The 57671-nt window shown below is 39.1% G+C and carries 57 protein-coding genes and 1 pseudogene (1 of these 58 running past the window's edge); 34 read left to right on the forward strand and 24 right to left on the reverse strand.

The genetic code is table 11. The features are described 5' to 3' along the window. The 4 genes from AC1M89_RS10900 to AC1M89_RS10915 all read left to right on the forward strand — a co-directional run. On the forward strand, positions 1-572 hold a 572-nt coding region (locus tag AC1M89_RS10900; protein WP_481609194.1), incomplete at its 5' end, for a DUF2345 domain-containing protein. Between the two features lies 1 nt (position 573). Continuing rightward, on the forward strand, positions 574-1449 hold the full coding sequence (locus tag AC1M89_RS10905) for a hypothetical protein (RefSeq protein WP_481592068.1): 876 nt from the start codon (positions 574-576) through the stop codon (positions 1447-1449). Continuing rightward, positions 1442-1999 (forward strand): hypothetical protein, encoded by a 558-nt coding sequence (locus AC1M89_RS10910; protein WP_481592067.1) that lies wholly within the window; start codon positions 1442-1444, stop codon positions 1997-1999. Before AC1M89_RS10905 ends, AC1M89_RS10910 begins: the two co-directional genes overlap by 8 nt. A 397-nt stretch (positions 2000-2396) precedes the next feature. Next, the gene (locus tag AC1M89_RS10915; protein WP_481614227.1) at positions 2397-3185 is read left to right on the forward strand and encodes a hypothetical protein; all 789 of its coding nucleotides are present in this window, start codon (positions 2397-2399) and stop codon (positions 3183-3185) included. 131 nt (positions 3186-3316) lie between these two features. Here the strand turns inward: AC1M89_RS10915 and AC1M89_RS10920 are convergent, their stop codons facing one another. Further along, positions 3317-3598 carry a helix-turn-helix domain-containing protein gene (locus AC1M89_RS10920; protein WP_481594913.1) on the reverse strand — a complete coding sequence of 94 codons (282 nt, stop codon included), beginning with the start codon at positions 3596-3598 and terminating at the stop codon, positions 3317-3319. Between the two features lie 364 nt (positions 3599-3962). Between AC1M89_RS10920 and AC1M89_RS10925 the strand changes: the two genes are divergently transcribed. From AC1M89_RS10925 to AC1M89_RS10935, 3 genes and pseudogenes are all read left to right on the forward strand, one after another. Beyond that, on the forward strand, positions 3963-5048 hold the full coding sequence (locus AC1M89_RS10925; RefSeq protein WP_481614228.1) for an Imm72 family immunity protein: 1086 nt from the start codon (positions 3963-3965) through the stop codon (positions 5046-5048). A gap of 96 nt (positions 5049-5144) precedes the next feature. Next, positions 5145-5252, forward strand: a pseudogene (locus tag AC1M89_RS10930) (hypothetical protein); the annotation flags it as partial. A gap of 4 nt (positions 5253-5256) precedes the next feature. Continuing rightward, a complete protein-coding gene (locus AC1M89_RS10935; protein WP_481596529.1) occupies positions 5257-6324 on the forward strand; it encodes a PoNe immunity protein domain-containing protein in 1068 nt (355 codons plus the stop codon). 88 nt (positions 6325-6412) lie between these two features. Here the strand turns inward: AC1M89_RS10935 and AC1M89_RS10940 are convergent, their stop codons facing one another. Further along, positions 6413-8125, reverse strand: coding sequence for an electron transfer flavoprotein-ubiquinone oxidoreductase (locus AC1M89_RS10940; RefSeq protein WP_481592064.1), 1713 nt, complete (start codon positions 8123-8125; stop codon positions 6413-6415). A gap of 183 nt (positions 8126-8308) precedes the next feature. On the opposite strand from AC1M89_RS10940, the gene AC1M89_RS10945 reads away from it, so the two are divergent. From AC1M89_RS10945 to AC1M89_RS10965, 5 genes are all read left to right on the forward strand, one after another. Next, complete coding sequence (locus tag AC1M89_RS10945; RefSeq protein WP_481592063.1) at positions 8309-8920, forward strand: DUF1285 domain-containing protein; 612 nt, start codon at positions 8309-8311, stop codon at positions 8918-8920. A 49-nt stretch (positions 8921-8969) separates the two neighbouring features. Further along, positions 8970-9854, forward strand: coding sequence for a glutamate racemase (gene murI, locus AC1M89_RS10950; RefSeq protein ID WP_481592062.1), 885 nt, complete (start codon positions 8970-8972; stop codon positions 9852-9854). 72 nt (positions 9855-9926) lie between these two features. Continuing rightward, complete coding sequence (locus AC1M89_RS10955; protein ID WP_481586764.1) at positions 9927-10889, forward strand: DUF4062 domain-containing protein; 963 nt, start codon at positions 9927-9929, stop codon at positions 10887-10889. A gap of 125 nt (positions 10890-11014) precedes the next feature. After that, positions 11015-12031 (forward strand): ferrochelatase, encoded by a 1017-nt coding sequence (hemH, locus tag AC1M89_RS10960; protein ID WP_035264970.1) that lies wholly within the window; start codon positions 11015-11017, stop codon positions 12029-12031. 14 nt (positions 12032-12045) lie between these two features. Beyond that, on the forward strand, positions 12046-12690 hold the full coding sequence (locus AC1M89_RS10965; protein ID WP_092768141.1) for an MBL fold metallo-hydrolase: 645 nt from the start codon (positions 12046-12048) through the stop codon (positions 12688-12690). A 350-nt stretch (positions 12691-13040) separates the two neighbouring features. On the opposite strand, the gene AC1M89_RS10970 is transcribed toward AC1M89_RS10965, so the two are convergent. Further along, positions 13041-13220: a DNA gyrase inhibitor YacG gene (locus AC1M89_RS10970; protein WP_035264978.1), complete on the reverse strand. Its 180-nt coding sequence runs from the start codon at positions 13218-13220 to the stop codon at positions 13041-13043. An 84-nt stretch (positions 13221-13304) separates the two neighbouring features. Here AC1M89_RS10970 and AC1M89_RS10975 point away from each other — a divergent pair, with 84 nt between their 5' ends. Together AC1M89_RS10975 and AC1M89_RS10980 are read left to right on the forward strand one after the other, a co-directional pair. Beyond that, positions 13305-13970: a class I SAM-dependent methyltransferase gene (locus AC1M89_RS10975; RefSeq protein ID WP_481592074.1), complete on the forward strand. Its 666-nt coding sequence runs from the start codon at positions 13305-13307 to the stop codon at positions 13968-13970. Beyond that, positions 13967-15193 carry a TIGR03862 family flavoprotein gene (locus AC1M89_RS10980; RefSeq protein ID WP_481614229.1) on the forward strand — a complete coding sequence of 409 codons (1227 nt, stop codon included), beginning with the start codon at positions 13967-13969 and terminating at the stop codon, positions 15191-15193. The genes AC1M89_RS10975 and AC1M89_RS10980 overlap by 4 nt, the downstream gene beginning before the upstream one ends. A gap of 24 nt (positions 15194-15217) precedes the next feature. On the opposite strand, the gene AC1M89_RS10985 is transcribed toward AC1M89_RS10980, so the two are convergent. Continuing rightward, positions 15218-15550 carry a HopJ type III effector protein gene (locus AC1M89_RS10985; protein ID WP_035264987.1) on the reverse strand — a complete coding sequence of 111 codons (333 nt, stop codon included), beginning with the start codon at positions 15548-15550 and terminating at the stop codon, positions 15218-15220. Between the two features lie 119 nt (positions 15551-15669). Between AC1M89_RS10985 and crcB the strand changes: the two genes are divergently transcribed. After that, positions 15670-16050: a fluoride efflux transporter CrcB gene (gene crcB / locus AC1M89_RS10990; protein WP_481586767.1), complete on the forward strand. Its 381-nt coding sequence runs from the start codon at positions 15670-15672 to the stop codon at positions 16048-16050. A 73-nt stretch (positions 16051-16123) separates the two neighbouring features. Here crcB and AC1M89_RS10995 read toward each other — a convergent pair whose 3' ends face one another. The 4 genes from AC1M89_RS10995 to AC1M89_RS11010 form a co-directional block, all read right to left on the reverse strand. Beyond that, positions 16124-16375, reverse strand: coding sequence for a type B 50S ribosomal protein L31 (locus tag AC1M89_RS10995; RefSeq protein WP_035264993.1), 252 nt, complete (start codon positions 16373-16375; stop codon positions 16124-16126). A gap of 77 nt (positions 16376-16452) precedes the next feature. Then, positions 16453-17745, reverse strand: a complete 1293-nt coding sequence (locus tag AC1M89_RS11000; RefSeq protein ID WP_481614230.1) for an ABC1 kinase family protein — start codon at positions 17743-17745, stop codon at positions 16453-16455. A 144-nt stretch (positions 17746-17889) separates the two neighbouring features. Beyond that, complete coding sequence (locus tag AC1M89_RS11005) at positions 17890-19194, reverse strand: MATE family efflux transporter (RefSeq protein WP_481614240.1); 1305 nt, start codon at positions 19192-19194, stop codon at positions 17890-17892. 99 nt (positions 19195-19293) lie between these two features. Further along, a complete protein-coding gene (locus tag AC1M89_RS11010) occupies positions 19294-19755 on the reverse strand; it encodes a DMT family transporter (protein ID WP_035264998.1) in 462 nt (153 codons plus the stop codon). 112 nt (positions 19756-19867) lie between these two features. On the opposite strand from AC1M89_RS11010, the gene hemW reads away from it, so the two are divergent. Next, entirely contained in the window at positions 19868-21022 is a 1155-nt protein-coding gene (gene hemW, locus AC1M89_RS11015) for a radical SAM family heme chaperone HemW (protein WP_481592059.1), read from the forward strand. 125 nt (positions 21023-21147) lie between these two features. After that, positions 21148-21561, forward strand: coding sequence for a hypothetical protein (locus tag AC1M89_RS11020; protein WP_481592058.1), 414 nt, complete (start codon positions 21148-21150; stop codon positions 21559-21561). A gap of 60 nt (positions 21562-21621) precedes the next feature. Here the strand turns inward: AC1M89_RS11020 and AC1M89_RS11025 are convergent, their stop codons facing one another. The 5 genes from AC1M89_RS11025 to hemF all read right to left on the reverse strand — a co-directional run bounded on the left by AC1M89_RS11025 (position 21622) and on the right by hemF (position 26872). Then, positions 21622-22110 (reverse strand): SRPBCC family protein, encoded by a 489-nt coding sequence (locus AC1M89_RS11025; protein WP_481592057.1) that lies wholly within the window; start codon positions 22108-22110, stop codon positions 21622-21624. Positions 22111-22398: 288 nt separating this feature from the next. Continuing rightward, positions 22399-24222 carry an acyl-CoA dehydrogenase C-terminal domain-containing protein gene (locus AC1M89_RS11030; RefSeq protein WP_481592056.1) on the reverse strand — a complete coding sequence of 608 codons (1824 nt, stop codon included), beginning with the start codon at positions 24220-24222 and terminating at the stop codon, positions 22399-22401. 380 nt (positions 24223-24602) lie between these two features. Next, positions 24603-25391: a shikimate dehydrogenase gene (gene aroE, locus AC1M89_RS11035; protein ID WP_481592055.1), complete on the reverse strand. Its 789-nt coding sequence runs from the start codon at positions 25389-25391 to the stop codon at positions 24603-24605. An 84-nt stretch (positions 25392-25475) separates the two neighbouring features. Next, positions 25476-25688: a hypothetical protein gene (locus AC1M89_RS11040; RefSeq protein ID WP_035265018.1), complete on the reverse strand. Its 213-nt coding sequence runs from the start codon at positions 25686-25688 to the stop codon at positions 25476-25478. A gap of 242 nt (positions 25689-25930) precedes the next feature. After that, on the reverse strand, positions 25931-26872 hold the full coding sequence (gene hemF, locus AC1M89_RS11045) for an oxygen-dependent coproporphyrinogen oxidase (RefSeq protein ID WP_035265021.1): 942 nt from the start codon (positions 26870-26872) through the stop codon (positions 25931-25933). 245 nt (positions 26873-27117) lie between these two features. Between hemF and hemN the strand changes: the two genes are divergently transcribed. Beyond that, positions 27118-28488 carry an oxygen-independent coproporphyrinogen III oxidase gene (gene hemN / locus AC1M89_RS11050; protein WP_481592054.1) on the forward strand — a complete coding sequence of 457 codons (1371 nt, stop codon included), beginning with the start codon at positions 27118-27120 and terminating at the stop codon, positions 28486-28488. A gap of 87 nt (positions 28489-28575) precedes the next feature. Here the strand turns inward: hemN and ribA are convergent, their stop codons facing one another. Further along, entirely contained in the window at positions 28576-29178 is a 603-nt protein-coding gene (gene ribA, locus AC1M89_RS11055; RefSeq protein WP_180028265.1) for a GTP cyclohydrolase II, read from the reverse strand. 317 nt (positions 29179-29495) lie between these two features. Between ribA and dxs the strand changes: the two genes are divergently transcribed. The 8 genes from dxs to AC1M89_RS11095 all read left to right on the forward strand — a co-directional run bounded on the left by dxs (position 29496) and on the right by AC1M89_RS11095 (position 38223). Beyond that, complete coding sequence (dxs, locus tag AC1M89_RS11060) at positions 29496-31400, forward strand: 1-deoxy-D-xylulose-5-phosphate synthase (RefSeq protein WP_481592053.1); 1905 nt, start codon at positions 29496-29498, stop codon at positions 31398-31400. Between the two features lie 118 nt (positions 31401-31518). Further along, positions 31519-32349: an inositol monophosphatase family protein gene (locus tag AC1M89_RS11065; RefSeq protein ID WP_035265030.1), complete on the forward strand. Its 831-nt coding sequence runs from the start codon at positions 31519-31521 to the stop codon at positions 32347-32349. 408 nt (positions 32350-32757) lie between these two features. Beyond that, positions 32758-34572, forward strand: a complete 1815-nt coding sequence (locus AC1M89_RS11070) for a DEAD/DEAH box helicase (protein ID WP_481596539.1) — start codon at positions 32758-32760, stop codon at positions 34570-34572. 424 nt (positions 34573-34996) lie between these two features. Beyond that, positions 34997-35815 carry an ABC transporter ATP-binding protein gene (locus AC1M89_RS11075; protein WP_035265033.1) on the forward strand — a complete coding sequence of 273 codons (819 nt, stop codon included), beginning with the start codon at positions 34997-34999 and terminating at the stop codon, positions 35813-35815. After that, positions 35812-36591 (forward strand): lipid asymmetry maintenance ABC transporter permease subunit MlaE, encoded by a 780-nt coding sequence (mlaE, locus tag AC1M89_RS11080; RefSeq protein WP_481592051.1) that lies wholly within the window; start codon positions 35812-35814, stop codon positions 36589-36591. The genes AC1M89_RS11075 and mlaE overlap by 4 nt, the downstream gene beginning before the upstream one ends. Beyond that, positions 36591-37271 carry an outer membrane lipid asymmetry maintenance protein MlaD gene (gene mlaD, locus AC1M89_RS11085; protein ID WP_180028249.1) on the forward strand — a complete coding sequence of 227 codons (681 nt, stop codon included), beginning with the start codon at positions 36591-36593 and terminating at the stop codon, positions 37269-37271. The genes mlaE and mlaD overlap by 1 nt, the downstream gene beginning before the upstream one ends. Before the next feature lie 19 nt (positions 37272-37290). After that, positions 37291-37923, forward strand: coding sequence for an MlaC/ttg2D family ABC transporter substrate-binding protein (locus AC1M89_RS11090; RefSeq protein ID WP_035265038.1), 633 nt, complete (start codon positions 37291-37293; stop codon positions 37921-37923). Positions 37924-37935: 12 nt separating this feature from the next. Beyond that, positions 37936-38223 (forward strand): STAS domain-containing protein, encoded by a 288-nt coding sequence (locus AC1M89_RS11095; protein ID WP_481592050.1) that lies wholly within the window; start codon positions 37936-37938, stop codon positions 38221-38223. A 110-nt stretch (positions 38224-38333) separates the two neighbouring features. Here the strand turns inward: AC1M89_RS11095 and AC1M89_RS11100 are convergent, their stop codons facing one another. Next, positions 38334-39347, reverse strand: coding sequence for a CorA family divalent cation transporter (locus AC1M89_RS11100; protein ID WP_035265042.1), 1014 nt, complete (start codon positions 39345-39347; stop codon positions 38334-38336). A gap of 155 nt (positions 39348-39502) precedes the next feature. Here AC1M89_RS11100 and AC1M89_RS11105 point away from each other — a divergent pair, with 155 nt between their 5' ends. Then, positions 39503-40102 (forward strand): LOG family protein, encoded by a 600-nt coding sequence (locus AC1M89_RS11105; protein ID WP_481592049.1) that lies wholly within the window; start codon positions 39503-39505, stop codon positions 40100-40102. Further along, complete coding sequence (locus tag AC1M89_RS11110; RefSeq protein ID WP_481586778.1) at positions 40099-40500, forward strand: NUDIX hydrolase; 402 nt, start codon at positions 40099-40101, stop codon at positions 40498-40500. The genes AC1M89_RS11105 and AC1M89_RS11110 overlap by 4 nt, the downstream gene beginning before the upstream one ends. A gap of 17 nt (positions 40501-40517) precedes the next feature. Here the strand turns inward: AC1M89_RS11110 and AC1M89_RS11115 are convergent, their stop codons facing one another. After that, entirely contained in the window at positions 40518-41150 is a 633-nt protein-coding gene (locus AC1M89_RS11115; RefSeq protein ID WP_481592048.1) for a ComF family protein, read from the reverse strand. 67 nt (positions 41151-41217) lie between these two features. Continuing rightward, on the reverse strand, positions 41218-43263 hold the full coding sequence (recG, locus tag AC1M89_RS11120) for an ATP-dependent DNA helicase RecG (protein ID WP_481592047.1): 2046 nt from the start codon (positions 43261-43263) through the stop codon (positions 41218-41220). Positions 43264-43316: 53 nt separating this feature from the next. Between recG and AC1M89_RS11125 the strand changes: the two genes are divergently transcribed. Then, positions 43317-44114, forward strand: a complete 798-nt coding sequence (locus tag AC1M89_RS11125; RefSeq protein WP_481592046.1) for a Rossmann-fold NAD(P)-binding domain-containing protein — start codon at positions 43317-43319, stop codon at positions 44112-44114. A gap of 36 nt (positions 44115-44150) precedes the next feature. Here AC1M89_RS11125 and plsB read toward each other — a convergent pair whose 3' ends face one another. Then, positions 44151-46724 (reverse strand): glycerol-3-phosphate 1-O-acyltransferase PlsB, encoded by a 2574-nt coding sequence (plsB, locus tag AC1M89_RS11130; RefSeq protein ID WP_035265057.1) that lies wholly within the window; start codon positions 46722-46724, stop codon positions 44151-44153. Between the two features lie 301 nt (positions 46725-47025). Here plsB and AC1M89_RS11135 point away from each other — a divergent pair, with 301 nt between their 5' ends. Together AC1M89_RS11135 and AC1M89_RS11140 are read left to right on the forward strand one after the other, a co-directional pair. Continuing rightward, complete coding sequence (locus AC1M89_RS11135) at positions 47026-47898, forward strand: acyl-CoA thioesterase (RefSeq protein WP_035265059.1); 873 nt, start codon at positions 47026-47028, stop codon at positions 47896-47898. A 169-nt stretch (positions 47899-48067) separates the two neighbouring features. Next, positions 48068-49321 carry a dicarboxylate/amino acid:cation symporter gene (locus AC1M89_RS11140; protein ID WP_481592045.1) on the forward strand — a complete coding sequence of 418 codons (1254 nt, stop codon included), beginning with the start codon at positions 48068-48070 and terminating at the stop codon, positions 49319-49321. A gap of 55 nt (positions 49322-49376) precedes the next feature. Here AC1M89_RS11140 and AC1M89_RS11145 read toward each other — a convergent pair whose 3' ends face one another. The 6 genes from AC1M89_RS11145 to AC1M89_RS11170 all read right to left on the reverse strand — a co-directional run bounded on the left by AC1M89_RS11145 (position 49377) and on the right by AC1M89_RS11170 (position 55658). After that, entirely contained in the window at positions 49377-50321 is a 945-nt protein-coding gene (locus AC1M89_RS11145) for a metal-dependent hydrolase (RefSeq protein WP_481592044.1), read from the reverse strand. Between the two features lie 133 nt (positions 50322-50454). After that, entirely contained in the window at positions 50455-51309 is an 855-nt protein-coding gene (yihA, locus tag AC1M89_RS11150) for a ribosome biogenesis GTP-binding protein YihA/YsxC (RefSeq protein WP_481592043.1), read from the reverse strand. An 86-nt stretch (positions 51310-51395) separates the two neighbouring features. Then, positions 51396-51842 carry an RrF2 family transcriptional regulator gene (locus tag AC1M89_RS11155; RefSeq protein ID WP_481592042.1) on the reverse strand — a complete coding sequence of 149 codons (447 nt, stop codon included), beginning with the start codon at positions 51840-51842 and terminating at the stop codon, positions 51396-51398. 106 nt (positions 51843-51948) lie between these two features. Continuing rightward, positions 51949-52710: a globin domain-containing protein gene (locus AC1M89_RS11160; RefSeq protein ID WP_481592041.1), complete on the reverse strand. Its 762-nt coding sequence runs from the start codon at positions 52708-52710 to the stop codon at positions 51949-51951. Between the two features lie 149 nt (positions 52711-52859). Then, the gene (locus AC1M89_RS11165) at positions 52860-54443 is read right to left on the reverse strand and encodes a helicase HerA-like domain-containing protein (protein ID WP_481592040.1); all 1584 of its coding nucleotides are present in this window, start codon (positions 54441-54443) and stop codon (positions 52860-52862) included. Between the two features lie 12 nt (positions 54444-54455). Further along, positions 54456-55658 carry a PLP-dependent transferase gene (locus AC1M89_RS11170; protein ID WP_481590830.1) on the reverse strand — a complete coding sequence of 401 codons (1203 nt, stop codon included), beginning with the start codon at positions 55656-55658 and terminating at the stop codon, positions 54456-54458. Between the two features lie 152 nt (positions 55659-55810). Between AC1M89_RS11170 and AC1M89_RS11175 the strand changes: the two genes are divergently transcribed. The 3 genes from AC1M89_RS11175 to rplC form a co-directional block, all read left to right on the forward strand. Beyond that, entirely contained in the window at positions 55811-56569 is a 759-nt protein-coding gene (locus tag AC1M89_RS11175) for a type 1 glutamine amidotransferase (protein WP_481614231.1), read from the forward strand. 235 nt (positions 56570-56804) lie between these two features. Next, on the forward strand, positions 56805-57116 hold the full coding sequence (gene rpsJ / locus AC1M89_RS11180) for a 30S ribosomal protein S10 (protein ID WP_004725677.1): 312 nt from the start codon (positions 56805-56807) through the stop codon (positions 57114-57116). Positions 57117-57175: 59 nt separating this feature from the next. Continuing rightward, on the forward strand, positions 57176-57671 hold the 5' portion of the coding sequence (gene rplC / locus AC1M89_RS11185; RefSeq protein WP_035265091.1) for a 50S ribosomal protein L3. 143 nt of this gene lie beyond the right edge of the window; 496 of the gene's 639 nt are visible here — the first part of the coding sequence; its start codon is at positions 57176-57178; its stop codon lies off the right edge, out of view.

Genomic DNA, 57671 nt, shown 5'->3' on the forward strand with positions numbered 1-57671 from the left:
GTGCAGATGGGCAGATCAACCAGATTGCACAAGGAAGCATTAACACCAGCACGCAAGACAGCATCATCGGACATGCCAGCAAAAAGATCAGTTTATTTGCCGCGCAAGAAGGGGCACGACTGTATGCAGGGAAAGGTAAGATCGAGATTCAAGCTCAAGGGGATGGTGCTGATCTGATTGCTAGAAAGGGTGTGCAGATTATTTCCACGGAGGCAAATGTCGACATCACGAGTGCGAAAGAAGTCGTACTGACCGCAGGCGGTTCACAGCTAAAAATAAATGCTTCAGGGGTATTTCCTACGACTGCAAGTAAGTTTGAGGTTAAGGCAGGGCAGCATCAGTTTGTGGGGGCCAGTTCTATAAGTTATGAAATTCCGTTACTACCTATTACAGATATTTATTCGCATCAATTCATTTTAAAAAACAAATTTGGGTTGGTTCTAACGAATACTAAATATGTACTAACAGGTAAAAATGGTAAATTGATCAGAGGTATTACGGACAGAGAAGGAAAAACAAAGAGAATTTATACTTCTGAAAAAGAAAATTTCAATTTGGACGTAGATATTTAAAATGAATAATAAACAATATCAAACTGATTTAGATAATCCCATATCTGAAGTAGCCTTAGATGAATATTATGTGGTTATTGGAACAGAGACTAATTTGCCAGAATTGGCTTATTTACCTAAAAGAACCTTTGCTTTGAAAAGTAAAAATCATCACGATTTGAAATCAGAGTTCCCTGAAAATAATAATAGTGGCGAATGGGGTCATGCATTTTTTTATATCACGAAAAATCAAGAGGTATTAACATTTTTTAGTTTTGGGCCTGCAGCTAATGGAAGTAATATTATAGGCAACTTATCAACCTGTGATTATCCTATAACCGAAGTTAGCTATTTATATCGTGCTAAAATAAATGAAGATAGTGCAAGAAAAATTATGTTTGATGTAAATCAGATTAGAAAAAAAAGCTTGAGTATGATTTTTGATGAGGAAAAACAAGAATACATTGAAAATAATTCCTCTGAAAAAAAGTATAGGGCTTTAACGAATTCAACTTGTGCAAAAGAAGCTGAGAAAATTCTAAAAAAAAACTTAGGTGATATAATTCCAGATGGGAAAGGTTTCGTAAAGTACGGTCCTATATCAATTCCTGCAGTCAATCCATATTCTTGGTGGGAAAAATTACAAAAGTCATCGTTAAATAAATTTAAATATCCACAATATCCCGAGCTTGGTATTGCTAAATCAATGCTTGGAAAAATAATGAAAGATAATGAACCAAACTATGTCCATAGACTTTATGGAAGAAATTTGACTCATTATTATAATTCAGAAGATATCATCTGGAGAGAAGGTGATGATGCCACAAAAGAAGAGTATTGGGTTTTGGGAGTGGGTGATGTTGATCCGTTAGTAGATTGGGGCTATATAAATGAATAAATTTCTCACATATATGTTTCTAACTCTACTTTGTTTTTACTCAAATGTTACAGCATCAAATATAATTAAAGAATCAAATCGTGAGGCTATTGTGATAGATAATCAAAATTTCTGCACTGTTTTGAATGAGATATTTAAAGTATCTGAAAGTCAGAATTTAAATAGTGCTAAAAATTTAGGACCATTTCAATTGCATGTTCTCAAAGATGGTCGTCCTTCTAATTGGGGTATGTATAGATTATCAAAGAGTATATTGGGTACTCCTGGTAAAATTGTTGTGTATCTAGATGGTGGAGTTGCAAGTGAGATGATTTTATCACCTAATGCAAGGCATCACTTCAAAAATGACTTAATTTTAAATGCAAATTGCATTAATAATCTTAATATCAGATATATCAATACAGAGCTAAAAAATAATCAAGATTACATATATGTACATGTATTTTCAATCAATCTAAATACTAAGAAAGTAGTGATGAGATTTTTCTCAAACATAGAATTCAAAGGCAATGATCTGAATTTTAACCGATTAACTTTAAAAATTGATTGATAAATTAACGAGAAAGAGCTCTTTAGCGGTTTTTTTAAAAAGACATTACATATTCGAATAGCTCACACTACCTGCACCCTCAGGTGGAACCTAAGTAATTTTTTATAACGGATCTTTAGTTAAGATTAATTTGGCTGCGGAAAAATATCACCGTTTAATGTTGGATGATAAAGGCGTGCCTTTTTACATCAGGAATTAAAAACAATAACGGGGTGAAGTCAGAGCAAAGCAAACTTTCTCTTTGCAATACATCCAAGTAGTAATGAAGGGAAAAAATAACGATTTTTTTAACAAAAGTTTCAATATGAAAAATTATCTGAGTTTAATTTTTGGATTTTCGATATGTTGCCTATTATTGGCTTGTACTCCAAATACGAAAAGTAAAGGAAATGAAATCATGCCACCACAAAGTGCTATTTTACATTTTGGACAGCAAGGATTAAAAGATTTTATTCAATATAGTTATGCGCCAATAGACCGCCAACCTGCGGGGATGAATTTTTTGTCACTAGATTGGAGACCGCCCAAACTGGGACAGGTTAAAATTGTAACTGAACAAAGTAACTTTGAAATTGATAATGTTATTAGTGTAATGGGGACGCAAATTGCACGAATGGGCAATGATGGTGTTTTGATTATGGATGTAACCGCTAGTTTACATGCTAATGAATATACGACTAGAGAAGATGCATATCAGGCTTATGTAAAACTTATGAAGCAAATGAGTGAGAAAAACTGGAAGCAATATTTTTTACCTTATTCGGAACGTATAGATAAAAAAGATAATTTAAAATATATGAGTCAAAACATGGGAGAGGTTATTGACCCTAGCTATATTTTAAGTTTAAAAGAGTGGCAAGAAATGATGGATCTGACTAATGGCCATATGTATTTTAATTTATATAATAGTAATATTAATTTGGCGATATCTCTTTCTAAAACATATAAAGATGATAAAAAAGAACAGTATATGCTGAGATACAGTTTTGAGCATTTTAGATATACTGGTTTCAATGCTATTTCTAACTCAGATGAAATGACAGCAGAACAGTTAAAACAAGCCTTTTTAGATGAAAGAAGAGACAATGAAAAAGATCGTAAATTTAAGGAAGAAAAAATTAAACTAGAAGGCTATCATATTGATGACAGCTATGTAGACCCTGATGTTTGGCAATATATGAAATAGGATATTTGGTGGGCTTTGTTTTAGAAAGTTGTTTGTTAGGTTTGATTTAGCAATATAATTGTGAGACGAGTAAGCCCACACCTAAAATCTATTCGACATCCAACTGGCCTAATTACAATAAAAAGATTTAATTAATCGTGGAAATATTTCGATTTGTTTCGATCTTCAGACTCAATACCTTCGCCTTCAGGCAAACTCTTGGGTAAATTAAATAGATTGGACTTGATCAGGAAAGCCTCTACGTGGCGGACGATTCTTGAAGCCGTAGGCTCTGACACGCCATAACTCGTTGCGACATGAAATAATGTTCGATATTCACGCCAATAACTTAAGCTCAGAAGGATTTGATCTTCTACACTTAACTTAGATGGTTTACCTTTAGCAGGTACAAGCATTTTTAGCTGTTCAGCCATTAAATCAAAGGTTGGCCATGAGATGCCTGTATATCGCTTAAACTGTGTTTCAGAAAGCTTTTTTTAGTCGATGTATTTCATTCGCAAATTATGCATGAATATTTAAAATTATTCGGTACACATAGTCAGCAAGTGATAGATCGTTTTTTGATTTATGAAAGAGATCTATTGATAAAGTTATTAAAATTCAAAATACAAATTGGAAGGATGCAATCTTACCTAAGGATACAACCGAAACTGTTGAATACCTATTAAATCGAGAAGCTTCAAAGAAAACAGTACAGCAGGGACAAATATTACATGCGACATCAAGTACTAGTCGTGCTAATTCAAGAGAGAGTAGCTCAAATAAAGCAGATAGATAATGAAAGTTGATCAAAAACTGAGATTTAGAGTAATTAATTTTTTAAAAATGATTACAAGTTATAGTTTTTTAAAAAAAATTTACTATCTCAATAAGGAATTTACTGTTGCTTTTGAGAATGCTTTAAGAAAATCTAGTGAAGAGTTTGAATTATTAACTAGACATGAGAGAGAATTATTAATGTATCTCTATGTTCTAGATATTGAAGAAAAAACTTTATTAGATTTTCTAGGAAGTAAGTTCAAAAAAGAAGTCTATTCAGATTTTATATCTGAAAATATACACTCTACAATTTTTGGAAGATATGGTGATGAGCGCGGGCTTGAAAATGATCCTCTATATAAAAAATTAGGAATGGTCGGAAGGGATTCTGGTTGGATATTCGAAAATCTACATGAAAATGAAATAAAAAAGATATGTATTGCAAATGAGTTTACAGCATTTATAAAAATAACCCTATCTGATTTTGATAACGAATATTATATTCCTCATTATCCTTTTTTGTATAAAAAATGGAATTTTGAATCATTTAACAAGTTCGTGTATTGGAGTTTCATTCGCAGTATTAAAGTTGAATTAATTTTCGACAATAATCAAATAAATAGTGATATTGAAATTTTTTCAGGTGAAGAGATCCAAATTTCAGGTATATATGAACCTTGGTTTGAAAAATCCGTCTATCAAAAATTAACCAATGACCCTGAATATAATGTGTATGTTGGTTGCCCAAATTATTTTTTGGAAGGTTCGGAAGCTACTCAATATAAATTAGAAGGCACAGATGATTGGTATGATGTTAAATGGCGTTTAATTTGGGAAGACAATCGCTATATAGATGGAACCATACCCGAGGAAGAAAAGAATTATATTTTTGATATAGAAAATATAGGAAAACAATCCAATCAACCCGAAACTGAATCAACTGAAAAATTAAGTATGGCGGCTGGGCAGGTTAGCCCTAAAGCAGGCTATTGGTATACAACAGCGAAATTAAATTCACGGCAATACTTTAAAAAAGGCGATATTTTTCCTGATTTTGAAAGTGATTGGGGCGAGGTGTACTGGCAGTTTGATGGTGAAGAATAATTTTAATTTGCCCTTCGGGGCATTATTTTTTATTTATAATAATATTCTCAGTTAGACATTTCAAATAACAAAAGTTTAGACATAACTAAATTTTAACATCAAGAGAAATGCAAAGAATTAAATAAAATTAAGTGCACACGGACAGTAACTGCACACGGTATTAAATTAGAATTTGTTTTACCAAACGAGATGTTGGAGAGATGAAAGTATGTCAATACAAGTAAATGATCAAGAAATAGATTGGCAAAAATGGTTGAGTTTAGAAGTAAAAGATGCAAGTTTATTTAGAGATAAGTTGCTTGAGCAAGAAATGTATCACAGAAGATTTGATACATTTGTTAATGGGTTATATACAGTTGTTGATGGATTTAGCCATTATAAAAATGATTCTAAATTTGGTGGATATATTGCTTCTGGAAGAAGACGGATTATTGATGCATTAGATTTGATGTCCTTACAATATTCAGCAGGTGGTGATTTAAATTTTATAAAAGAACTTTACCCGTATCTTCTTCATTGGACAGAAGAATATGCTGAAACGAGTCATCTTTATAATTTAAGCCCTGATGCAGGTGGCCGTTATGTCTGGCATATTTCCTTGGGAACTGAAGATTATTGGTATATTGCTTTACGATTGATATGCTTTGGTTTACTGACAGGCTATGCAGATCAAATGAATCGGATTATGCCAATGATCGACTACACCGAAGCAACGCCTGAAGGGCAAGAAAAAGATGGCTTAATCGAGCGATTGGTTGCACCGTTTGTGGAAGATCGTGGTACTCCACCGAAATATGCTCGTAGACATTTTCCATATCGTAGACTCCTTAAAATTTTTGATGCAACCCCCGAAAACCGATCAGCAATAATACTACGATACCTAGAAGATTGGTATGAAACAAGTCATCATGAACCTTATCATGATCAACATCCACAACCTGATATTAGATCAGGCATCAGTTATTTTGGTTATTGGTCATGGGAAGCAGCTGCTGTGACATGGCTATTAGATATTGATGATTCAACTTATCGAGAGCATCAATTTTATCCGAAAGATTTAGTTGATTTTGCTAAAGCACAATCAGAAAAAGTACAGGCACAAGATTCGATAGAAAAAATTAAAATCAAAGGTGGAGATAAATGTCCACAAACAGGTTATTGGACGACTCCAGCCCAACCAAATGAGCGTCAATATTTTGATAGAGATGACATTTTACCAATGCTTTCAGAACAAGACTGGGGTGAAGTATATTGGTATTTTGATGGAGAAGAATAAAACTATATCGCTCAAGGTGAAACTTTCGTATTTATCGCAGTTTAATAAAAAACCCGCTTTCGCGGGTTTTTTTTGATCTCAAACGAGATTACATATTCGGATAGTTCGGACCACCCGCACCCTCAGGTACAACCCAAGTAATGTTTTGTGACGGATCTTTAATATCACAAGTCTTACAGTGAACACAGTTCGCAGCATTAATTTGGAAACGCTTAGAACCATCATCATTTTCCATGATTTCGTATACGCCAGCAGGGCAGTAGCGCTGAGCAGGCTCATCCCATTGAGGAAGGTTAACGTTTACTGGAATTGATGGATCAGTTAATTTTAAATGCGCTGGCTGGTTTTCTTCGTGTACTGTATTTGAAACAAACACTGAAGATAAACGGTCAAATGTAAGCTTACCATCTGGTTTTGGATAGTTTGGTTTGAAATTCACAGCATCAACAGTTTTTAAAGCACTGTAGTCAGGTGTCAAATCACGTAAAGTGAACGGAACTTTAAATACATTTTGATCGATAAAGTTGAATGCACCACCGAAGAATGTACCAAACTTATGCATTGCAGGGCCAAAGTTACGAGCATTATATAACTCTTCTTTTAACCAACTGTTGTTAAATTTCTCTGTATATGACGTTAACTCTTTAGCAAAGAAATCTTCGCCTTCTGTCACACGAGCAATTGCAAGGTCGCCGCCTTTTTCTACACCAGCTTTAATTGCTTCAAATACAGCTTCACCACATAACATGCCTGATTTCATAGCAGTGTGTGAACCTTTAATTTTTGCAAAGTTCAAGAAACCAGCATCATCACCAATTAAGCTTCCGCCTGGGAAGGTAAATTTAGGAAGAGAGTTAAAACCACCTTTAACTACTGCACGTGCACCGTAAGAAATACGTTTACCGCCTTCCAATACATCTTTAATTAATGGATGTGTTTTCCAACGTTGCATTTCCATGAATGGATACATATGAGGGTTTTGGTAAGATAAGTCGACAATCATACCCAATGATACTTGGTTATTTTCAGCGTGATATAACCACCAACCACCAGATGAACCAGTTTCAGTTAAAGGCCAACCCGCACCGTGCATGACTTTACCTGGTTTGTGCTTCGCTGGATCAATTTCCCAAAGTTCTTTAATACCGATACCGTAATGTTGAGGATCAGCATCTTTATCTAAGCCGAATTGAGCGATTAGGCGCTTACCTAAATGACCACGGCAGCCTTCAGCGAATAACGTGTATTTCGCATGGAGCTCATAGCCTGGGGTAAAGTTATGTGTTGGCTCACCATCTTTACCAATACCCATATCACCTGTTTGGATACCTTTTACAGTACCATCAGCATGATACAGAATTTCCGCTGCTGCGAAGCCCGGGAAAATGGATACTTCAAGCTCTTCAGCTTTTTGTCCTAACCAGCGTACGACGTTACCAAGAGAGATGACATAGTTACCGTCGTTGTGCATTGTTTTAGGCACAAAAGCATGAGGCATTTTTTGAGATTTTTGATCTGAAAGAAGGAAGTACGTTTCATCTTCTGTAACAGGTACGTTTAAAGGCGCACCTTCTTCTTTCCAATTTGGGAACAATTCATTAATAGCGCGTGGTTCAAGCACAGCACCAGAAAGAATATGCGCACCTACTTCAGAGCCTTTTTCAACGACACATACAGATAAATCGTTGAGGTTGTTTTCAATTGCAAGTTGACGGATTTTGATCGCAGCTGAAAGACCCGCAGGGCCCGCTCCAACGATTACAACGTCAAACTCCATCGATTCACGTTCGATGTGTTCCATAAAGGACTCCTCATAAAGTAAAGGGTGGCAACCGATAATTCCGACGGTGCTGCCATGAGTGTTCTTAGTTGCAGGTACAATTTTGCTCTCGTACCTTTTATATATTTTGCGCTAGTATAGGTTCAAACCTTGATCAAGCCAATTGGCTGAGTCGCTTTATTTTCCGTCAGCAGGGCATAAACCATGGTAAAACAAAATGATTCTATAACAGCACAGCCTGATTCACTTGTACCTGATGATAAAAACTTAATCAATATCGTACAATATCTAAAAGATGCACAGTCAAGTCACAAAAGGTCAATCCCACCTCTTGAACAATGGAACCCAAAGCATTGTGGCTCAATGGATTTGAAAGTAAAAGCGAATGGTGAATGGTGGCACGAAGGTCAATTGATTAAAAGACAAAGCCTCATTGACCTATTCTCGACAGTACTGTGGAAAGAAGACAACAAATTTTACTTAAAAACACCCGTTGAGCAAATCGAAATTGAAGTCGAAGATGAACCTTTATTGGTCAATCAGGTAGATCAAGTCGAGATTCAAGGGCTTTCTTATCTACAGCTAACAACGACCACTCAAGATCTCATTATTGTGGATCAAGATCATCCAATCTTTATGCGTGATTTTCAAGGAGAGATGCGTCCTTACGTGCATGTGCGTTTCGGCATCAACGCATTGATACAACGATCAACTTTTTTTCATTTAGTTGAAATGGGGGAGTTGAGCGAAAATGAGCAAGGTGAATCAGTTTTGAATTTAAAAAGTGGTAATCTGCTATTGCAATTAGAGACTTGAGGTTTAAGCTTAGCCCATTCATTTAAGCATTATAAAAGTAGTCGTTGAGATGTCTGCAATTTTACCCCAACCGAGCTCTAATGAGCCTATGCCTCATGCACTTGAACATGCCCCTATTGGGATTTTCGACTCGGGGATTGGTGGTTTATCAGTTGCATTGGAAATAGCAAAATATTTACCCAATGAGCATATCCTTTACTATGCAGATACAGCTCATGTCCCTTATGGTCCGCGCGAAGATCAAGATATTCGTCAGCTCACAGCACATGCAATTGAGTGGTTGTATCGTCAAGGATGTAAAGTTGCGGTTGTTGCGTGTAATACGGCATCAGCTTTTAGTCTGGATTACTTAAGGACACATTATGGTGAGCGATTTCCGATCATTGGGTTGGTTCCTGCGTTAAAACCTGCAGTGTTACAGACACAGTCTAAAGTGGTGGCTGTATTGGCGACTCCAGCGACTTTTAGAGGCCAGTTAATCAAGGATGTAATGCAGAATTTTGCAGATCCTTTAGGTGTTAAAGTTCATCAAGTCACCAGTTTGGATTTGGTTCCTTTCGTGGAAGCAGGGCAACAAAATTCGCAAGCCTGTATTGCAACATTACAACGGATACTTGATCCCGTCATGCAAGATCAAGCCGATTATTTGGTGTTGGGTTGTACGCATTATCCATTTTTAAAATCAGCAATTGAGCATCTTTATACAGAGCGACTGACTTTGGTTGATTCAGGATTTGCTGTTGCACGCCAAACAGCAAGAGTCCTTATCAAAAATAAATTCAATGCTACTCAACCATATGACAAATCAGTGCAGTTGCGTTGTGTCGTCAGTGGCGGAAATGCGCTTGAACTTCAGCCTGTACTTCAAAATATGATCGGGCATGAAATACTATGGTCAATTGAAAATTTAACTGATACATTCGAAGAAGAATGATCAATATCAAGCTATATATTTTAAGCCTTATGAGTAAGGCATTTTTACCTAGATGCAGGATTGGATTAAGGCATGCTAGATAAGCGTTACCAAGTGTTTATTACAACTTCTGGTAAAGAGATGCAGCCAGAGCGTATGGTTGTGTCTCAAACGCTGATCGGTATGGGTTTTTTTTCATGGGGTTTAGAACAAAGAACACCTGTAACAACCGCTTTTGCACGCCGTCAAATTGATGATTGTGATTATGTACTTCTGCTTTTAGGAAGCCAGTATGGTGAGCAATCTGTCTCTGGTATTAGTTACATGCACTTGGAATATATCTATGCCGTGACTAAGCAAAAGCCCATTATTGTATTTATGCATGAACAGCCAGAATCGCGTGAGGAGCATTTACGAGAGCATGAAGTGGATCTTCAACAGCGCTTTCAAAATTTCCGTCAACAGATCATTCGAGAAGTTGATCAGGTCGTATTTTTTAAAAGTGCTCGTGAATTAGAGCTAGCACTCAGGTCTCATATGCCTCAAATGCTTGAACGTTACCCTGTTTTGGGTTGGGTAAGACCACAAAGCATTCAAGCAAAACAAGATGAGATTGATCGATTAAGAGCTCAGCTGGCACAAGCAAAAATGGAACAAGCCAAATCTGAAGTCGATCCTTTTCTATCTTTGCCTAGAATAGAGTGGGATGATCAATTCAGTTTTGATTATCGTATGCATGCCTATGTTGATAGTCATTTTAAAGAAATTATTTGTATACGTTCCATGCGATGGCATGAAATTTATACTGTTCTTGAGTCTCAATTTTCCCAAGCAACACCAGAAGATTTTTATTCTAAAGTGTTGAATCAGTATTTGACTGATACGGGGCTGGTCGATGCTCAATTGCAACTTCCTAAGGCACATATGGTATCTAGAGCACAGATTAATGTACGTGCATTGCATACCATCAAGCAACAAATGCGTAATAATGAATGGATCGTTCCTGTAGGACGAGATGATCGTCAGCGGATGTTATGGAAATGCATGAATAAATAGATCAAGTTCATATGATAGTTTTTCTCTTTCATTCACATTTTAAAAAGCAATCATAAAATCACGCCGAATTTACTTAGACTCTGATAAAGTATTTCTTAATTAAACAGTGAATTGATGTGGATCAGATGTCTGAGTTAAAGCCGAAAATCACCGTAATTATTGCCAACTTGGGAACACCAGATGCCCCTACAGTGCCTGCGGTACGAACTTTTCTAAAACAGTTTTTATCTGATCAGCGTGTGATTGAGATTCCATCGTTTTTGTGGAAAATTATCTTACATTGTTTTGTTTTACCATTTCGACCAAAGCATGTTTCTGAAGCATATGCGCAGGTGTGGAATGGAGATTCCCCTATGCGTGAAATTCTGTTGAAGCAAACAGATTTAATCCGTCAAAAAGTTATTCAAGATTATCCAGATTTTGATGTTCAGGTCGTTCCTGCGATGACTTATGGTCATCCTAGTATTCATGAGGTTCTAAAAAAACTTACTCAGACACCGCAAGATCACGTCATTTTATTTCCACTTTTTCCTCAATATTCAGCGACATCTACAGCACCTTTGTATGATGCATTGGCGAAATGGGTTTTAACGCAGAGAAATTTACCTGGCTTAAGTTTAATACGCGATTATTATCAACATCCAAAATTTATTCAGGCTTTGGCAAAGAGTGTTCAGGTTTTTCAGGCGCAACACGGTAAAGCGGAAAAATTATTAATGTCTTTCCATGGGATTCCTCAGCCTTATGCAGATAAAGGTGATCCATATGCCGACCGTTGTAGGGTTACAGCGAAAAAAGTCGCAGAGGCTCTGGGATTACGTGACGATGAATGGGCTATCAGCTTCCAATCACGATTCGGTAAACAAGAGTGGGTCAAGCCATATACAGATGCGTTGCTGACTGAGTGGGGACAACAAGGAGTTCAATCTGTCCATGTTCTCAGCCCTGCTTTTTCAGCAGATTGCTTAGAGACTTTAGAAGAGTTGGCTGTGGAAAATGCCGAAACCTTTAAAACAGCGGGCGGGAAAGACTATGCCTATATTCCAGCGTTAAACACTGATGCAGCACATATTGATTTGTTGGTCGATTTAGTAGAAGCTCAACTGGATGCACTCAAGATTACCCTCCAACATTCTGCGTAAATTTAAAGGTTCCTATGCTTCAAGTTAAAATTATTCCTGTGACAGCATTTCAGCAAAATTGTTCATTGGTTTGGGATCAAGAGACCAAAGAAGCTGTGTTAATTGATGCAGGTGGTGAGCCTGAAAAAATTATGCAAGTTGTGCAAGAGTTAGACTTAACAGTGAAGGAGCTATGGTTAACTCATGGTCATCTTGATCATGCTGGTGCGGTCGGAGCATTGGCGAGAGAGTGGGGTATTCCAGTAATTGGTCCTCATAAAGAAGATGCATTTTGGTTAGATATGATTCAGGAAGTTTCAGCACGATATGGGTTTCCGATACCTGAACCTGTTGTGGTTGATCAGTGGCTTGAAGGTGGTGAAACTTTAAAATTAGGGGATGAATCCTTTGAGGTTCGATTCGCTCCCGGTCATACGCCTGGCCACGTCATGTTCTATAATGCTAACTATGGCTTGTTATGGACTGGCGATGTTCTTTTCAAGGGTTCAATTGGTCGAACAGATTTTCCCAAGGGAAATCATCAACAGTTGCTAGATTCCATTGAGAGAGAATGTTTTAGTTTGCCAGATGAAACACAGTTTATTTCAGGGCATGGTCCAATCAGTACCATTGGCTATGAGAAAAAGTTTAACCCGTTTGTGGCAGGTAAAGCTGGTTAATTAAAAACGAAAAAAGTGATCTCGATTGATGTCATTCAATTCCCAAAAGAGAAGGGCAGCGGCTAACACAAATAGTGCAGAGATTAAAATCAAGACGAAATCATGTTGATAAATGCCTAGACCTGCAAAAAGGAGGCCTAGGCAAGTTAAAATTATACTGAGTGTGAATGTGAATTTATAAAGTCTCATGTATTTATGAAAGTAGAATTGTTGTTTTAATGTGATTGTTATCACAATATCACAACACAAACTTAAATAAAATCACATTTATTGAGTTTTCTTAAAAAAGCTAATTTTTTGTTTGTGTAAATATAATTGAATTATTCTTTTAATATTGAGCAAAGTTGGCATTATTCATGATATTCCCCTTGATCAGCTTGAGGAGAATCCTGTGTCGGAAGGCGATATTCATCATTTGCCCAAGCCCCTAAATCGATAAGTTTGCATCGTTCAGAACAAAATGGACGAAATTCATTGCCAGTCCATTGACTAGGCTGTCCACAGCGTGGGCACGGAAATGTTTTTGGCATAAATCAATCCTAGTAAAATAAAACAGCTAAAATAGGCAAAAGCATCTAGAGTTGCTAGACTTGTCGCGTTTTCATAAGTTTGATCTGATTATGCCGATTCGTCAATTTCAAGCACAGCGTATGCATGCGCCACGCGACTTTCTACCGATTCTAGCTGAACCACTATGTGTTGAGATTGGGGCGGGTAAAGGTAAACATGCTTTATTGTTTGCGCAACAAAATCCGCAAAGACAACTAATCGCGATTGAACGAACTAGAGAAAAATTTCTAGCGATGCAAAAACAGCATCAACTAGAGGGACAAACCAATTTGCGACCTGTACATGCAGATGCAATCCCTTGGATCGTACATGCGCTATTTCCACAGCAAGTTGAAGATTTTTTTATTTTATATCCGAATCCTGAACCTCATAATCCAGCGCAACGTTGGTTGAATATGCCTTTTTTTGAATTTTTACTGTCTCGATTGCAACCGAATGGTACGATCACTTTAGCCAGCAATATTCCTGAATATATTGACGAGGCAGAGCAACAACTGCTTAATGTTTGGAACCTTTCGTATGTTAAAGAAAGAATCCCTTCAACTTCGGCAAGAACGCACTTTGAAGTAAAGTATCTAGAGCGTGGTCAATTATGCCAGCAGTTGATTATTCAAAAACCAGAAGCGTACCAAACTCGCTTCGATCACTTTATGCCTCTGCAAGGGCAAATGCCCATCTCTTCTGAAAATCAACAAACGAATAATCTATGAATTTGGAATATTCAAAGCGAATCGCAATCGTAGGCGCAGGTCCAGCAGGTTTAATGGCTGCTGAAGTTTTATCTGCTCATCCTGCATTTGAAGTTCATATTTTTGAACAAAAGCCTTCAGCTGCACGTAAATTTTTGATGGCAGGTAAAACAGGTTTAAATATTTCTCATGCCGAACCTATCGATCAATTTATTGGTCGTTATGATCATGCCGAATGGCTTGCACCTTGGTTAAAAAAATGGGATGCGCGTTGGATTCGAAATTGGATGAAAAACCTAGGGATTGAATCCTATGTTGGAAGCTCTGGTCGTATATTTCCCAATGAAATGAAAGCAGCTCCATTACTGCGTGCTTGGTTAAAAAGTTTAGTAGATACCAAGGTCAATTTTCATTATCGGCATCAAATTACCGCGCTTAATCAAAATGAACTGACAGTTTTTGATACTCAAGCCAATTCAATACGAACTGAGCAATTTGATGCGATTGTATTGGCGTGTGGCGCTGTGTCATGGGCGCAGTTGGGTAGTGATGGGGCTTGGCAGTCATGGTTGGCTAAAGAAGAGTTAAAAGCGTTTTCCCCGAGTAATGCTGGTGTAGTCAGAGCTTGGTCTTCGTATATGGAACCTATATTTGGCTCGCCACTCAAACGAGTTGAAGCTTGGGTGGATCATCAGCCCAAAGCTAAGGGGGATATCGTGATCACCCATTATGGTTTGGAGAGTGGGTTGGTCTATAAGCATGGTCGGGCACTTCGAACACAATTGCAATATCAAGATTCCATGGTTTTAAATTTAGATTTACTGCCAGAATTATCTGAGCATGAAATCATCTCTAAACTTAAGAATGCTAAGAAGCAAAGTATTAATAATATTTGGCGAAAATTGGGATTAGACACTGCAAAGTCAAATTTATTACGTGAATTGACCCCAAAGCATGATTGGGCGATTGCAGAGAAAATGGCTCAGCATATTAAACATTTATCTATCAAACTAGATGGTTTTAGACCCATTGAAGAAGCCATTAGCTGCGCAGGTGGTGTACGGGAAATTGCCTTGACTAAACAGTTACAGTTGAAAAGTAATCCAATTGTTTTCTGCTGTGGAGAGATGTTGGATTGGGATGCCCCGACAGGTGGTTATTTACTTACAGCATGTTTTGCAACAGGTCGAGCAGCAGGATTAGGTGTAATTGAATACCTAAATAAAACTGTTGAAAAAGACTAGCCAAGCGCTAGTCTTTATTTATGATTATTTCGCAGTGAGTGCATTTCCTTCAAATTTAATGCCATCCCATCCATGAATCATGAATTGACGGATATTTTGATGATCTGATGCTTCAGGTGTCGCCAGAACAGAAGCGTAGTGTTCTGCAAAAAGCTGTAATGTTTGTTCTTGAGAAAGACCATTTAATTTGGCAAAGGAAAAAACTTTAGCACTCCCTTGATTTTCATTACTGGCATTATATTGTTGACCATTACTAAATGCGGTTGGCGTATGTGTATAACCTGCTTCAATAAATGAAATTACGTCGGCAAATTTTGCTTCGCCATTTTTTAATTGTTCCAATAATGCTTGAGCCATAATTGAGTCCTTACACGTTTAAATTTGCTACATCTTAACGAAAAAACGCGTGAATCCAAGACAATAATTCGTTACTTTTTAAGGGGGAAATATGATCAATACACGAGAACGGACATAATATGAGTTGGTTATGGGTAGCATGTGGTGGAGCGATTGGTGCAACACTTCGATATATGACCAGTATGTGGTTCATGCAAAATGCAGATCAATTTCCATGGGCAACTTGGATTGTGAATATCTTGGGCTGTGTTCTAGCAGGGGGATTTTTTGCATTCAGTTTACAATATCCTGTATTACAACATGAGGCTCGCCTATTTTTTATGGTTGGCATATTAGGTGGTTTTACCACATTCTCAAGTTTTGGTTTGGAAACTTTTCAATTGATAAAATCTGGGCAATACAATTTGGCACTGATGTATGTTGTGAGTAGTATCATGATTGGACTCTTGGGATTGGTTTTGAGTTTTTCCTTTACTCAATTTTATTTAACCCATAAATAACGATAAGAATAAAAAAAAGCCTAAATTGGAGGAGTAAATTTAGGCTTTAAAATAGTGAGAGTCGAAAATTTTATTATTTACGTTTAAAGCGACCGAAACGCTTATTGAAACTTGCCACACGTCCTTCATTATTAGCTTGACGGACTTCACCAGTATAGAAAGGGTGCGAAGCACTTGAAATATCTAGCGTGACATAGGGGTAAGTTTTCCCTTGATATTCTTTGGTTTGCTTTGACTGAATCGTACTACCGATGATGAAATACTGATCTGCGTTGGTATCATGAAAAAGTACTTCATGGTATTCAGGATGAATATTGGGACGCATGGAAACACTCCGAATTATTTATATAATGTTATAATATAACATAACAATAATAAGGATTGTAAGGTCTTGTTAATTTTTCAAATAGGAACGAGCGTTTCAAACAAATCATTGAGATTGTCATCGACTTTTAAGTTAATCAGATTCCAATAGTGTCCAGAAATCGTACGATTGACCATTAATGTGTCTGGAGAGGGCTTAAATGTATCCCAATACTTAAGTGATTTTTTCACTAAAATGACGCCATCATGATGAGATGAGTTTTCAGCAAAATTGTATTGAGTGGTAAGGGGTCTGAGCAACACTTCTAACCATTGTTTATAAAGTTCCTCAGGGAATTTTCCTGTTTCAGCCAGAGCATCCAATGCGAATAGATGCTGTTCAATCTCTTGGATATTTTCAGCACGACCAGCGCGAACTAATTTTTTAAATCGATCTACCAGTTCAGAAGATAATGTTTTAACACCACCGAAATCATAGATGATGACACTACCGTCGGAGCGAAAAGCAAAATTGCCAGGATGCGGATCACAATGAAAACGTTTTAGATAGAAAATCTGATGACCAAGAGCTTGAATAAGTCGACGACCAATTTCGTTGCGTGTATCAAGCGGCCAAGTGCTTGCGGTTTCAATATTGTCACCTGCTTCTAAGCTCAATGTTAGAACTCGTCTGCTGGAATAATCTTTGAACACTTGTGGGATAATAATTTTAGAATCCAATGCTTGATGGAAGGTTCTAAATACCTCTAAATTCTGCGCTTCAATTTCATAGTTGAGCTCTTCGTGTAAGCTGTCTTGAATTTCTGCAAATAATCGATCTTGTAATTTTTTATCGACTTTTAATACACCCATCAAACGTAAAGCCAAGCGAACTTGTTTTAGATCGCTTTCGCATGCTTCATCTACGCCTGGGTACTGTACTTTCACAACGACTTCTTGGCCATTTTTTAAGGTTGCTTTATGAACTTGCCCAATCGAAGCTGCTGCAAAAGGTTGTTCATCAAATGTTTTAAAAACATCTAACAGTGGCTGACCAAGTTCTTTTTCAACTTGTTGCTTGATTTGCTGGAAGGGCATCGCAGGGGCTTGACGTTGTAATTTAGCAATAGCCTTCGCGACTTCAGGCGGGAAAATATCTTTATATTGTGATGCAATTTGACCAACTTTCATTACAGCACCTTTCATTTCCCCAAGGGTATCTGCAATTTGAACACCAATGTCTTGAAAGAGCTTACTGCGTGCTTCATTTTTTTTATCATCATCTGCATTAAAGGTGCGGATAGAGTTGGACACGGTTTTAGTAGCAATACTTGCAGTCATACCTGCGAGTTTCATGAAACGACGGCCGGGAGAGCTCGCTTTGTTTGCCATGAGTTGAGAACCTCGATTCATTATTTTCATCTTCTGATTTGATCATAGGCGACAAATCAAAAGATGCATATTTGAAATTGTTAATGAGTTGTAAGTAAATGATTGGCATAAAAAAATAAATCCCGATCATTCGGGATTTATAGTTCATGATGATTGACTACGCTCTAGCCGCTGATTATTCATATATAAACGTCCGAGTAAGAGTACACAGGCAATACTTAACCCCACGATCAATCCAATCCATACACCCGCAGGGCCAATGTTGGTAAATCTAGAGAGATATACGCCTACAGGGAATGCAATCACCCAATAGGCAAGCATAGTAATCCACATAGGACCCTTTGTATCTTGCATGCCTCTTAGACATCCTGCAGCACTGATTTGCCAAGCGTCCATCAGTTGGTAAGCAACAGCGAATAGCACCAAGTAAACCGCAATTTGAGTCACCAATACATCAGAGGTATACAACGCGACAATTTGATGGCGGAAGACCCACAATAAAACCATGGTCATTACAGCCAGTACAGTACCTGTTGCTAAACCCAACCATTGGACTTTACGCATAGATTGGTAATCCTTTTCACCATAATACGTTCCCACTCGGATGGTAAGTGCGATCGCGAGAGACATCGGGATCATAAATAATTGTGACGTAATGGAGATGGCGATCTGATGCGCTGCTACCGTAATTTCACCCAATGGACTCAATACAATTGCTGCAGTACTGAAAATACTGACCTCAAAGAAAATAGCCAAGCCAATTGGGAAACCTAAAGCAAGGATGCGTTTTAACCAGTAGCGATCAATTTTTTCAAAATGACTAAAGGGTTGGGTTTTTTGATATGCCTGATTATTCAAGATATACAATGCCAACGTGATCAGCATCAGCCATTGTAGAATTGCCGTTGCAAATCCACATCCAGCACTTCCTAATGCAGGAATTGGACCTAGACCATACATAAACACAAAATTAAGCGGAATAAGTACGACTAAGGCCATTAAACTGATCACAGTCACTGGGCGTGGATTACCAATCGCCTCAGAGTATCCTCGTAGTGCAGCAAACATGGTGACCGCTGGCATACCGAATCCAATCGCATGTAAGAATAGACCAGCTTTAGGGTGAAGTGAATCTGGAACGCCAAGAAGGGGAAGGGTATAGGGGAGAATCTGTAAGACTAGACCAGCAATAGTCCCGAGAACTAAGGCTACCCATAATGCTTGTCGTGTAATAGTGGCAATTTTCTCTGGAGTCCGCGCACCGTTCGCTTCAGCAACCAACGGTGTTGTTGCAATCATAATGCCGCTAAATAGCAACATGACAGGAATCCAAAGACCGACCCCGACAGCGATTGCTGCTAAGTCTAATGCAGATAAATGTCCTGCCATAATGGTATCAATCAGTCCTAATCCTGCTTGCGAAAATTGCGTAATCAAGATTGGGATCATGAGATGAAATAGTTTTTTTAATTCATAACTGATGTTGGAAGTTGCAGTCACATTAGACACAAAAATTACTCATCGTTTTTATGTGCTTAGAATGAAGGTTTAGCGTTGTAAAGTGAGAAGCACACCTATAAAAATCACCACGCCACCCAAAATGCGCTGCCAATTAATGGCAATTTTTTCTGTACCTAAAATTCCAAAATGGTCGACTATCATGGACATAACAATCTGTCCAAAAATAATTAATGCCGATAAGGTTAAGAAACCTAATTTAGGTGCGGAATAAATACTAATACTGATGGCATAAACACCTAAAAAACCGCCAAGCCAAAGATGCCAAGGAATTTGTACAATTTCGCTCAATTGTGGTTTTTCAGTCTGTTGAAAAAAAACCAGTATTGCGAGAACTATTGTACCAATCAAAAATGATAAAAGTGCAGCTTGTAATGGAGAATATAAATATTCACGTAATTGTGTGTTAATCGCAGTTTGGAAGGTCATTGCGATTCCGATCCCCAGCGCTAAAGGGATAAAGAATAAAAATTGGCTCGCGACTTTAAACATAAATGCACCCACGTCCTTGTTTTATATTGAGTGTAAAGTAAAAACTGAATCAGTTCTGAGCGTTATGGTGTAGTCATGTTAAAATACGTTTTTTAAGTTTTGAGCTGTACGTTTGGCTACTTTGAATCCACAAGATATTCCATTGTCACTTTATATTCATATGCCGTGGTGTGTGCGTAAATGTCCATATTGCGACTTTAATTCGCATGCAGTACCCAATGGGGCATTGTCCATGGCGTTGGAGAAAGAATATTTACAAGCATTGGTTGAGGATTTCAAAACACAGATAAATTTTGCTCAGGGTCGTCAAATTCATAGCGTGTTCATAGGTGGAGGTACTCCTTCTCTCATTTCTGCTCAAGGGTATCAATGGCTATTTGCTCAGCTAAGCGCTTTGATTCCGTTTGAGGATGATTGTGAAATTACCTTAGAAGCCAACCCGGGAACGGTAGAACATGATCCATTTGCAGATTATTTAAAGGCGGGGATCAATCGGTTGTCTTTAGGTGTCCAAAGCTTTAACTCGAATCATCTTCAAAAACTGGGGCGTATTCATTCCAACCAAGATGCAATTTCAGCAATTGGTTTGGCGAAAGATGCAGGCTTTAAGCGAATTAATGTCGATTTAATGCACGGCTTACCTGAACAAACGCTTGAACAAGCATTACTTGACTTAAAACTTGCCGTGGAGCACGGTGCTACACATATCTCGTGGTATCAGTTAACCATTGAGCCCAATACCGTATTTTTTCGAACTCAACCTATATTGCCTGTCGATGATGTATTAGAAGAAATTCAGGTACAGGGTGAGGCCTATTTAATCGAAAATGGTTTTACTAACTACGAAGTGTCGGCTTGGCGTAAAGAAAAACCTTCAGCACATAATTTAAATTATTGGCAATTTGGCGATTACTTAGCAATTGGTGCTGGTGCGCATGCTAAAGTGACGCTAAGTGATGGTGTATATCGTTACCAAAAAACACGATTACCGAAAGATTATCTAGCGAAAGTCCCTGCAGAGCATTTGCAGTTTAAGAAAATTGAAGCTGATGAAATGCCATTCGAATTTATGATGAATGCACTTCGACTTAATCAAGGTGTACCAACCTCACATTATGAAGCTCGTACAGGTTTATCTTTGCAAACAATCCAAGATCAAGTTCAATCATTGATTGACAGAAAATTAATGGTAGATGATCGAAATCGTTTGTCATGCACTGCTCAAGGACATTTATATTTGAACTCATTGCTTGAGGAGTTTCTGTAAGTTCTATAGTTAAACTCCAATGTAATTTTTAACACTGAAACTGTTAAATCCACATTTATTTCGCTTTTTTACTGTGAAAATAATGATGAGTCTTTTAATGGTTCTCATCACGATAGGTATTAAAAATGAAATTGGTTCTAGTGGCTTCAATCTTGGGATTGGCATTCGTTGGTTGTGCTGATAAAAACAAAAATAGTGATCAAATGTCAGAACAAGAGAGACCAGCGCATTTAAATGCTGAAGCTTCAGCGCCTGTTGATCAAGTTGCTCGTGCTGAAGGTGAACAGGTGATCCATTTTACTGGACCAATGGATTTAACATTAGAGCTAAAAACAAAAGACAATTTTCAGACGGCAGAACTCAGGGATAACTCGGATGCGGTTTATCACTTGAAGAGCGCGGTTGCTGCAAGTGGTGTAAAACTTGCAAATAGAGATGGTATTTCAATTCATTTTAAAAATTTCAATGGTTTGAATGAGGGAACAGTTGAACTCGTGAAAGATAAGCCCATAGAGATTAAAGAGTACCGTGAGCATTAAAATATATGCATTAATTTACAACACCTGATTGGTTGTTCAATCAGGTGCTTTTTTAATTCCTTAATTTGAGCTTTGATCTTCAACATACTTTTTTAAATGATTGGCCATTTCCCACTGAGAACCAATAAAACGATACAGGGCTTCAACTTCTTGTTTTGTCGCGCCTTGAATAAATTGATCGTCTAAAGTTACTTCAATAGTTCGTTCAAATTCTGTGCTATTGGCGTTGATACGATCAAATTCATAGGTAATTTTTGAATGGATTGGGACTTGAGCAAATTGTTCTATGGTTGCGATAACAAACTTCTTATCTTTCTCAAACTCAATCACATGCCATTCATTACTCCAATCTTTTATGCCTGGAATCGGGCTGCTAATAAATTCTTTGAAAGTCGTACCTTTTTGAACACGAATATTCTTAGGCTCAATGGCTTGAGTTGCACCCACATTAATTTTTGGCCAAAGATTCACATTGGTTAAAATATTGAAGACTTCACTCACAGGGCGATGAATAATGACCTCAGCAGATCCACTCGTCGAGTAATTCAAATGCTTTGTTGAATACGTCGTGGTTTTTTGTGATTTTTAATATCCGATTCAGCGAAGCTATTTGTAGCGAGAAAGACTGCACTGAGTAAAGAGAAGGAGATCAATGTCTTATGCATATTATTTTCCTTTTTGTATATTGATAAAAGCTCATTTGGAATATTTATATCGCTTGATCAAGATACCACTGTTGTATTCTTGCTCTAAATGTAATTTCGTATTCTTAAAGTACAATGGTTTATTGAATTAATAAAAAAAGACCGCTTTGGCGGTCTTTTTTTCTATGAAATCTTAGTAATCAAAACTGAAGTGTTCAGCTTCTAAAGACATTAAAGTTTTCGAAGGGTTAACCATAGATTCAGCATGACCTTGGGCACGTGGAAGTAAACGCTCAAAGTAGAAATCTGCAACTTTGATTTTCGCTTTATAAAACTCAGGAGTTTCTTGACCATCACCTGATGCTAACTTCGCTGATGCCACTGCCGCTTGTTGAGCCCAGTAGTATGCCATCATTGCATAACCAGAGAACATTAAGTAATCCACAGAAGCACTTGAAACGATGTCGCGATCTTTGCGTGCAGCAAGCATAATACGTACAGTTAATGCGTTCCATTGTGCACAAATCTTAGTTAAGTCCCAAGCAAAACGGCGCATGTATTTATTGCGTGCGTGCTGGCCACAGAATTTTAAGATTTCAGCTGTATAGTCACGAACGACTTTACCTTTAGAAGATAGCAGTACTTTACGACCGATTAAGTCTAGTGCTTGAACGCCAGTTGTACCTTCGTAAAGCGTTGAAATACGCGCGTCACGAACGATCTGCTCCATACCATGTTCTTTGATATAACCATGGCCACCAAAGACTTGCATACCGTGGTTTGCTGCTTCTAAGCCTAACTCAGTTAAGAAGCCTTTCAAAATTGGTGTGTAGAAACCTAGTTTATCATCGTAATCATCAAACTTCGCTTGATCACCTTGAGCTAAAGCATCAGTCATTTTGTCAGCAAGCTGTGCAGCATGATAGATCATTGCACGGCCACCTTCAGCAATCGCTTTTTGAGTCAAAAGCATACGACGAACATCAGCATGATGGATAATTGAGTCAGCTACTTTTTCAGGCTCTTTTTTACCTGAGAGTGCGCGCATTGACATACGTTCTTTTGCATAAGGTAATGCACCTTGGAATGAAAGTTCTGCATGTGCTAAACCTTGAACAGCAGTTCCGATACGCGCCGTATTCATGAAGGTAAACATTGCGTGTAAGCCTTTGTTGACTTCACCAATCAGATAACCCGTTGCAGCATCAAAGTTCAGTACGGCAGTAGCAGATGCTCTGATCCCCATTTTGTGTTCAATAGAACCGCAAGTCACAGGATTGCGTTCGCCTACACCACCATCAGCAGTTGGGATGAATTTTGGAACGATGAATAATGAAATACCACGCGTACCAGCTGGAGAGTCTGGAAGACGTGCCAACACAATATGAATGATATTTTCAGTTAAATCGTGTTCACCCGCAGAAATAAAGATTTTAGTACCTGTGATAGCATAAGTACCGTCACCTTTAGGCTCAGCTTTAGTTTTAACTTGACCCAAGTCTGTACCACATTGTGGTTCAGTTAAACACATTGTGCCTGACCATGTACCAGCAGTGAGGTGAGGCATGTAGGTGTTTTTCTGTTCTTCAGTACCAAATTGCATGATGGTATTCATACAACCCATACTTAAGCCCGGATACATCGTGAAAGACCAGTTTGCTGTACCCATCATTTCTGATTTGATCAGGTTCAGCGACATAGGCAGTGCTTGACCACCAAACTCTTCAGGATAAGAAAGACCTTGCCAGCCACCTTGTACAAACTGCTCGTAAGCTTCTTTGAAACCTTTAGGCGTTTTGACTTCGCCATCTTTAAAATGACAGCCTTCTTCATCTCCAGACTGATTAAGTGGAGATAATACATTTTCACAGAAATCTGCAGCACCTTCGATAATCATATCGACAGTATCAGAGTCAGCAGCTTCGCCGTTGCTTAGAGTTTTATAGTGCGCAGGATAATCAAAAACTTCGTTCATTAAGAAACGAATATCACGTACGGGCGCTTTATATGCAGGCATTGAACTTTTCCTAATTTGAATAGAGAAAATACTTGTTAGATGATCCGATTATTGACCTACAACACTAAAAAAACATTGATGTAAGTCACGGAAATAAATGTCAGAATTGCGAATTAGTGTTTAGGCTCTTGAATGAATATAAACTGAATTCATTTGTTGTAGTAGGAGTTTATTAGAAAAAATAATATTATTAATACATAAGCTTAGGTTGATTTTGTTGTATGGATGACCATATGTTTAATTTGAATTTATTCAATTTGAATATGCACTAAAAATATGTCACTAAAATCAATTCGAAGAGATTTAATCGATATTCTAGACAGAAAAAAGTGCAATTTAAAAAATTGCACGGTTCACAAGGCACTAAACGTGTGCAAAAACTAAATAAAATCTTTTAATTCTGGACGCACACCATTCCAAATCGCGAATGATTCAATCGCTTGTCCAACGAGCATTCCAAATCCTTCTGCAGTCGGAATTCCACGCTTTTTCGCTTGATCAAGGAAAGTTGAAGGTTTGCCATAGGCCATTTCATAGGCATATTTGAATTTTAACTGTTGAGGTAGATTGATTGCATCGCCAGATAAGCTTGCCGAGGTAGCATTAATAACAATATCAAATTCACCTGCTATGTGATCAAGACCACAAGCGTTTAGCTCTAGATCTGGGACAGCAGGTTGTAAGTCCTGAATCAATTGCTCTGCGCGAGCAACCGTTCGATTAGCAATCATGATTTTATTTACACCAGCTTTATGCAGTGGATAAATCACGCCACGTGTTGCACCACCTGCGCCTAAAATAAGCACGCTTGCTTGCTCAAGAGGCCAATTTAAATGTTGAATGGCTGCAACAAGTCCTTGGCCATCGGTATTGTCGCCATGCAATACACCATCTTTCATCCATAGTGTATTTACTGCTTTTGCAATTTTGGCACGTTCAGTGAGTACATCACATTGTGCAAAAGCTTGTTCTTTAAACGGCACCGTGACATTCAGACCAATACCACCAGCCTTAAAAAATTCATTGATACTCTGTGTAAAACCATCGAGAGGAGCAAGGCGTTTGCTATATTCAAGGATCACCCCAGTCTTTTGTGCGAACGCATGATGAAGCTCTGGAGATCGAGATTGTTCAATGGGATTTCCAATTACGGCAAATTGTTTGCGCATTGCTCTAATTCCTGATGAAGAAGTGGCAAACAATATACGTCAAATGCAGAAAGTTCCCAATATGAACATATTCAATGAAGTGTATTAATGACTTGGGTTACAAATTTCAAATAGGGTATGAAGTAAAATATGCGCAATGTTGAGCAGTAGACCAACAGCTGCAAACACCATCAAGCTAAAACCAAAGCTATCATTGAGTAGTGTTTCTGAAAATATAGTGGTACTGATTGCACTCAAAAGAGCAATAACCAGTGTCCAAAATACGACAACACGTGCGCGAATAGAGTTGTGTTGCATATCGATTCCTTATGCAGAAGTAAAAACTTCCATGAGTAATACAAGTAAGAATTGATTGTACAGTACTTTGCTTAAATTAAACTTAAGAGGTGTGTCAGAAGTGTGACAAAATTTAATCAATTTTATCTATTGTGCCTTTTTTTTTAAGAGAATGTAATGGAATTATTCAATTTCGTTAGACAATGGGATGAATATATTGCTCAACAAAAAAGCCCTGTTTTAACAGGGCGAGTGATTTACATTTAATGCAGTTCAGCGAGCCAATCTCTCGGTTTTAAATAGTAGTCGGTTAATTTTTTTTCAGCAGAGCCTTCATCCCATTCAGGTCTGTATTTCCAACCCGTTAATGGAGGAAGACTTACTAAAATAGACTCAATTCGACCGCCAGTTTGTAATCCAAATAACGTCCCTCGATCGTAAACTAAGTTATATTCCACATAGCGCCCACGACGATACAATTGGAAATCGCGTTGAGCTTCACTATAGGGTTTATCTTGATTACGTTGGAAGATTGGTAGAATCGCATTGAGATATCCATTGCCTACAGCTTGCATGTATTTAAAACAAGTTTCGAAATCCCACTGATTTAAGTCATCAAAAAATAACCCACCGACACCACGTTGTTCATCACGATGCTTCAAATAAAAATAATCATCACACCATTTTTTATGATCTTGGTAGACATGATCGCCAAAAGGTGCACAAAGATCGTGCGCAGTTTGATGCCATGATTTAACATCTTCATCATTCGGATAAAATGGCGTTAAATCAAAACCGCCGCCAAACCACCAAATAGGATCTTGTCCTTCTTTTTCTGCGACAAATAGTCTTACGTTGGCATGTGAGGTCGGCACATTTGGATTTCTAGGATGGATCACTAAAGAAACCCCCATGGCTTGTGCTTGTGCGCCAGCTATATGTGGGTGCCGTTCGGTAGCAGATGCTGGTAACTTTGAGATATTGATGTGCGAGAACATCACACCACCTTTTTCGATCACTGTACCATCTTGCAATACGCGTGATCTGCCACCACCACCTTCGGGACGTTCCCAATCATCGATCTCAAATTGGGCATTACCGCCACCTTGTTGTTCTTGTTGTTCAAGCGCAGCACAAATTCGAGTTTGTAAGTCGAGTAAAAATTCACGAACACGTTGAATATCTGCAGAAGTCGGGTGTGACATACCAAGCCTCTTGGGCAATGAAAAACTAGCTACATCAAAACATAAATTGTATGAAAGATTAAGGTGATTTTATCGATATAGCAGATCGAGATTTAAGTTTAGTCAGGGTAAACGTACTTTGTGATTTGAATTTGCTTATGAATCCTGATCAAGATACTAGGTTGAATTAAAAGAATAAGCTCCTCAAAATAGGACGACTGAAAGCAGTTAAGCTTTTAATATGTGGTGATTTTGAAGGTGGGGATATGTTCGAAAACGTTGTTTCACTGGTGCAAAAATATAATGTTCCAGGTCCTCGATATACGAGCTATCCCACAGTTCCGTATTGGGAGCAGTCGACTTTTGATCGAGTACTATGGCAGCAAAAACTAAAAATACGTTTTGATAAATCGAATAGCCAACATGGTATTAGCCTTTACATTCACTTACCTTTTTGCGAGTCCTTATGTACTTTTTGTGGATGTCATAAAAAAATCACTAAAAAACATGAAATGGAACAGCCCTATATTTTGGCTCTGTTAAAAGAATGGAAATTGTATTGTGAGTTATTTGTAGAGCGTCCTTTGATTAAAGAGATACATCTAGGCGGAGGGACACCTACATTTTTTTCTCCTCAGCATCTTAAACAGTTGATTGATGGGCTTTTAGCGTTATCAGCAGTAGCTGAAGATCATCAATTTAGTTTTGAAGGACATCCTAATAATACTTCCTACGAACATTTAAAGACGCTGTTTGAATTGGGTTTTAGACGCGTTAGCTTTGGTGTGCAGGATTATAATGAAACCGTGCAGAAAGCGATCCACCGAATTCAACCTATTGAACACGTAAAGCAGGTTACAGAATGGGCGCGTGAAATTGGTTATACGTCTATTTCGCATGATTTGGTCTACGGGCTGCCCTTTCAATATTTAGATGATGTTTTAAACACAATTGATCAAACCATTCAAATTAAGCCAGATCGTTTAGCCTTTTACAGTTATGCACATGTACCATGGATCAAAGGTAATGGGCAACGTGGTTTTAAAGACCATGATGTTCCGCGCGATGAAGAGAAAAGACAGTGTTATGAGCAAGGAAAACAAAAATTATTGTCTGCTGGATATCATGAAATAGGGATGGATCATTTTGCGCTTGAGCATGATGATATGTATCAGGTATTTCAAGCCCAACAATTACATCGTAATTTTATGGGATATACCGTTTCAAAAACAGAAGTGATGATTGGCTTAGGGATGTCAGCTATTGGCGATTGTTGGCAAGGTTTTGCCCAAAATGAAAAGACGCTTGAAAATTATTATGCTCGATTAGAACAAAATGAAATTCCAGTTTTTAAAGGTCATCTTTTAACAGAAGAAGATTTGAAAATCAGAAAACACATTTTAAATCTCATGTGCCACTTTGAGACGAATTGGCAAGGTGACATGGATTTTGCACAGCGACCACAAGTTTTAGAAGATTTAGCTGAAATGCAAAATGACCAACTTGTGAAGATGAGTGAATATGGATTGAAGGTAACGGAAGCTGGAAAACCATTTGTACGAAATATCTGTATGGCTTTCGATTTAAGGTTAAAAAGAAACAAACCTGAAAATCGGATATTTTCGATGACGATATAGTCATCTTCACAAATTAGATTGAGTCTAAGTGAAAAAATACCCCTAAGCATTGGGGTATTTTTTTACAACGATTAAATTATGCTGTAGTTAAAAATCATCCTTTTGATACATATGTGACATGCGCTCATGTTTGGTTTTTAAGTATTCTTCATTGAATTTATTCAAACCGACCGTTAACGGGACACGATCAACCACATCAATTCCTAAATCAGTTAAAGCTTTAATTTTGAGAGGATTATTCGTAACCAGTTTGACTTTTTTCACTTGTAAGTGATCCAGCATGATACTGCACATATCGTATTTACGCGCATCAGCGGGTAAGTTGAGCATCAGGTTGGCATCCACTGTGTCATGTCCTTGATCTTGCAAGGCATAAGCACGAATTTTATTGGTTAAACCAATACCACGACCTTCTTGACGTAAATATAAAATTACGCCTTGTCCTGCTTCGTTAATCAGTTTTTGAGTTGCTTGAAGTTGTGGGCCACAATCACATTTTAATGAAGCAAAAGCATCACCTGTTAAACATTCGGAATGGATTCGTACCAAGACAGGAGAGGTGGGTGCTGTATCTAATCCTTTTGACAATGCTACGTGTTCTTCACCTGTTTTAGGATCTTGAAAAACAGTGATTTTAAAATCACCAAAGGCAGTGGGTAATTTAGATGTGGCAACAAACTCTATAGGCACAGCGACTTCCATTACATGTTCATAATTTGGCTAAAGTATAGCTGAATGATCAGACCATAGTTGAGTATCATTGTGCAAATTTACACAGAAGATTTCCTTTTTTTTGCAAAGCACAAGATAATAGTTGATAAGTAGCATCGATATTCAGGATAATCTAGCTACCTAACAACGCCCGTTTAGCGAAAGCTCAACACTGGACCAATATAAATGTGGTTGATTTAAGGTGTTTTTTTTCGATTTCTCGATCAATAAGAAGAATCGAGCTAACCCATTTACCTAGCTTAGGATTTGCCAGGCTTTAGAAGGCATTGCCACATATGTTGTATACCGAAATACCTAGTCAACGTCCTGTTACGCCTTTGTTGGATGCGATTGATCATCCAATGCAATTGCGTCAACTAGCCAAAGAACAATTGAGTCAAGTGTCGGACGAGCTACGTCAATTTATTTTGTATGCTGCTGGACAAAGTGGTGGGCATTTCGGTGCCAATCTGGGTGTAATCGAATTAACTGTTGCTTTGCATTATTGTTTCAATACACCACATGATCGTCTTATTTGGGATGTGGGTCATCAAGCATATCCACATAAAGCTTTGACTGGACGTCGTGAGCAACTAACAACAATTCGTGCAAAAAATGGCTTAGCGGCGTTCCCCGCTCGTGAAGAGTCTGAGTTTGATACTTTTGGTGTGGGCCACTCATCAACTGCTATTTCAGCGGGTTTGGGAATGGCTTTAGCTCGTCGTTATCAAAAAGATCCTTGTGAAGTGGTTGCAATTATCGGTGATGGTGCAATGACAGCAGGGATGGCATTCGAAGCCATGAATGATGCTGTTGCACATAATGCTGATCTCATGGTGGTACTGAACGATAATGATATGTCGATTTCATGTAGCACGGGTGGTTTTGCAAAACATTTGGCTGCTATTTGGGAAAAAGGGCAATCTGTACACATTGATGAGCAGGGTAATCCATTTATTCGGGATTATCCTGAGTGGGACTACACTTCACGCTTACATTGTGCTGCTACAGAGGCTGCAGATAACTTATTTAAAGCGATTGGATTTGACTATTTTGGTCCATTCGATGGTCATAATGTCGATGAACTTGTTAATGTATTTAGTGCCTTAAAAAAACGTAAGGGGCCGCGCTTAATTCATATCTATACCAAGAAAGGTAAGGGCTTCGCACCTGCTGAAGTAGATCAAATAAAATATCACGCAATTGCTAAATTAAATGCTGCATCAGCTTCAACAAAAGCACCCAAATATTCTGATGTTTTTGGGCAATGGTTGTGTGATGAAGCCCAGTTGGATGATAAGTTGTTAGCCATTACACCTGCCATGTGTGAAGGTTCAGGTATGGTGCAATTCGCCAAACAATATCCTGATCGTTACTTTGATGTGGCAATTGCAGAACAACATGCAGTGACCTTAGCTGCTGGTATGGCATGTGAAGGTTTAAAACCAGTAGTGGCAATTTATTCAACCTTCTTACAGCGTGGTTATGATCAGCTCATTCATGATGTGGCATTACAAAACCTTGATGTCACATTTGGTATCGATCGTGCAGGTTTAGTAGGTGAGGATGGACCAACTCATGCTGGTGCATATGATTACGCATTTATGCGTACAGTTCCGAATATCGTGATTATGGCACCAAAAGATGAAAATGAATGCCGTCAAATGCTACATACCGCTTATTTGCACCCGGGTCCTGCTGCAGTACGTTATCCACGCGGAAATGGTTTAGGTGTTGAAATTCAAAAAGAACTGACAGCGCTTGAAATTGGTAAAGCTGAGTTAACTTTGGAGCTGAATGTAAAAGCCGAAGAAGTGATTACTATTTTAGCTTTCGGTAGCCGCGTGAGTGTTGCAGAAAATGCTGCTCAGCTTTTAGTTGATCAATTGGATGTTGCAGTACGCGTTTTGAATATGCGTTTTGTTAAACCCCTAGATGGTCAAATCATTCGACAATATGCAGATCAAACCCAACTTTTTGTAACGGTTGAAGAGCATGCAGTCATGGGTGGTGCTGGAAGTGCTGTGAATGAATTTATAATGGCCGAACACATTCTCAAGCCAGTTTTGAACATAGGCTTACCTGATCAATTCTTAGCACAAGCCAGTCATGGTGAGATGCTTAAAGATTGTGGATTGGATGCAGAAGGTATCCAATCTTCAATTCAACAAGCTTGGTTAAAGCTTGTACAGGTGGTTTAAATACAAGTCATAAAATTTTAGAAACATTTTTTACCTAAAAGCGCCGATATTTGATAAAATGTCGGCGCTTTTATGCATTATTCTTTATCAGTATCTTCAAATTTGTAGTGGGTGTTCAATGGAACCTATGGTGGTGATGGCTGCGCGTGCGGCTCAAACAGTTGGTCAAGAGCTTTTAAAAGCGCATCAGAATCGTCATAAACTTGATCTGCAAGTTGAAGAAAAAGGTATCGAAGGTCCTGTGACTCGCGTTGATCGCTATGTTGAAGAATTGACGATCGATATCTTGCGCAAAAGCTATAAAAATCACAGCTTCCTTGGTGAAGAGTTTGGTATGCAAGAAGGTAAAGGTCACGATGCTGATTGGTGTTGGGTGATCGATCCTTTAGATGGTACTTTAAACTTCATTAATGGTGTCCCACACTTCTGTATTTCTATTGCAGTTCAACACAAAGGCGTGACTCAACACGGTGTTGTGTATGACCCAATCAAAGATGAATTGTTCTCTGCGAGTCGCGGTCGCGGTGCAATGATGAACCAACGTCGTATTCGTGTGAATGTAAAAGATAGTTTAGATCGTACATTCTTGGCTGTTGGTCATGCATATCGTGCTAAACGCGATGGCGAAGTAGTTTCTTATGCAAAAAATCACTTCGATTCTTTGTTGGCAGTATCTGAGCAAGGTGCTCAATTCCGCCGTTTAGGTTCGGCAGCACTTGACTTAGCTTATGTTGCTGCTGGTCGTTACGATGGTTATTTCGAACTTGGTTTGAAACCATGGGATATCGCAGCGGGTGAGCTAATTGTTAAAGAGGCTGGTGGTACAGTAGTTGATGCGCGCGGTGGTTCAAATTCAATGGAAAATGGTCAAGTCTTGGCTTGTTCTATGAAATTATTGAAACCATTGATGCAAGCAGTTGTCCCAGCTTGGGGTGCTGCTGCTAAATAAGCAGATCAAATTTATGAAAGCTCCCTAACTGGGAGCTTTTTTATGTCCAAAACATGATAAATTTGAATATTTGTACTTGAATGCACCAAAAAGCAATTAAACTTAATGACTTTATAAAAAAATCTGTTATACTCCGCGCACGCACTAAATTTCGTTCATTACCTGAACATTTCTCTTCTATATTGTGTATGCGCGTCCGGTCCAAAGAGAGGACATTATTTCGCGCCCCACCCAATCGCTAAAAGCGATTCCTTCAGGTTCAGGCTGTAATCATGTGTGCGTTATACGCATCGTCGTTCTCGGATCGCCGCTGATTCTATATTTTCAGCGATTATTGCTGTACCGCTTTTTGCCGATGTCCATCAGACTTTATTTAATGGAGCACCCAATTTTCGGGTGAAAAACTCTATGAGCAAAACTTTTGCTGATTTTCCACTACACGAATCACTTCAACAAGCATTACAAGCATTAGGCTTTACATCGCCTACTCCTGTTCAGGAACAATCAATTCCTGCTGCTTTAGATGGTAAAGATCTTTTAGTATCAAGCCAAACAGGTTCTGGTAAAACTGCTGCATTCTTATTACCTACACTTCACGCTTTAGCGGGTAGTGAAGATACGTTGCTTTCTTTCAAAGAGCGTATGCGTGCTGTAACTGCACCTACAATTTTAGTACTTTGCCCAACACGTGAATTGGCTCAACAGGTCAGCCAAGATGCGATTGCATTTGTACGTCACATGAAAGGTGTTCGTATTGCTGCGATTATGGGAGGTATGCCTTTTGGTAAACAAATCCAACAATTAAAAGGTGCACAAGTTGTTGTAGCGACTCCAGGTCGTTTACTTGATCTTGTAAACCGTCGACAAATCAAATTGGACAAAGTTAAATCATTAATCGTAGATGAAGCAGACCGTATGCTTGATCTTGGTTTCTCTGAAGATTTAGAGGCGATCAGTGATTTAGCGGGTAACCGTGATCAAACATTAATGTTCTCTGCGACTTTCGCACCACGTATTATTACGTTGGCAGAACGTATGATGAATGAACCAGAACGTATTGCGATTGAAACTGGTCACACGACGAATACTGACATCACTCAGACTTTACATTGGACTGATGGTTTTGAGCACAAGAAAAAGCTTTTAACACATTGGTTAAATGAAGAAGATCTTGATCAAGCTGTTGTATTTGCTTCTACGCAAGAAGATACAGATATGCTTGCAGAAGAACTGTCTGAAGCTGGTCTTTCAGTTGTAGCACTTCATGGTGCAATGCCACAGACTGTACGTAACCGTCGTTTGCGCAGCATCCGTGAAGGTCGCGCAAAAATTTTAGTTGCAACTGATGTTGCAGCACGTGGTCTAGATGTACCAACAATTTCACACGTGATTAACTTTGGTCTTCCAATGAAGAACGAAGATTATGTACACCGTATTGGTCGTACAGGTCGCGCAGGTCGTACTGGTAAAGCAATCACATTAGCGACTTACCGTGAACGTGGTAAAATTCGTGCTTTAGAAGACTACTTAGATGCACGTCTAGAAGTTTCTGAAATTGAAGGTCTTGAGCCATCTCCACCTCCAGCACGCGGTAGTCGTGATGGCGCTGGTCGCGGTCGTGGCCGTGGTGGTGAAGGCCGTGGCCGTGGTGGTTTCGGTGGTGGTCGTCGTTTTGAAGGTGAATCAAACTTCAAACGTCGCGAAGGTAACCGTGATGGCGAACGCCGTTCGTTTGGTGAAGATCGTCCACGTCGTGAATTCAATGGTGAGGATCGTCCACGTCGCGAGTTTAACAACGACCGTCCACGTCGTGAATTTAATGGCGAAGATCGTCCGCGTCGCGAGTTCAACAACGATCGTCCACGTCGTGAATTCAATAGTGAAGATCGTCCACGTCGCGAGTTTAACAATGACCGTCCACGTCGTGAGTTTAATGGCGAAGATCGTCCACGTCGCGATTTCGGTGACCGTCCGCAACGTTCATTTGATGATCGTCCAAAGCGTGATTTCGGTGATCGCCCTCGTTCTAACGATGACAATCGTGGTAACCGTGTAGATTATAAACCTCGTGAAAACAGTTTTGGTGACCGCCCAAAACGTGATTTCGGTGACCGTCCAGCACGTCGTGAAGGTGGTTTTGATCGTCCAAAACGTACATTTGGTGATGACCGTCCAAAGCGTGAATTCAATAGCGATCGCCCACGTCGTAAATTTAACGACTAATCGGTAAAGCTAAATAAAAACCAGCCTTCGGGCTGGTTTTTTATTGCTCATATAAAAAAATCTGTTAGAATAAAAGTGAATAAGTTCACATTATTTATGGTAAATGTAAAATATGAATAATAAGATTATAATGATTGAGACGAAGCAAATGAATGTTGGTGCAATCATGATGTACGTGTTCTTTTTATTGGTATTACTTAATCTTGCCTATTACTTTTTTAGTATCACATTATAAATTTATAAAAAAGAATAATTTCAAATCATTGTTTCATAAATAAAACACATCTTTCTATAAGCAAAATTAATAAAAATGATCAATAATGCTACAATGTCCGCTTAACCTTGTATTTTATAAATAACATTTAAATTCAGTTATTTCAGAGTATAGTATGCAAGCTGAAAAATTGTAGGAACACGCTCAGCTATGAATAATCAAATACAAATCGATGAGCAAGCGTTGATCGAAGTAAAAAATTTAAGCTTTAATCGTGGTGATCGTGTTATTTACGACCAAGTCAATTTAAAGATTCGTAAGGGTCAAATTACTGCCATTATGGGGCCTTCAGGGACGGGGAAAACCACGCTTCTTAGACTCATTGGGGGGCAACTTGTACCTGATGCAGGCGAGGTCTTGTTGGATGGTAAAAATATTAGCCAAATGAGTCGTCAGGAATTGTTTAAAGCTCGTGCTCGTATGGGGATGCTCTTTCAGAGTGGTGCGCTTTTCACTGATATGACTGTCTATGAAAATGTAGCTTTCCCTATCCGCGCCCATACTCAATTGCCTGAACATTTGATTGCAGAACTGGTCGCTTTAAAACTCGAATCTGTGGGATTACGTGGCGCTGAGCAAATGATGCCTTCTGAGCTTTCAGGGGGGATGAATCGCCGTGTGGCGTTAGCTCGTGCAATCGCACTAGATCCAGATTTGATTATGTACGATGAACCATTTGCTGGTCAGGATCCCATCGTAATGGGGGTTTTAACCCGATTGATTCGTTCTTTACGAGAAGCGTTAGACCTAACGACCATTATCGTGTCTCACGATGTTGCTGAAACATTATCGATCGCAGATTACATTTATGTGGTTGCGGAAGGTAAAGTACAAGGCGAGGGCACACCTGATCAGTTAAAGAATCATAGTTCGCCTTTCGTCCGTCAATTCTTAACAGGTTCGGTCGAAGGTCCTGTGGATTATCAATTTAGTCATCAAGCATATTTAAGTGATGAGGTGCGTACATGAATGCGATAGCCTCACTAGGTAGACGCGTTATAGAACGTGTTCAAGGTATTGGCGTTGCAGCCATTATGCTAGTTCAAATTTTATTTTCGATACCGACTTGGATTGGAGTCAAACTCTTTATCTATCAAATGTATCGTGTTGGCGTATTATCATTGCTTATCATTGTGGTGTCAGGGCTGTTTATAGGTGCAGTCTTGGGTTTACAGATGTATAGCATTTTGGTCACTTTCGGCAGTGAAGCGATGCTTGGTGCAGCAGTTTCGTTGACCTTGTTGCGTGAACTTGCGCCAGTGGTTGCTGCACTTCTTTTTGCGGGGCGTGCAGGATCTGCTTTAACCGCCGAAATTGGTTTGATGAAAGCGACTGAGCAATTGTCTAGTATGGAAATGATCGGTGTTGATCCACTTAAACGCATTATTTCACCACGTTTATGGGCGGGTATATTTAGTTTGCCTATGCTTGCCGTAATTTTTGCTGCTGTGGGGATCATGGGCGGAAAAATGGTCGGTGTGGATTTTTTAGGTGCTGATGAAGGTTCGTATTGGAGTGGTATGGAAAGTGCCGTTCAATTTTATAAAGATGTCTTTAATGGCACGATCATCAAAAGCTTTGTATTTGCTTTAATCTGTACGTGGATTGCCGTATATCAGGGATATTCATGCGAGCCTACATCAGAAGGCATTGCGACAGCAACAACAAGAACGGTAGTGTATTCATCACTATGTGTTTTAGGATTTGATTTTGTTTTGACTGCGGTCATGTTTGGAGGTGTGTAATGAAATCACGTACGAGTGAGCTCGCAGTTGGAATATTCGTGATTCTATTTGGTTGTGCATTATTTTTCTTGGCAATGAAAGTAAGTGGCTTAGCTGGGACAAATTTAAAAGACAGTTATAGCATGACCGCAACTTTTGATAATGTGAATGGTATTAAACCACGTGCTAAAGTTGCACTGAGCGGTGTAAAAGTTGGTGAAGTTGAGTCAATCACATTAGATCCGTTAACACGTCTTGCAACAGTGAAAATTAATTTAGATGGTGAGCTGACATCTTTCAATGATGAACAACTTAAAACTGTGCAAGAAGGTGCTTTAGAAGAGTTGCGTTATAGCAGTGACTATGAAGCTGCGACGCCATCGCAACAAAAAGAAATGGAAAAGCAACTGATCGCTAACATGAACTCCATCACCAATATTGATGAAGATGCTTACATTATGGTAGCGACAAATGGCTTACTGGGCGAGAAGTATCTCAAAATTGTTCCAGGTGGTGGTTTAAATTATTTAAAACGTGGTGATCAAATTGGCAACACACAAAGCACAATGGAAATTGAAGACTTAGTGTCTAAATTTGTGACAGGTGGTGCTGGTGATTCAGCTGCGAAAAAAGATTCAAATGGTTCATCAGATGCAGAAACTGTGGAGTTCACAGATGAAACTGCTTCTTTTGTTGAATGATTAAATAGAGGAAAAATAAATGAATACGTTCGTCAAGCAAACACTGACTGTTAGCGTTTTATCGACGATGATTGCGAGTACAGCATTTGCTGCACCTACGGAGACTCCTCCTGCATTTATCAAAAAAGTAGCTGATGGCTTAATTTCACGTTTAAAAGCAGACCAAGCTAAGTTACAAAATAACCCTGCTGCGGTACGCGCAATTGTTCGTCAAAATTTAGATCCATATATTGATTCGCAATCATTTACTCGTATCGTGATGGGAACTTATGCGACGAATCAATATAGTAATGCTGCTCAACGCGCACAGTTTGAGAAGAACTTCCGTGAAACATTGATTGAAAACTATGGTAGTGCTTTCTCTAAGTTTTCTAATCAGACATATACAATTCGTCCCTATAAAGCATCTAACACTAAAAACCCTGTTGTAACGATTGATTTTATTAACAAAGGTGAGAAGATCCCTGTATCGTTCCAATTGGCTGATAAAGGTGATCAGTGGAAGATTCGCAATATCAACGTTTCTGGAATTGACTTAGGTTTGCAATTCCGTAATCAGTTTGCTGCTACTGTGAAGCGTAATGGTGGCGATATCAATAAAGCAATTGCAAACTTTAAGCCTGATGCTGAAGCTGCAGTTGAGAAAAAATAACAGAGAACAATTGTGATTTCACTCAAAGATCAAGAAATTATAGTTTCTGGAAAAATTAGTTTCGACAATGCTGAACAGTATTATCAACAAGGTTTAATGTTGATTCAGCAGGCAAAGCAGTTTCCACTTACTGTAAATTTATCAGGTCTTGAACATGGTAGTACTCTGGCGCTAGCTGTTTTAGTGCGTTTATTGCGTCAAGCACCTGGAATATCGAGTTTACAGTTTAAATCTGTGCCAGAAAAAATGATGAAAATCATTCAATCTTGCCATTTAGAAAATGATTTAAAATTGATTTGATTGAAAAATAAAAAAGCACCTTAGGGTGCTTTTTTATCGCTTTAAAATAGTAATTTACTCAACAGAAGGTACTTCATACGTTGTTTAAAAAACACAACATCCAAGCGTGCTCAAATCCATTTTTTCCATCTAAAATAAATCAGTGGTCCAAATAAGAATACTAGGATAATCAGACTGACAACAACAAAGCTCGTCGTTCCTTGAGCAAAGGGCAGTACATCAGTGTTCATACCATAAATACTGGCCACCAACATCGGGGGAGCAAGCATGCTAGGTAAAATCGAGAATCGACGAATCGTATCATTCTGTTCAGTATTAATGAAACCCGAAGTGGTATCCAATAGGAATCGAACCTTTTGGAACAAGAATGCATCATGTTCTACTAATGAGCGAACATCCTCACTGAGTTCTCGAATATCAGCATCATAAATATGACTGCCTAAGGCACGAGGTCTTGCTAAGAAGGTCAGAACGCGGCGTAAGTCAATCAAACAGAGTTGTGCTTTACCCAACATATCTTCTTTTTGAGCAAGACGGGTAATCATATCATCGAGATCAAGAATTTGTTCACGGTGGCGAACATTCAATACTTCTGTAGAGTAGAGTTCTAGATCCTTGTGGATATCTTCTAAGATATCCGCAAGCTCATCGAGTTTAGCTTCGAGTAAACCCAAAAGTATCCAAGTCGGATCTTTATAGTCAATGTCGTAATCATTACGGCGAGCACGTGCTCGAAAGGCACGGAAAGCAACGAGCTTTTCACCACGTAAAGTAAATAGTCGATCTTTATGTAAAATAAATGCAACGGTTTGAACCGTTCCTAGCATATTGGATGACTCTTCAGGGTCACCATCGACTTGGTAGTTTTTATTTTTCGTTAAAAAATACGTACTGATATGTAAAATGCCATCATCATCACGGTAGAATCGTGCAGATGAAGAAATATCTTCTAATGATTTTAGTGTTGGAAGATTTTGTTTATAGGCATCTAAAACCCATTCTTGCTCATCTTGAGAGGGTGCAATTAAATCGATCCAAACCAATTCAGGGTGTAAATCAAACCCACCATTGATCGTTGCATCTTCTAGACTACCGCGCTCTGTGGCATAAAAGGCTTCAAGCATTTTATCTTTTCTCCCTTGCGCAGTTTGTGTGTGAACGATGGGTGTATTTTAGACAAGGATGCCATGAAAAAAAACTGATTCCATCATTAATTAGGTTAAAAAACACAGAACATATCATTTTAATTGTTGTTATAAAAACTTAAGGCTAATTTTAAATGAATTCTATTGCAATATTTTGTGGTTCAACATTAGGTTCCGATCCTGTTTATGCTGATGCAGCAAAGAAAACAGGGAAATATTTAGCGCAACAAGGCAAGAACTTGGTGTATGGTGGCGGTCGTTCAGGATTAATGGGGATTGTTGCGGATAGTGCATTAGAGGCTGGTGGAAAGGTCATTGGCGTGATTCCACAAGGATTGGTGGATCGTGAATTAGCACATCCAAATTTGACTGAACTTCACGTTGTTACCAGTATGCATGAGCGTAAAACGCTGATGGCAGATTTGTCGGATGGTTTTATTGCCTTACCGGGTGGTGCAGGAACAATTGAAGAAATTTTTGAACAATGGACATGGGCGCAACTCGGTATTCATCTTAAACCTTGCGCATTTTTAAACATTAACGGGTTTTATGATGTTCTATTACAATTCATTCAACATACGACAGATCAAGAGTTTACTCGAGCTCGCTTTACCAATGCATTAATCAATTCAACTTCAATCGAGGATATTGTGTCAAAATTCGAGTCTTATCAGGCACCACAACCGAAATGGGGTGTCCAAGATCGAGAAGATTTGGTGAAACTAGATACATGAGCAAAGTCATTACTGTCGCAGCAGCGATTATTTCCAATGAGGATCAGCAGTTGTTGTTGGTTCGAAAAAAGAATACCCAGTTTTTCATGCAAGTTGGTGGGAAGTTAGAGGAGAATGAGCCTTCTGAGGACACGATTCTGCGAGAAATTAAAGAAGAAATTGGCGCTGAGGCAGTAATAGATCAATATATAGGTCGTTTTGAAACCAAAGCTGCAAATGAAGCGGATCATCAGTTGATTAGTTATCTCTATCGAGTTCAGCTTAAACAAGAGCCTCATATTCATGCAGAAATTGCTGAAATGAAATGGATCGATTTAGATGATGATGCTACGCCTTTAGCACCGTTAACTCGAGAAATCGTGATTCCTTGGTGTAGGCAGCATTTTAATGCCAATTAAAACTTAAAGTGACTGTGTCAATATTCTGCGGCTGCAATGCATGCGATCTGAACGTTCTGACAGCCGAGCTTTTCTAGTGCATTGGCCAACGCATTGACTGAACTCCCTGTGGTCACGACATCGTCAATAATCAGGATATTTCTAAACTTTCCTTTTTCTGAACGTATTGGTTTGAATTGAGATTGAATATCCTCGATTCTTTCTACACGTGTTAAGCCTTTCTGTGAGTGTTGTGCTGAACGTTCAATTGGCTGCCAAATGGGTATTTGCAGTTTTTTGGAAAGCATTTTTCCGATGACCATCATTTGATTATAACCACGCTCTTTCAAGCGCTCGTTTGAAATAGGCATAGGTACAATCGCTTGAAAACGTTTCAGTTTAAGTTCTAGCAATGTGTGTGCTAGAAAAGTTTGATAATGAAGTTGTTGTTCATATTTGAATAAGTGAATAATGCGATCTATAGGAAAGCTATAGTCGAAACAAGCATAAATATTTCTTTCATGTCGATGAATGAGTGAAGGGCTTTTCCATGGGAGCATTGTCCAACAGTCATCACATAATCTGTGGGTTTGAGTTGGAGAGAATCCACATAATTGGCAAGCGCGTCGTGATAATAATGTGTGATAGAGGTTATGAATAGGGCTCAGCATCATGGCTCAAGTTATTTTTATTGTGAGTACCTATGATTATAGCTGAGCTCGTTGATTAAGGAACATATTAAACATACGCATATCTAGGTGCTTCTGGTAACCATCGTTTAAGAAGAGCATCCGCTTGATGTGGGTAATCTTTTAAAATTTGAGTCGCGACATAGTGCGCTTGAGTTAACAGATGGTCATCACGTTCCAATTTAGCCACGCGAAAGCCCATGTCTCCAGTTTGTTTCGTTCCTAACAGTTCGCCTGGGCCACGGATTTCCAAATCTTTTTCTGCTATTAAAAAGCCATCATTGGTTTCACGCATAATGCGTAAACGCTCTTGTCCATTCTGCGATAAAGGACTTTTATACAATAATGCGCAAAAACTTGCTTTAGCACCTCGACCCACACGCCCCCTTAATTGATGTAGTTGAGATAGACCCAGTCGCTCCGCATTTTCAATGACCATGATGGATGCATTTGGTACATCCACTCCAACTTCGATCACAGTTGTTGCGATCAGCAGTTGTAATTGATTGTCTTTGAACTGTTGCATGACAGCTTGTTTTTCATCAGCTTTCATTTTGCCATGAACCAAACCAATATTGAGGTGCGGAAAGCGTTCTTTAATCTCCTGATAAGTCGCTTCAGCAGCTTGGGCATCTAACGTCTCTGATTGTTCCACTAATGTACAGACCCAATAAGCCTGCTTACCTTCAGCGCAGTTTGTCGCAATACGCTGCAGGACCTCTTCACGACGATCGAGTGGAATAGTGACTGTTTGGATTGGGGTACGCCCTGGGGGTAACTCATCAATCACAGAAGTATCTAAATCTCCGTACGCTGACATTGCTAACGTACGTGGGATAGGGGTGGCGGTCATTACTAACTGATGTGGTGTCGTATCCTGTGCCCCTTTATTTCGTAATGCTAGACGCTGGTCAACTCCAAACCGATGCTGTTCATCAATGATGACAAGACCCAATTTATGAAACTGGACGTTATCCTGAAATAGTGCATGAGTGCCGACGACCAATTGGGCAGAGCCTTCTCTAATCTGCTGTTCTGCAGCAGCGCGTGCTTTCCCTTTTTGTTTGCCTGATAACCAAGAAACTTGGATGCTGAGTGGTTCGAACCATTTTTTAAAATTTAAATAATGTTGTTCTGCGAGGATTTCAGTCGGTGCCATAAGAGCAACTTGCCATCCCTCTTCGAGTGGATGACATGCCGCAATGCCTGCTACTAGGGTTTTGCCTGCGCCTACATCACCTTGCACCAGTCTGAGCATCGGTTTGTTTTGTTTAAGATCTTTCACAATTTCATTTGAAACACGTTTTTGAGCATTCGTCATTTCAAAGGGAAGTGTGGAGAGAAGTTGTTTGGCAAATGTTCGACTGGCTGAAAATGCAGGTGCGGAGATCTGTTGAATGTATGCACGACGAGTCAACAAACTAATTTGATGACTGACTAATTCTTCAAAGATGAGACGTTGCTGCGCAGGATGCTGCCCTTCAGCCAGTTGCAACATATTGGCATCGGTGGGAGGGTGATGAATATATTCTAGTGCTTCTTTTAAAGCATACCCATTGGTAAATTTTGCAGGAATCAGTTCTGGTAAATCATGGGCATGTTGTGCTAAAGCTTGTTTAATATATTCGCGCAGTTTAGGTTGAGTGAGTCCTTCCGTTGATGGGTAAATTGCGGTTAGCTGCGTTTTTGGAAGTGGGGTATGCTCCGTAATCAATTGAATTTCTGGGTGATACATTTCTAGGCCACGAGCGCCTACTCGGACTTCACCAAACACTCTTAAACGATTTCCAGGCTTTGCGCGATCCATCAATGCTTTATAAATATGATAAAAACGTAAGGTGACTTTTCCAAAATCATCTTGTAATAATATTGCCATGGATTTGCGTTTACCGGGCGGCATATCCATTGATGCGACAGTGCCTTCAAGTAAATAGCTTCGACCTACTTGAAGTTGATTCATGGGCACAATAGTACTGCGATCTTCATAATCTCGAGGCAGATGAAACAAAAGATCATCCGTATTCCAGATATTTAATTTTTCGAGTAAAGCGGCAGCGGCGTTTCCTACACCTTGCAACTGATGGACTGCAGTCATGTCCCCTCAACTTTGCTTAAATTGACTTTATAACACTAGAGAATAGGTCTTACATGCATATTCTATTTATCGGTTATGGTAAAACATCCCAACATGTTGCTAAACAATTATTTCAACAAAGACATCAAATTACCACAGTCAGTTTAAGCAGGAAAGATCAAGCAGGTGCTATGCATCTTCAACAAGATATACACCAACTTGATTTATCGACATTGTCGCCTATTGATGCAGTATACGTGTTGATTGCACCCAAAGACCCATCACTAGACGGGTATAAAGCTGCTTTCATAGATGCGATTCCACATATGAGAAATCAGCTGGCATTGCATCCCATCCAAAAGATTATTGTTGTCTCATCAACACGCGTTTACGGACAAGATCAAGGGGAGGAGATTGATGACCAAACAGAGATCAATCCGAAAGATGAGAAAGCATTAGTGTTAGCCACAATGGAGAAACTTTGGCAAGACGCCTTCCCACAGCAATGTATCATTGTGAGACCCACTGGTATTTATGGCGTATCCGTGAAGAGAATGATGCAGCTTGCTCAAAATACAATGACCTATCCCAATGTGCATTGGTCGAATCGAATTCATATCGAAGATTTAGCGGGTTTTCTTGTCCATTTACTTCACGTGGAACATCCAGAAAAAACTTATATTTGTAGTAATAATCAACCCATTCCATTACATGAAATTATTCTGTGGTTCCAAAAGCAGTTAAACATCCTTCCATTAAAATTATTGAGTGAGGCACAGCATGGAAAGAAAATTTATGCCTCTCGAATGTTAAGCACTGGTTTTAAATTGAAACATAATCAATTTTTTAAGGATTATCGAGAACTCATTTAGGCATAAAAAAACCCTCGCTGGGGAGGGTTTTAGATACTATTTTTTCTTGCGTTTTAAGCGTTTTTTGGCTTGTTGATCAGCAACTGCATCCAAAGCTTCTTTGAGCTCTTCATCGTTAAATGAAGTGATATGTTGCAACATTTGTAAGGTTACATCATCTAGTACCAAGTTGGCATATTGAGCAACCTCTTTGAATTGTGCATCAAAGACTATTGCGCCTTCTTCGTTATTACTGATATAGCCTTGTTGAGTCAGAACTTTGATAAAACTTTGGAAGAGCGCTTTATCAAAGAATTCAGGTGAGTTGAACTCATAAAGTACAGATAAACGCTGACCTAATAGATGGCTTAAATCTTCGACCTGCTTGGTCGTAATATTTCCAGAGCCACGTTGAGTAATTAGGGCAAGTGTCATGTAGTAGCGTTCAATACTTTGCTTCACTGGAGCAGCAAGCACGACTAACTGATTGTGTTGTTCAGAGTTAGGTGCAGGGCTACATAAATTTCCATGTTCATCAATCGTAATCAACTGTGCTTCTACCAGACCTTGAACATAGTTACAGATCTGTTCTTTAAGCTCATCCGTATTCCACTTAAGGAAAAGTTCAGCTTTCAAGAATGGATAAAGTGTACGAATGACATTAATCAAATCGCCCTGTGAAATTTTACCATTGTGCTCGACCATCGCAGCAATCAGTGATGGCAAGACATAAGCATGCAAAATATTATTGCGGAAATATGTCAGTAATACTGCTTGACCATCTTCAATCGCAATGATGTCGCCAAGGACATGTTTTACACGCTTAATCAACTTGAGTTTTAAACCATAAGCAATGATTTCTTTACCAGACAGTGGTGTGATTTGAACTCGATGATCATAAGGTAAAGCTGTTAGAAGATTGCGATAGGTATCTAACTGTTTAATACAAATCTCTTCATCAAGCGTGTGCTTGGAAGTCGATAGAAGAATAAGTGACAATAACGAAACTGGGTTGATAACAGCAGCACGGTTAATATTTTCAAGAATTGCATTTGCTGAGGTGTTGACTGCATCAGAAACTTCTTGAGGAATCGGGTCATCATTCTTCTCAATTTTGATATGTTCAGCACCATGCTGTTTCAAAATCTCATCAAGGAAGACGGGTTCACCAAAGTTTACGTGTACTTTACCGAAGATGCGTTCAATCTTTCTTAAGGTTTGTAAAATACCAAAGATAGATTCGGCCTCTTTAGGCTTACCATTCATTTCACCGACGTAAGTTGCACCTTCCATCAGGCGTTCATAACCAAAATAGGTCGGGACAAATACAATAGGTTTAGCACGACCACGCAAATGACTATGCACAGTCATTGCCAACATACCTGTTTTCGGCGGTAATAAACGTCCAGTACGTGAACGTCCACCTTCAATAAAGTATTCTAATGGCGTGTTGCGCGATAGGATACTGTATAGATATTCTTTGAATACAGTGGTGTATAACGCATTTCCACGGAAGGTTCGACGTATAAAGAATGCACCGCCACCACGTAAAAGCTGTCCAACGAATGGCATATTCAGGTTATCACCTGCAGCAATGTACGGTACCATCATCCCACGCTTATAAATCACATAAGAGAGTAATAGGTAGTCAATATGGCTACGATGACAAGGTGTATAAATAATTTCGTAGTCTTTCGCTAATTCACGAACTGTATTGAAATTATGTACTTCTACGCCGTCATAGAGTTGAGTCCAAAGACGCGTCAGGGCTTGTTCTGCAAAACGTACGGTTGCATGAGAATAGTCTGATGCAATTTCATTCACGTAGCCGATCGCACGGCGCTCAGCTTCAATCAAACTGATTTTAGAGCGAATACTTTCTTTGCGAATTCCGTCCTGAACATCTTGAGATTTAATCAATGATTGCATCACGTTTCGACGATCTGACAAATCTGGACCTAATACAACTTCACGCTGACGATCTAGATAATCATTGAGTTGATTGACGATATATGTTGCAGGAGACAAGTTTGGATGTGTTACACGTGCGTAATCTACCAATTCGCGCAGTGATTTTGGTTCATGAAATTCAAGAAAAGATTGGCGACCATGTAAACCAATATTCATCAGTTGTTTAACAGTACTTGGCGTTGCCCAAGTGTCCGTAAATAGCAATTTAAATAATGAATCTTCTTTGTCCGGTGAGCGGCCCCACAATACAGTCACAGGTATAAGTTCAATGTCAGTATCTGGATGCTTATCCAATATCTCGATCAATCTGAGGAGACGAGGTGGAAATGCATGGGGTGGCGGATTAAGTAAGTTTGTTTCATCTTGGTGTTGTAAAAATAATACAGCAGCTTTCTCTTTATGGTCCCCGATCATGAGTGGGTCAAGTGCTGGCGCGAGATTTAATCGACGAGTTTCGCCGTCAACCACTAACGCATTACTACGCGAGTAATTTTGTAATACATAGCACACCACTTTTTTGTGAGTCGTATTATTTTCAGTGGGTGGTGTTGAAGGTTGGGTTTCAGTAGGAACCTCTCCAAGAACATGCGGTGTTACTACGAGGTCAAGCAACTTACTGGAAAGTCGACGATACATTTGACCAAAGCCATTCTTGGACATACATACTCCTAGCCAAAGACGAATTTCGCATGACGCGAATGAAGGCAATTATTTTCTTAAATCTGTGATCAAAACAATATGTCATTTTCTAACAAAATGCACAGAATTTGGATGAATTTTCGTTAATAATCGTATTTTTAGCCAAAATATCAAATTTGTTTTATGACAATATAGTCAAGCAAAGTTTAGTTGTTTACTCGGAAATTATGGCAATATAAAGATTGAGTCATTAAATTGGAAAATCTGTTTAAATTCAACAGGCCCAATTTAATGTCGTAGCAATGAAATATATAGGTCCGATATGAATCAGCTCACGCAAGAACTCGTAGATTTACTCACGCTAGAAAGACTTGAAGAAAACATTTTTAGAGGCAAAAGCCAAAATTTGGTTGGCAAACGTGTCTTTGGTGGGCAAGTTCTAGGTCAAGCGTTACGTGCTGCTTCATATACAACTGATCGCCCTGCACACTCATTGCATGCATATTTCTTATTTGGTGGGGATGTTAATGCACCCATTATTTATGAAGTAGATCGAATCCGAGATGGGCGTAGTTTCGTGAGTCGCCAAGTTCGTGCGATTCAACATGGCAAGACGATATTCATGTGTATGGTATCTTTTGCAGACCAAGAAGAGGGTCTCAATTATCAAGTTGCTGAACCAGAATACCCGCCAGTAGATGGGCTAAAATCTGAAGCTGAACTCAAGAAAATGATTGTCGATTTCGTACCAGAGAATGTGCGTGCCAGCTTTATGCGTGATCGTCATGTTGAAATTAAGCCTGTAATGCCAGTCAATCCATTCCAACCACAACCTGAAGCGCCGTCTTACGCGCACTATATTCGTACACACGATCGTTTGGCTGATGATGTAGATGAAAATGCATTACATCAGGCGATCGCTGCTTTTTATTCAGACTTTACTTTGATGACAACTGCACTACGACCACACGGACTCAGTTATATTTCACCGAGTTTACAATGTGCCAGCATTGACCATACCATGTACTTTCATAAACCATTTCGTGTAGATGATTGGATGCTCTATGACATGGAAGCAACGATTAGTGCAAGTTCTAGAGGATTGAACTTTGGACGAATGTGGCAAAATGGCCAATTGGTCTGTAGTACAGTACAAGAAGGTCTAATTCGAATTCGTGAAATCGAAACGCAATAAGATAATTGATCTATGCTTCAAGCCAAATCTTCAGATTTGGCTTTTTTACTTCATATTTGTATTTATAAATTATTCGTTTCGGTTGCAAAGCTAACAAGAAAAAATGATCGATTCTTGAAGTCGCTCATGGCATAGTGCGACTAATAAATCAAAATGAAAAGCACAGGACATGAGTCTAAATACGCAAATTTTAATTGCTGCAATTCTAGGTGTGGCTTTTGGCTTCTTGTTAAATGTATTCCCTGATACAGCATTTTTTAACGGAAGTTTATATGGCTTAGGGATTGCCAGTAGTATTTTTATTGGTCTACTTAAACTATTACTGATTCCTCTCATTTTTAGTTCTATTGTTGTCGGAGTTTCCAATCTACAGACTGGTGGCCAACTTGGTAGAACTTGGAAAATTACCCTCGCTTGTTGTGTCACAACCACAACTTTGGCACTGATTTTGGGGCTTGCGTGTGCGCATCTTTTCGAGGTCGGGAAGGGTGTAGACATCACCATTTTTCAAGAGACCATGAATCAGCATCAGACGCCTGATACTTTGACGCCCTCGAGTTTTTTTACCAACTTTATCCAAAATACACTAATAAACCCGTTTAAAGCATTTGCTGAAGGTAATGTGTTAGCCGTTGTCGTTTTTGCACTTTTAATTGGGGTGGCTCTCGTTAAAGGTGGTGAAAAATTTAAAACAGTGAAAGCGTTGAGTCAGCAATTTTTTGAAATCATGATGTTGATGATTGGTTGGGTGATGAAGCTCGCACCAATAGGGATTTTTGCGTTACTGGCAAAGTTAATCGCGACGGAGGACCTATCCGTTCTGAGTCGATTAGCAGAATTCGCAGCAGTAGTCACGGGAACGACCATCTTTCATGGTCTTGTTGTTTTGCCTTTGTTGCTCTGGATTTTCGGGAGAATGAATCCAATTACATTTTTTAAGGGAACACGAGCAGCCTTGATTACGGCGTTTGCTACCAGCTCAAGTTCCGCAACCATGCCGCTATCAATGAAGTGTGCTCAGGAAAATTTAGGAGTAAGACCCCAGACTGCAGGATTTGTGATCCCTCTCGGGACACAGTTGAATATGGATGGGACGGCATTATATGAGGCTGCGGCGGCGCTGTTTATTGCGAATTTAATGGGGCTTGACTTAACGTTAGGACAACAATTGATTGTGTGTGCGACAGCAATGATTGCATCTTTAGGGGCACCAGGTATACCTAGCGCAGGTATGGTTACCATGATTATGGTTTTACAATCAGTTGGACTTCCAGCAGAAGCAATCGCGATATTATTGCCGATTGACCGTTTGTTAGATACTGTCAGAACAGTGGTTAATGTGCAGGGGGATATGATGATTAGTGTTGTTGTAGATCGTTACACGAATCCTGATCATGAACCCATTGAAAAAAATACAGCTTAAAAGATTAGATCAGATATAAAAAAGCAGGGATCACCCTGCTTTTTTATTAAATACATTATGCAACTTTCAGTGCTGCGCGTTCTGCTGCTGGTGATTGATTTAGATAGTTAATCGCATCTTCAGTTTTTGCTTCATGAACAGGGTCATACCAAGGCATTAAATAGCCGAGTTGTTGAGAAACAAGCCAGAATGGGTGAGGTAGTAAACCATTGTCTTTTTGGGCAATTCGTGCCCATTCACGCCAAATCCAAGGTTTGTAAACAGCTGGTTTAATTGATTTAAAGCGAGGGTCTTGACCCATAATATGAGCAGCCCCATCAACCCATAAACCTAATACAGCAGCAATCACAACTACACTTTGATAATAGCGAGAAATATAACCACCGCCGAGATGACGATATAAGTCAAATGCAACGGTACGGTGTTCAATTTCTTCAGCTCCATGCCATTTTACGAGATCGAGCATATTGGCATCAGCGCCCAATTCACCCCATTTTTTGTTGTACAAGGCATATTTGCCGAGGACACAAGTCATATGTTCAACAGTAGCAATAATACCTAATCTGAATAAATCCCACTGATGATCTAAGGCTTTTGGGATGTTTAGACCTAAAGGTTTATCCGCTAAAAGTTTTCCAAAAAGAAAGTCCATGATATCGAGGTTACGTTGAATATCGATATGACGTGCGCTGAGATATTCTTTATTTGCTGAATTATGTGCTTGAGCGTGCATTGCTTCTTGGCGAATAAAAGCTTTCACATCTTCTGCAAGTTTTTCATCAGTAATTTTCGGCAAAACTTTGTTGTACAGACGACAAAACCAAAATTCGCCTGCTGGTAAGATGTTATTAATTTCATTGATAAAATAACTAACGAAAGGCTGATTTGGAACCCAATCTACTGGTGTATCCGCCCACTCAAATTTAACTTTACGAGGTTTGATGTGATACTCAATAGAAGATCCAATCTTACTATTTCTTAATCGAGACAATAATTTCATCACACTTTCCTGAATTTTTGTTGTGATTATCATTTTTCAGTATAAAAAAATGCCCTCAAATAACCTTAGCATTTGAGGACATTGATATATCAATTAGTGAATGTAATGATTTAACCATTCGGTAGGGTAGATACTATTCGGCTTTGTTGGATTTTAGTTCGGTTGTTTCGCTTGGTGATTCATCATCTTCTTGAATAACATGATCAAAATCTTCATCGATGTCTGATTCACTTACTTCAGGAATTGCACTTAGATCAAATCCGTTAGGCTGCTCAAGCGTAAAATTTAAACGACCAGCAATAACGCTTGCGAGTTCTTCAAGACCATGCTTATTGAGGGATGAGAACAATTGGATAGAGAAGTTAAGCTTCATTTTCTTTAATTGAGCTTTGACTTCTTGCAATGCTTTGGAAGCTGGACCACGATTTAACTTATCTGATTTTGTTAATAAAACATGGACAAATAATTTACGTGAATAAGCCCATTCTAACATCATAACATCGAAATGTTGTAAAGGGTGTCGTATGTCCATTAACAGTACAAGCCCTTGTAAACTTTCACGATGAATGAGGTAGTTTTCAAGCTCTTTTTGCCAAACGATTTTCATGCTTTCAGGTACAGCAGCATAGCCATATCCAGGAAGGTCAACTAATCTTTGTTCGGCATTGCCCATGCTAAAAAAGTTAATCATTTGTGTGCGACCAGGTTTTTTAGACGCACGTGCAAGTTGTTTTTGATTGGTTAATGCATTAATCGCACTCGATTTACCAGCATTCGAGCGACCTGCAAAAGCAATCTCATAACCTGTGTCTTCTACACATAAATTCAGTTTTGGTGCACTCATTAAGAATTCGGCTTTGCGCAACCAGTTGAGCGCTTGAACCGAATATTCAGTAATCGCTGGATCGGCTTTTTTCTCATAGCTGATCTTTTGCTTTGGGGCATTTGACGCCTTACTGTTTTTCGACTTTCCTCTGCTGTGATGCATAGCTCAACTTCAATAACTCAATTTACAATCAGCTATTATAAAGGAAGTCGCGCATGCAAGCGAATACTCAATCGAATTGAGTCAATCTATGGTGTAACTTGAATGAAAGGAATGGGTGAATCTGAATTGAATTTTGTACCTGAGGTGGGTATAACATCCTTCAGTTTAAATTGATCTAAATGCTGATAAAACTGTTTGACTGCATGATCTAAAATGCCTTTTAAGCCACAGTCACTTCTTAATACGCATGGTGGGTTATGACACTCTACAATTTGCTGATCGCCTTGAAGTGTTCTCACTAAAGTCCCTAATGAGATATTCAGAGTTTGAGGGGCTAGACGTATACCGCCACCTTTGCCTCGAGTGGTCATTAGCCAATTTTGTTTTGCCATAAAGTGAACGATTTTCATGGCGTGGTTTTCTGAGACCTGCAATTGGTTTGCCAGTTCTGCAATGGTATAAGGCAAGTCACGAGGTTGTGCGACATACATCAATATACGCAGGGCATAGTCGGTAAATTTATTCAGTTGCATAGATCGTCATAAAAGATAGCTTATTTCTATCTTAACATTGAAAGCCCAGTGAACGGAGCTTTCAATGATCTCTTAAAATCTTATTTAGGTTAAAGATTTAGATGAATTAATTTTTTAGTGGTGCAGACACCTCAACCACATCACCTACTTGATAGTGGTTTAATAAGATATTTGCCACAGAATATTCAGTTGCTTCATCTACCGCTTTTACTGTGATTTGATACTGGTCAGCTTGTGCAGCATCAAAGCTAAATTGTTGTGGTTGGCGCATCTCTTGCCCCGGTACTTGGACTCGTACCGAAATATATTCACCTGCTTCAGCCGTCGCAATGGTTTGACCGTCCTTGGCAGCTAAAGTTAAGGTTTTGGCGTTAGCTTCAGCTTCAATCGCTGTAATTTTAAATTCACGCCAGCCAGCCCAACCGCCATTTTGTGCAGTCAAAGCTTCATATTTTGATTTTTCGACACCAATTAAAATGTCTGCCAATTGCATATACGCGGCTTTCCAAGCAGCAATCAGATCAGAGTCCATTGGCACATCTAATACTTCGCTGATTGAATGCAGAAGGTTTTCACCCACAATCGAGTATTGATCCGCTTGAATGTCTAAACTTACGTGTTTAGTGGTAATTCGCTCAATCGCTTTTGCCAAAACTGTAGGATTTTCAATATTTTCAGCATATGCCAAAACAGCAGCAGCTAAAGCACGTGGCTGACGACCAGTACTTTGATGATCCATGTTAAATGTATTTTTTAACTCGGGGTTGTTGTTCAGCATGCGATTATAGAAATAGGTTGTAAGGGCAACACCATTCTCACGCAGGACGGGAACAGTCGCTTTTACAAGTTCAATATGTTGTGGCGTCATGAGCTTCAACTTTAGTTTTATTAAAAGATATATTTAAAATACATCTTTTAGGGTCGAGCTGCAATATGACTTGCATAGAAAACCTTAAAATAATTATGGGATATTAAAATATCCCATAATGAAGTTAAAAATGATGGGTAAAGGGAGGGCTATTTTTTTCCAAATAATGAGCCCAGTAGACCGCGGACGATTTTTTGCCCAGTGCTTCCGCCGAGGCTTCGTGCAGCACTTTTAGCAAACGTACCGACAATATCTTGGGTGAGTTTTTCGCGTTGTTTGGCTGCACGTTCTGCTTCTTTTTGTTGTTCACGGGCAAGGCGTTCTTGTTCTTTGGCTTGCTGTTTTGCGAAAGCTTCTTGCTCTTTAGCAATTTGCTTCGCGTAGGCCTCTTGTTCCTTAGCTTGTTGTTTTGCTAACGCTTCTTGTTCGGCTTGTTGTTGACGCTGAACTACTTTGTTTTGCAGCATTTCAAAAGCACTTTCTCGATCAAGTACTTGCTCATAAACACCTGCAACCACACTGTTTGTCATGAGCGTCTTACGCTCTTCAAGCGTGATAGGTGTAAAAGATGAATATGGGGGCATAACCCAACCGCGTTCAACTATTTGTGGCGTACCTTGCTCATCTAGACAGCTAATCAGCGCTTCACCAACTGCCAGCTCCGTAATAGCATCTTGTACTTTGAATGCAGGATTTGCTCTAAAAGTATCAGCTGCAGTTTTTACTGCTTTTTGATCTTTTGGTGTGAAGGCTCGAAGTGCATGCTGAACACGGTTGCCCAGTTGTCCTAAAACACTTTCAGGTAAATCCAGAGGATTTTGGGTGACAAAATAAATACCTACTCCCTTAGAGCGGATTAAGCGTACCACTTGTTCGATCTTTTCTTGCAAAGCAGGGCTGGCATTGTCAAACAGTAAATGAGCTTCATCGAAGAAAAATACCAATTTCGGTTTATCCATATCGCCGACTTCAGGTAATTGTTCAAACAGTTCGGAAAGCATCCAGAGTAAGAAAGTCGCATAAAGCTTTGGTGTGTTCATTAATTTGTCGGCAGCGAGCAAATTAATATTGCCGTGTCCTTGTGTATCGGTTTGGATAAAATCCATGAGGTCTAATGCAGGCTCACCAAAAAATTGATCACCGCCTTGATCGGCCAGTGCTAGCAAATTACGTTGGATTGCACCCAAGCTGGCAGGAGAAAGATTGCCGTATTCTGCTTTAAAGTCAGCTGCATGCTCAGTCACATAAGTGATCATCGCCTTGAGGTCTTTAAAGTCGATCAGTAATAAACCTTGATCATCCGCGATGCGGAAAATCGCAGAAAGCACACCTTCTTGGGTGTCATTCAAATTCAGCATTCGGGCTAAAAGCAATGGACCAATTTCTGATACTGTAGTCCGAATCGGATGACCTTGTTCGCCAAATAAATCCCAAAAAACCACAGGTGATGCGCTAAATGGGATTGATTCAATATTGAGGCTCTTGATGCGTTCATCAAATTTTGAATTATTTTCACCTGCTTTGGCAAGGCTAGAGACATCACCTTTTGCATCGGCTAAAAATACCGGCACACCAATACGAGAAAAGCTCTCTGCCAAGACCTTTAAAGTGACTGTTTTTCCTGTTCCTGTTGCGCCGGCAATCAAGCCATGTCGGTTTGCCAGTTGCGAATGTAAAACAATCTCTTGGGATGTATCTGAGGTTTTTTTTGCGATGACAATTGGTGTGCTCATAATTATTCCTTTTTATTCGATCTTTTGTTGTTGCATTATTTTGAGTGCTTGTTGAATATCTTCTATCAAATCGTGAGGATGTTCCAGTCCTATACAAAAACGAACCAATATTCCTTCTTGTAAATGTGTATGTGCAAGCTCACGCATTTGATCAATTTGATAGAGCATTACTAAACTCACTGGGCCACCCCAGCTAAAACCTAATTTAAACAGGTTAAGCGCATCACAAAAATTGCGTATATCTTGAAGATTATATTTTTTATCAAAAATTACACTGATCAAACCTGCGCTCAATTCTGATAGGCAAACTTCTTTCCAAAAAGTATGACCTGCAGATTTTGGATTGGCAGGGTGCAATACTTGTGCAAACTCATTTTGCTGTAGAAGCCAGCTTAATAAAGTTAGCGCTGATTTAGATTGGTGCGTATAACGGAGTTCCATTGAAGATAGGCTGCGCTGAATCTGTGCGGTGTCATCGCCTGATATAGAAATCCCTTGAATTGCATGCATGCGAAATAGCTTGTGGTATAAATCCTTGTTTTTTGTTACGACACTCCCCATGAGAATGTCACCACCACCGCTTGGATATTTGGTGAGTGCATGGACGGTAATATCGACTGCTAAGTGTTCTGTACCAAAATCAAAAGCATTAAAAGCTAGACCCGCACCCCAAGTATTATCAAGTGCGGTAAGGATCTTATGCGTTTGAGCTTTTTTGACCAGATTCGTTAAATCTGGAAATTCGAGTGTTACAGATCCTGCAGCCTCTAACCAAATTAACTTAGCTTTATCACTGGGTTTAAAGCTCTCAACATCAATTGGGTTATAGACCTTAACGGCAATCCCATAACGTGATTCTAGGTTTCGCAAATGCTCCATATTTGGACCGTAAATATTGTCCGCGACCCAAACTTCATCACCATGTGCTAAAAAACAAGAATTCACCAAGTTGATTGCAGAGAGTCCGCTTGGTGCAAGTAGACAGTATTCTCCGCCTTCTAATTGTGCAATATTGTCGCCTAGCGTAAACGTGGTAGGGGTGCCATGCGTTCCGTAACTATAGTCATAAGCATCGGTCCAATGGCGATTGAAAAGAGCATCGGTATTTTCAAAAATGATCGTTGATGCACGATAAATAGGGGGTTGAATACTATTTAAAAGTTGAGGTGCTTTTCTAGGGCTATGTATGAGTTGAGTTTGCGTATTTATTTTCACAATTTACCTGTATAAACCGTCATTTTATAACTAACAAAACATACTACTAAAAAACTGCATAGCTGTGCTTTGTTTAAAATTATTTAACAACCTATAGGTTGGCTTCATTTTTGCAACTGCTAGTGCAATATAAGAAAAGTTCGGGTTGGAAAATGAAGCCATTAAAAGTGCATTACTTTCAGCATATTGCTGGTGAAGGGTTCGGAAGTTGTTATGAATATTTAAAATCAATTGGAGCACAAATTAGTGCTACGGAGTTTTTTGCATTACCTGTTGAGATGGCATTAGAAATCGAGGCGTTACCAGCAATTGAAGATATTGATTTACTCATCATCATGGGTGGAGCAATGAGTGTAAATGATGAGGCAAATTATCCATGGCTAAAAATAGAAAAAAGATGGATCCGTCGATATTTATCACTGGGCAAGCCTGCAATTGGTTTGTGTCTCGGAGGTCAGCTTATAGCCAATGCTTTGGGAGCAAGTGTACGTTTAAATGAACAACAAGAGTTAGGTTGGACTAATGTCTTCAGAACTCAACATGGTTTATCAGATTACTTTGAAATACCTAAAGAATTGGAAATAATGCAATGGCACAGTGAAACTTTTGAGATTCCTAAAGGAGGCGTCAGACTGGCTGAAAATAATGTGTGTGCAAACCAAATGTACCAAATTGGAAAGAATGTGCTGGGTTTTCAGTTTCATCCAGAAATAACGCCGAAAGTTTTACAAATGTATATTGAGAATGAAGAGCATGAGAAGGTATTTTCTGGCACTTATGTACAATCTTTAGATACCTTAAAACAAACAAAAAAAACGAGGTTCCAAAAAGGGAATGAATTGCTGATCGATGCAATTAATTATGTATTGGGGTTCGGGCAGGGTGTACAAAAGAAAGCCGCCAACGCTTAACCGTAAATTGAGAAAAAATGATAAATAGGTTTGCTTAACAGTTAAACAATCGTTATAATGGGCGACCCTTTGATATTAAGGGCTAAACAACGTTGATTGTTGTTTAGATCGTTACAGTCGTGGCATCGATCACGACCTTAGTGATTTTCACTGCCTCTGACACTTGCCTTGTTTTCGGACAGGGGGAGATGCGTCATGGGTGATTCTTTATATATTTGGCTTGGAGTTTACTGGTATGTCTAACCAGAGAATCCGTATCCGTTTGAAGTCTTTTGATCACCGTTTAATTGATCAATCTTCTCAAGAGATCGTAGAAACAGCAAAACGTACTGGCGCACAAGTTTGTGGTCCAATCCCGATGCCAACTCGCATCGAGCGTTTTAACGTTCTAACTTCACCGCACGTTAACAAAGACGCGCGTGATCAGTATGAAATCCGCACTTACAAGCGTTTGATCGACATCGTTCAACCTACAGACAAAACTGTAGATGCATTGATGAAATTAGATCTTGCAGCTGGTGTAGACGTTCAGATCGCATTGGGTTAAGGCTTTCGGTTAATTAACACTCTAAGTTAATTAAGCCGCTTTTTTAGAGGTTTATGCACATGGCTATTGGTTTAGTCGGTCGCAAGTGCGGTATGACACGTATCTTTACAGATGCTGGTGTTTCTGTACCTGTTACAGTGATTGAGGTTGATCCTAACCGCATCACTCAAATCAAAACGCTTGAAACTGATGGTTATCAAGCGATTCAAATCACTACTGGTGAACGTCGCGAATCTCGCGTTACTAATGCTCAGAAAGGTCACTTCGCTAAAGCGGGTGTTGCTGCTGGTCGTTTAGTTCAAGAGTTCCGTGTTACAGAAGCTGATCTTGAAGGTCGTGAAGTTGGCGGAACTATCGGTGTAGATTTGTTCACAGTGGGTCAAATCGTTGACGTAACTGGTCAGTCTAAAGGTAAAGGTTTCCAAGGTGGTGTTAAGCGTTGGAACTTCCGTACTCAAGACGCTACTCACGGTAACTCTGTTTCTCACCGTGTTCTAGGTTCTACAGGTCAAAACCAGACTCCTGGTCGCGTATTCAAAGGCAAAAAAATGGCTG

The sequence above is a fragment of the Acinetobacter sp. ANC_7635 genome (genome assembly GCF_056779945.1).

Bases quoted from the DNA above. Each gene is read 5' to 3' on its own strand.
- AC1M89_RS11145 (WP_481592044.1), bottom strand. From the start codon at position 50,321: ATGAAATTATTGTCTCGATTAAGAAATAGTAAGATTGGATCTTCTATT.
- AC1M89_RS11100 (WP_035265042.1), bottom strand. From the start codon at position 39,347: ATGCTTGAAGCCTTTTATGCCACAGAGCGCGGTAGTCTAGAAGATGCA.
- aroE (WP_481592055.1), bottom strand. From the start codon at position 25,391: ATGCGCAAACAATTTGCCGTAATTGGAAATCCCATTGAACAATCTCGA.
- AC1M89_RS11065 (WP_035265030.1), top strand. From the start codon at position 31,519: ATGGAACCTATGGTGGTGATGGCTGCGCGTGCGGCTCAAACAGTTGGT.
- rpsJ (WP_004725677.1), top strand. From the start codon at position 56,805: ATGTCTAACCAGAGAATCCGTATCCGTTTGAAGTCTTTTGATCACCGT.
- AC1M89_RS11090 (WP_035265038.1), top strand. From the start codon at position 37,291: ATGAATACGTTCGTCAAGCAAACACTGACTGTTAGCGTTTTATCGACG.
- AC1M89_RS11020 (WP_481592058.1), top strand. From the start codon at position 21,148: ATGAAATTGGTTCTAGTGGCTTCAATCTTGGGATTGGCATTCGTTGGT.
- AC1M89_RS11005 (WP_481614240.1), bottom strand. From the start codon at position 19,194: ATGATCCCAATCTTGATTACGCAATTTTCGCAAGCAGGATTAGGACTG.
- dxs (WP_481592053.1), top strand. From the start codon at position 29,496: ATGTTGTATACCGAAATACCTAGTCAACGTCCTGTTACGCCTTTGTTG.
- AC1M89_RS11175 (WP_481614231.1), top strand. From the start codon at position 55,811: ATGAAGCCATTAAAAGTGCATTACTTTCAGCATATTGCTGGTGAAGGG.
- mlaE (WP_481592051.1), top strand. From the start codon at position 35,812: ATGAATGCGATAGCCTCACTAGGTAGACGCGTTATAGAACGTGTTCAA.
- AC1M89_RS10940 (WP_481592064.1), bottom strand. From the start codon at position 8,125: ATGGAACACATCGAACGTGAATCGATGGAGTTTGACGTTGTAATCGTT.
- yihA (WP_481592043.1), bottom strand. From the start codon at position 51,309: ATGCATCACAGCAGAGGAAAGTCGAAAAACAGTAAGGCGTCAAATGCC.
- AC1M89_RS11000 (WP_481614230.1), bottom strand. From the start codon at position 17,745: ATGGCAAACAAAGCGAGCTCTCCCGGCCGTCGTTTCATGAAACTCGCA.
- AC1M89_RS10985 (WP_035264987.1), bottom strand. From the start codon at position 15,550: ATGGCTCAAGCATTATTGGAACAATTAAAAAATGGCGAAGCAAAATTT.
- AC1M89_RS11105 (WP_481592049.1), top strand. From the start codon at position 39,503: ATGAATTCTATTGCAATATTTTGTGGTTCAACATTAGGTTCCGATCCT.
- AC1M89_RS10910 (WP_481592067.1), top strand. From the start codon at position 1,442: ATGAATAAATTTCTCACATATATGTTTCTAACTCTACTTTGTTTTTAC.
- AC1M89_RS10915 (WP_481614227.1), top strand. From the start codon at position 2,397: ATGCCACCACAAAGTGCTATTTTACATTTTGGACAGCAAGGATTAAAA.
- hemF (WP_035265021.1), bottom strand. From the start codon at position 26,872: ATGTCACACCCGACTTCTGCAGATATTCAACGTGTTCGTGAATTTTTA.
- AC1M89_RS10955 (WP_481586764.1), top strand. From the start codon at position 9,927: ATGCTAGATAAGCGTTACCAAGTGTTTATTACAACTTCTGGTAAAGAG.
- AC1M89_RS11030 (WP_481592056.1), bottom strand. From the start codon at position 24,222: ATGCCTGCATATAAAGCGCCCGTACGTGATATTCGTTTCTTAATGAAC.
- AC1M89_RS11070 (WP_481596539.1), top strand. From the start codon at position 32,758: ATGAGCAAAACTTTTGCTGATTTTCCACTACACGAATCACTTCAACAA.
- AC1M89_RS11155 (WP_481592042.1), bottom strand. From the start codon at position 51,842: ATGCAACTGAATAAATTTACCGACTATGCCCTGCGTATATTGATGTAT.
- AC1M89_RS10925 (WP_481614228.1), top strand. From the start codon at position 3,963: ATGAAAGTTGATCAAAAACTGAGATTTAGAGTAATTAATTTTTTAAAA.
- AC1M89_RS11140 (WP_481592045.1), top strand. From the start codon at position 48,068: ATGAGTCTAAATACGCAAATTTTAATTGCTGCAATTCTAGGTGTGGCT.
- AC1M89_RS11010 (WP_035264998.1), bottom strand. From the start codon at position 19,755: ATGTTTAAAGTCGCGAGCCAATTTTTATTCTTTATCCCTTTAGCGCTG.
- mlaD (WP_180028249.1), top strand. From the start codon at position 36,591: ATGAAATCACGTACGAGTGAGCTCGCAGTTGGAATATTCGTGATTCTA.
- AC1M89_RS10980 (WP_481614229.1), top strand. From the start codon at position 13,967: ATGAATTTGGAATATTCAAAGCGAATCGCAATCGTAGGCGCAGGTCCA.
- AC1M89_RS10935 (WP_481596529.1), top strand. From the start codon at position 5,257: ATGTCAATACAAGTAAATGATCAAGAAATAGATTGGCAAAAATGGTTG.
- AC1M89_RS11135 (WP_035265059.1), top strand. From the start codon at position 47,026: ATGAATCAGCTCACGCAAGAACTCGTAGATTTACTCACGCTAGAAAGA.
- AC1M89_RS10995 (WP_035264993.1), bottom strand. From the start codon at position 16,375: ATGCGTCCCAATATTCATCCTGAATACCATGAAGTACTTTTTCATGAT.
- AC1M89_RS11125 (WP_481592046.1), top strand. From the start codon at position 43,317: ATGCATATTCTATTTATCGGTTATGGTAAAACATCCCAACATGTTGCT.
- AC1M89_RS11115 (WP_481592048.1), bottom strand. From the start codon at position 41,150: ATGCTGAGCCCTATTCATAACCTCTATCACACATTATTATCACGACGC.
- hemH (WP_035264970.1), top strand. From the start codon at position 11,015: ATGTCTGAGTTAAAGCCGAAAATCACCGTAATTATTGCCAACTTGGGA.
- AC1M89_RS10920 (WP_481594913.1), bottom strand. From the start codon at position 3,598: ATGGCTGAACAGCTAAAAATGCTTGTACCTGCTAAAGGTAAACCATCT.
- AC1M89_RS10970 (WP_035264978.1), bottom strand. From the start codon at position 13,220: ATGCCAAAAACATTTCCGTGCCCACGCTGTGGACAGCCTAGTCAATGG.
- crcB (WP_481586767.1), top strand. From the start codon at position 15,670: ATGAGTTGGTTATGGGTAGCATGTGGTGGAGCGATTGGTGCAACACTT.
- AC1M89_RS11040 (WP_035265018.1), bottom strand. From the start codon at position 25,688: ATGCAACACAACTCTATTCGCGCACGTGTTGTCGTATTTTGGACACTG.
- plsB (WP_035265057.1), bottom strand. From the start codon at position 46,724: ATGTCCAAGAATGGCTTTGGTCAAATGTATCGTCGACTTTCCAGTAAG.
- AC1M89_RS11075 (WP_035265033.1), top strand. From the start codon at position 34,997: ATGAATAATCAAATACAAATCGATGAGCAAGCGTTGATCGAAGTAAAA.
- AC1M89_RS10965 (WP_092768141.1), top strand. From the start codon at position 12,046: ATGCTTCAAGTTAAAATTATTCCTGTGACAGCATTTCAGCAAAATTGT.
- AC1M89_RS10905 (WP_481592068.1), top strand. From the start codon at position 574: ATGAATAATAAACAATATCAAACTGATTTAGATAATCCCATATCTGAA.
- murI (WP_481592062.1), top strand. From the start codon at position 8,970: ATGTCTGCAATTTTACCCCAACCGAGCTCTAATGAGCCTATGCCTCAT.
- recG (WP_481592047.1), bottom strand. From the start codon at position 43,263: ATGACTGCAGTCCATCAGTTGCAAGGTGTAGGAAACGCCGCTGCCGCT.
- AC1M89_RS11160 (WP_481592041.1), bottom strand. From the start codon at position 52,710: ATGACGCCACAACATATTGAACTTGTAAAAGCGACTGTTCCCGTCCTG.
- AC1M89_RS11110 (WP_481586778.1), top strand. From the start codon at position 40,099: ATGAGCAAAGTCATTACTGTCGCAGCAGCGATTATTTCCAATGAGGAT.
- AC1M89_RS10945 (WP_481592063.1), top strand. From the start codon at position 8,309: ATGGTAAAACAAAATGATTCTATAACAGCACAGCCTGATTCACTTGTA.
- hemN (WP_481592054.1), top strand. From the start codon at position 27,118: ATGTTCGAAAACGTTGTTTCACTGGTGCAAAAATATAATGTTCCAGGT.
- AC1M89_RS11165 (WP_481592040.1), bottom strand. From the start codon at position 54,443: ATGAGCACACCAATTGTCATCGCAAAAAAAACCTCAGATACATCCCAA.